General features: G+C 56.0%; 44 protein-coding genes, 1 pseudogene and 1 riboswitch (1 of these 46 only partly in view). Of the genes and pseudogenes, 27 read left to right on the top strand and 18 right to left on the bottom strand.

Going from position 1 to position 57,671, the window contains the following annotated elements:
* The first annotated feature begins 195 nt into the window (after positions 1–195).
* The 6 genes and pseudogenes from dapB to AC2LB6_RS08010 all read left to right on the top strand — a co-directional run bounded on the left by dapB (position 196) and on the right by AC2LB6_RS08010 (position 9,956).
* Entirely contained in the window at positions 196–1,011 is an 816-nt protein-coding gene (gene dapB / locus AC2LB6_RS08035; RefSeq protein WP_490093099.1) for a 4-hydroxy-tetrahydrodipicolinate reductase, read from the top strand.
* A 469-nt stretch (positions 1,012–1,480) separates the two neighbouring features.
* Complete coding sequence (gene carA, locus AC2LB6_RS08030; RefSeq protein ID WP_490093098.1) at positions 1,481–2,629, top strand: glutamine-hydrolyzing carbamoyl-phosphate synthase small subunit; 1,149 nt, start codon at positions 1,481–1,483, stop codon at positions 2,627–2,629.
* Between the two features lie 14 nt (positions 2,630–2,643).
* A complete protein-coding gene (carB, locus tag AC2LB6_RS08025; RefSeq protein ID WP_490093097.1) occupies positions 2,644–5,871 on the top strand; it encodes a carbamoyl-phosphate synthase large subunit in 3,228 nt (1,075 codons plus the stop codon).
* Between the two features lie 254 nt (positions 5,872–6,125).
* Positions 6,126–7,265, top strand: coding sequence for a porin (locus AC2LB6_RS08020; protein WP_490093096.1), 1,140 nt, complete (start codon positions 6,126–6,128; stop codon positions 7,263–7,265).
* A 235-nt stretch (positions 7,266–7,500) separates the two neighbouring features.
* Positions 7,501–7,983 carry a type 3 dihydrofolate reductase gene (gene folA, locus AC2LB6_RS08015; protein WP_490093095.1) on the top strand — a complete coding sequence of 161 codons (483 nt, stop codon included), beginning with the start codon at positions 7,501–7,503 and terminating at the stop codon, positions 7,981–7,983.
* A 90-nt stretch (positions 7,984–8,073) separates the two neighbouring features.
* Positions 8,074–9,956, top strand: a pseudogene (locus AC2LB6_RS08010) (PhoX family protein).
* 34 nt (positions 9,957–9,990) lie between these two features.
* On the opposite strand, the gene apaH reads toward AC2LB6_RS08010, so the two are convergent.
* From apaH to lptD, 6 genes are read right to left on the bottom strand one after another with little or no spacing between them, the layout of a single operon-like run.
* Complete coding sequence (gene apaH / locus AC2LB6_RS08005) at positions 9,991–10,848, bottom strand: bis(5'-nucleosyl)-tetraphosphatase (symmetrical) ApaH (RefSeq protein WP_003854809.1); 858 nt, start codon at positions 10,846–10,848, stop codon at positions 9,991–9,993.
* 53 nt (positions 10,849–10,901) lie between these two features.
* Complete coding sequence (gene apaG, locus AC2LB6_RS08000; protein ID WP_003854807.1) at positions 10,902–11,279, bottom strand: Co2+/Mg2+ efflux protein ApaG; 378 nt, start codon at positions 11,277–11,279, stop codon at positions 10,902–10,904.
* 3 nt (positions 11,280–11,282) lie between these two features.
* On the bottom strand, positions 11,283–12,104 hold the full coding sequence (gene rsmA, locus AC2LB6_RS07995; protein WP_003854805.1) for a 16S rRNA (adenine(1518)-N(6)/adenine(1519)-N(6))-dimethyltransferase RsmA: 822 nt from the start codon (positions 12,102–12,104) through the stop codon (positions 11,283–11,285).
* Entirely contained in the window at positions 12,097–13,089 is a 993-nt protein-coding gene (gene pdxA, locus AC2LB6_RS07990) for a 4-hydroxythreonine-4-phosphate dehydrogenase PdxA (RefSeq protein ID WP_490093094.1), read from the bottom strand. The genes rsmA and pdxA overlap by 8 nt, the downstream gene beginning before the upstream one ends.
* A complete protein-coding gene (gene surA / locus AC2LB6_RS07985; RefSeq protein WP_490093093.1) occupies positions 13,079–14,374 on the bottom strand; it encodes a peptidylprolyl isomerase SurA in 1,296 nt (431 codons plus the stop codon). The genes pdxA and surA overlap by 11 nt, the downstream gene beginning before the upstream one ends.
* A gap of 54 nt (positions 14,375–14,428) precedes the next feature.
* The gene (lptD, locus tag AC2LB6_RS07980) at positions 14,429–16,795 is read right to left on the bottom strand and encodes an LPS assembly protein LptD (protein ID WP_490093092.1); all 2,367 of its coding nucleotides are present in this window, start codon (positions 16,793–16,795) and stop codon (positions 14,429–14,431) included.
* Between the two features lie 182 nt (positions 16,796–16,977).
* On the opposite strand from lptD, the gene djlA reads away from it, so the two are divergent.
* Positions 16,978–17,787 (top strand): co-chaperone DjlA, encoded by an 810-nt coding sequence (gene djlA / locus AC2LB6_RS07975; RefSeq protein WP_090964219.1) that lies wholly within the window; start codon positions 16,978–16,980, stop codon positions 17,785–17,787.
* Between the two features lie 63 nt (positions 17,788–17,850).
* Here the strand turns inward: djlA and rluA are convergent, their stop codons facing one another.
* The 3 genes from rluA to polB form a co-directional block, all read right to left on the bottom strand.
* A complete protein-coding gene (rluA, locus tag AC2LB6_RS07970; protein WP_490093091.1) occupies positions 17,851–18,504 on the bottom strand; it encodes a bifunctional tRNA pseudouridine(32) synthase/23S rRNA pseudouridine(746) synthase RluA in 654 nt (217 codons plus the stop codon).
* Positions 18,505–18,543: 39 nt separating this feature from the next.
* Entirely contained in the window at positions 18,544–21,450 is a 2,907-nt protein-coding gene (gene rapA / locus AC2LB6_RS07965; protein ID WP_490093090.1) for an RNA polymerase-associated protein RapA, read from the bottom strand.
* 152 nt (positions 21,451–21,602) lie between these two features.
* Positions 21,603–23,963: a DNA polymerase II gene (gene polB / locus AC2LB6_RS07960; protein WP_490093133.1), complete on the bottom strand. Its 2,361-nt coding sequence runs from the start codon at positions 23,961–23,963 to the stop codon at positions 21,603–21,605.
* Positions 23,964–24,132: 169 nt separating this feature from the next.
* Between polB and AC2LB6_RS07955 the strand changes: the two genes are divergently transcribed.
* Positions 24,133–24,897 carry a DedA family protein gene (locus AC2LB6_RS07955; RefSeq protein WP_490093089.1) on the top strand — a complete coding sequence of 255 codons (765 nt, stop codon included), beginning with the start codon at positions 24,133–24,135 and terminating at the stop codon, positions 24,895–24,897.
* A gap of 3 nt (positions 24,898–24,900) precedes the next feature.
* Here AC2LB6_RS07955 and thiQ read toward each other — a convergent pair whose 3' ends face one another.
* The 4 genes from thiQ to sgrR form a co-directional block, all read right to left on the bottom strand.
* The gene (gene thiQ, locus AC2LB6_RS07950; protein WP_490093088.1) at positions 24,901–25,602 is read right to left on the bottom strand and encodes a thiamine ABC transporter ATP-binding protein ThiQ; all 702 of its coding nucleotides are present in this window, start codon (positions 25,600–25,602) and stop codon (positions 24,901–24,903) included.
* Positions 25,589–27,196 (bottom strand): thiamine/thiamine pyrophosphate ABC transporter permease ThiP, encoded by a 1,608-nt coding sequence (gene thiP, locus AC2LB6_RS07945; RefSeq protein WP_490093087.1) that lies wholly within the window; start codon positions 27,194–27,196, stop codon positions 25,589–25,591. The genes thiQ and thiP overlap by 14 nt, the downstream gene beginning before the upstream one ends.
* On the bottom strand, positions 27,172–28,158 hold the full coding sequence (gene thiB, locus AC2LB6_RS07940; protein ID WP_490093086.1) for a thiamine ABC transporter substrate binding subunit: 987 nt from the start codon (positions 28,156–28,158) through the stop codon (positions 27,172–27,174). Before thiB ends, thiP begins: the two co-directional genes overlap by 25 nt.
* Before the next feature lie 46 nt (positions 28,159–28,204).
* A riboswitch (TPP riboswitch) is annotated at positions 28,205–28,307 on the bottom strand.
* A 35-nt stretch (positions 28,308–28,342) separates the two neighbouring features.
* Entirely contained in the window at positions 28,343–30,004 is a 1,662-nt protein-coding gene (gene sgrR / locus AC2LB6_RS07935) for an HTH-type transcriptional regulator SgrR (RefSeq protein ID WP_490093085.1), read from the bottom strand.
* Between the two features lie 253 nt (positions 30,005–30,257).
* Here sgrR and AC2LB6_RS07930 point away from each other — a divergent pair, with 253 nt between their 5' ends.
* Positions 30,258–31,436 carry an MFS transporter gene (locus tag AC2LB6_RS07930; protein ID WP_490093084.1) on the top strand — a complete coding sequence of 393 codons (1,179 nt, stop codon included), beginning with the start codon at positions 30,258–30,260 and terminating at the stop codon, positions 31,434–31,436.
* 39 nt (positions 31,437–31,475) lie between these two features.
* Here the strand turns inward: AC2LB6_RS07930 and leuD are convergent, their stop codons facing one another.
* The 5 genes from leuD to leuL form a co-directional block, all read right to left on the bottom strand.
* The gene (leuD, locus tag AC2LB6_RS07925; protein WP_490093083.1) at positions 31,476–32,081 is read right to left on the bottom strand and encodes a 3-isopropylmalate dehydratase small subunit; all 606 of its coding nucleotides are present in this window, start codon (positions 32,079–32,081) and stop codon (positions 31,476–31,478) included.
* A 3-nt stretch (positions 32,082–32,084) separates the two neighbouring features.
* Positions 32,085–33,491 (bottom strand): 3-isopropylmalate dehydratase large subunit, encoded by a 1,407-nt coding sequence (gene leuC / locus AC2LB6_RS07920; RefSeq protein ID WP_490093082.1) that lies wholly within the window; start codon positions 33,489–33,491, stop codon positions 32,085–32,087.
* 4 nt (positions 33,492–33,495) lie between these two features.
* Positions 33,496–34,587, bottom strand: coding sequence for a 3-isopropylmalate dehydrogenase (leuB, locus tag AC2LB6_RS07915; RefSeq protein WP_003854775.1), 1,092 nt, complete (start codon positions 34,585–34,587; stop codon positions 33,496–33,498).
* A gap of 2 nt (positions 34,588–34,589) precedes the next feature.
* On the bottom strand, positions 34,590–36,152 hold the full coding sequence (leuA, locus tag AC2LB6_RS07910) for a 2-isopropylmalate synthase (protein WP_136196401.1): 1,563 nt from the start codon (positions 36,150–36,152) through the stop codon (positions 34,590–34,592).
* A gap of 89 nt (positions 36,153–36,241) precedes the next feature.
* Complete coding sequence (gene leuL / locus AC2LB6_RS07905; RefSeq protein ID WP_099257765.1) at positions 36,242–36,325, bottom strand: leu operon leader peptide; 84 nt, start codon at positions 36,323–36,325, stop codon at positions 36,242–36,244.
* A gap of 730 nt (positions 36,326–37,055) precedes the next feature.
* Between leuL and ilvI the strand changes: the two genes are divergently transcribed.
* The 18 genes from ilvI to ftsZ form a co-directional block, all read left to right on the top strand.
* Positions 37,056–38,777, top strand: coding sequence for an acetolactate synthase 3 large subunit (ilvI, locus tag AC2LB6_RS07900; protein ID WP_490093081.1), 1,722 nt, complete (start codon positions 37,056–37,058; stop codon positions 38,775–38,777).
* A 2-nt stretch (positions 38,778–38,779) separates the two neighbouring features.
* Positions 38,780–39,271 (top strand): acetolactate synthase small subunit, encoded by a 492-nt coding sequence (gene ilvN / locus AC2LB6_RS07895; protein WP_003854770.1) that lies wholly within the window; start codon positions 38,780–38,782, stop codon positions 39,269–39,271.
* A gap of 196 nt (positions 39,272–39,467) precedes the next feature.
* Complete coding sequence (cra, locus tag AC2LB6_RS07890) at positions 39,468–40,478, top strand: catabolite repressor/activator (RefSeq protein WP_179897648.1); 1,011 nt, start codon at positions 39,468–39,470, stop codon at positions 40,476–40,478.
* 494 nt (positions 40,479–40,972) lie between these two features.
* Entirely contained in the window at positions 40,973–41,431 is a 459-nt protein-coding gene (gene mraZ / locus AC2LB6_RS07885) for a division/cell wall cluster transcriptional repressor MraZ (RefSeq protein ID WP_009092149.1), read from the top strand.
* A gap of 2 nt (positions 41,432–41,433) precedes the next feature.
* The gene (rsmH, locus tag AC2LB6_RS07880) at positions 41,434–42,375 is read left to right on the top strand and encodes a 16S rRNA (cytosine(1402)-N(4))-methyltransferase RsmH (protein WP_090964246.1); all 942 of its coding nucleotides are present in this window, start codon (positions 41,434–41,436) and stop codon (positions 42,373–42,375) included.
* On the top strand, positions 42,372–42,692 hold the full coding sequence (ftsL, locus tag AC2LB6_RS07875) for a cell division protein FtsL (protein ID WP_003854764.1): 321 nt from the start codon (positions 42,372–42,374) through the stop codon (positions 42,690–42,692). The genes rsmH and ftsL overlap by 4 nt, the downstream gene beginning before the upstream one ends.
* Before the next feature lie 16 nt (positions 42,693–42,708).
* Entirely contained in the window at positions 42,709–44,478 is a 1,770-nt protein-coding gene (locus AC2LB6_RS07870) for a peptidoglycan glycosyltransferase FtsI (RefSeq protein WP_490093080.1), read from the top strand.
* Positions 44,465–45,952, top strand: a complete 1,488-nt coding sequence (murE, locus tag AC2LB6_RS07865; RefSeq protein WP_490093079.1) for a UDP-N-acetylmuramoyl-L-alanyl-D-glutamate--2,6-diaminopimelate ligase — start codon at positions 44,465–44,467, stop codon at positions 45,950–45,952. The genes AC2LB6_RS07870 and murE overlap by 14 nt, the downstream gene beginning before the upstream one ends.
* Positions 45,949–47,307, top strand: coding sequence for a UDP-N-acetylmuramoyl-tripeptide--D-alanyl-D-alanine ligase (murF, locus tag AC2LB6_RS07860; RefSeq protein ID WP_490093078.1), 1,359 nt, complete (start codon positions 45,949–45,951; stop codon positions 47,305–47,307). Before murE ends, murF begins: the two co-directional genes overlap by 4 nt.
* Positions 47,301–48,383 (top strand): phospho-N-acetylmuramoyl-pentapeptide-transferase, encoded by a 1,083-nt coding sequence (gene mraY / locus AC2LB6_RS07855; protein ID WP_003854755.1) that lies wholly within the window; start codon positions 47,301–47,303, stop codon positions 48,381–48,383. The genes murF and mraY overlap by 7 nt, the downstream gene beginning before the upstream one ends.
* A 2-nt stretch (positions 48,384–48,385) precedes the next feature.
* On the top strand, positions 48,386–49,702 hold the full coding sequence (gene murD / locus AC2LB6_RS07850; protein WP_490093077.1) for a UDP-N-acetylmuramoyl-L-alanine--D-glutamate ligase: 1,317 nt from the start codon (positions 48,386–48,388) through the stop codon (positions 49,700–49,702).
* The gene (gene ftsW, locus AC2LB6_RS07845) at positions 49,702–50,916 is read left to right on the top strand and encodes a cell division protein FtsW (RefSeq protein ID WP_090964257.1); all 1,215 of its coding nucleotides are present in this window, start codon (positions 49,702–49,704) and stop codon (positions 50,914–50,916) included. The genes murD and ftsW overlap by 1 nt, the downstream gene beginning before the upstream one ends.
* Positions 50,913–51,971, top strand: a complete 1,059-nt coding sequence (murG, locus tag AC2LB6_RS07840) for an undecaprenyldiphospho-muramoylpentapeptide beta-N-acetylglucosaminyltransferase (protein WP_490093076.1) — start codon at positions 50,913–50,915, stop codon at positions 51,969–51,971. Before ftsW ends, murG begins: the two co-directional genes overlap by 4 nt.
* Before the next feature lie 70 nt (positions 51,972–52,041).
* Positions 52,042–53,520 (top strand): UDP-N-acetylmuramate--L-alanine ligase, encoded by a 1,479-nt coding sequence (gene murC / locus AC2LB6_RS07835; RefSeq protein WP_490093075.1) that lies wholly within the window; start codon positions 52,042–52,044, stop codon positions 53,518–53,520.
* Positions 53,510–54,430, top strand: coding sequence for a D-alanine--D-alanine ligase (locus tag AC2LB6_RS07830; protein WP_490093074.1), 921 nt, complete (start codon positions 53,510–53,512; stop codon positions 54,428–54,430). Before murC ends, AC2LB6_RS07830 begins: the two co-directional genes overlap by 11 nt.
* A gap of 1 nt (position 54,431) precedes the next feature.
* Positions 54,432–55,271, top strand: a complete 840-nt coding sequence (gene ftsQ, locus AC2LB6_RS07825; protein ID WP_003854740.1) for a cell division protein FtsQ — start codon at positions 54,432–54,434, stop codon at positions 55,269–55,271.
* Complete coding sequence (gene ftsA, locus AC2LB6_RS07820; protein ID WP_003854739.1) at positions 55,268–56,524, top strand: cell division protein FtsA; 1,257 nt, start codon at positions 55,268–55,270, stop codon at positions 56,522–56,524. The genes ftsQ and ftsA overlap by 4 nt, the downstream gene beginning before the upstream one ends.
* A 71-nt stretch (positions 56,525–56,595) precedes the next feature.
* Positions 56,596–57,671, top strand: the 5' portion of a protein-coding gene (gene ftsZ / locus AC2LB6_RS07815) for a cell division protein FtsZ (protein ID WP_090964266.1). The gene runs 79 nt beyond the window's last position; only the first 1,076 of its 1,155 coding nucleotides appear in the window; the start codon lies at positions 56,596–56,598; its stop codon lies off the right edge, out of view.

Here is a 57,671-nt window from a genome sequence, read left to right as displayed (position 1 = left end):
GACTCTGTTCGGTCTTTTTTGTTTTTGTATTCTGCCAGAAACGCCATGGTTTACTGCGATGATTGCTTTTACTGATAATCATAGGCGGCTGGCATAAAATTCTTATTATCACGGATTAATAGTGGCGTGACTGTTAACTCATCGTTAACCTGATGACGCTTTAGATGCATAGTTTTGTTTTAGGAATGAATAAATATGAACACTATCCGCATTGCTATTGTGGGCGCGCCGGGCCGTATGGGCCGTAATCTGATTCAGGCGACGCAGCAGGCAGAAGGCGTTGAACTGGGGGCGGCACTGGCCCGTCCAGGCTCGTCGCTGACCGGCAGCGACGCTGGTGAATTAGCGGGCATCGGAAAGAATGGCATCATCATCGCAGACGATTTAAGCGCGGTGATTAACGACTTTGATGTGCTGATCGACTTCACCCGGCCAGAAGGCACGCTGGAGTATATGGCGATCTGCCGTGAGTACAGCAAAGCGATGGTGATTGGCACCACCGGTTTTGATGAGGCAGGCAAAGCGGCTATTCGCGCGGCGGCGGAAGACATAGCAATTGTGTTCGCTGCTAACTTCAGCGTGGGGGTTAACCTGGTGCTGAAGCTGCTGGAGAAGGCTGCCAAAGTGATGGGTGAGTACGCGGATATTGAGATCGTCGAAGCCCACCACCGCCATAAAGTGGATGCGCCGTCTGGCACCGCGCTGGCGATGGGTGAGGCGATAGCCGATGCCATGCAGTGGAAACTGGATGAGCATGCGGTCTATACGCGTGAAGGCCACACCGGCGAACGCCAGCCGCAGACCATCGGTTTTGCGACGGTACGCGCGGGTGACATCGTGGGTGAGCATACGGCGATGTTTGCCGATATCGGCGAGCGGGTAGAGATTACCCACAAGGCTTCCAGCCGTATGACCTTTGCAAATGGCGCGGTTAAGTCGGCTTTATGGCTGAAAGATAAGAAATCTGGCCTTTTTGATATGCGTGATGTGCTGGATTTGTCGATGTTGTGAGTGTTGTGAACCATCGTGATGTGGTTATTTCAATCGGTAATACCTTGATTGAAAAGGGGCAATGCTATCATTGCCCTTAATTTTGTCTGAAAAAGGTCACTCTGATTAAAAATTCACTCCTGACTGTCATTTAGATCACTTTTCTGCATTTATTTACCCTGCAAAACTCTGTTTTTGACCATTTGGTCAAAAATAAGGGGGCGGTTACGGTAATTTAGTTTTTACGCTGCCTGGCAAACGATTATTACGCCGAGTTTTCCCCTCTTTTTGCCGCTCATACCCGTTTTTTTCCTCATAAGGCAGATAAGTATGAAAAAATCCCGCTGCAGGGTAGACAATGACCAGGGCGATCATTAGAATGCGCGCAATTTGCCAAAAATCGACAATTCAGGCGGTTTTTGCATTGATTCAGGCGGCTATTTTGAATTAATATGCAGATATATTGACTGTTTATTCCCTGGAGGATGTTTTGATCAAGTCAGCAATCCTGGTTCTGGAAGACGGAACCCAATTCCACGGTCGGGCCATAGGGGCAACAGGATCGGCAGTGGGAGAAGTCGTTTTCAACACTTCAATGACCGGTTATCAAGAAATCCTCACTGATCCTTCCTATTCCCGCCAAATCGTCACTCTCACTTATCCCCATATCGGTAATGTCGGTGCCAATGCCGCCGACGAAGAATCCAGCCAGATTCATGCGCAGGGCCTGGTTATTCGTGACCTGCCGCTGATTGCCAGTAACTTCCGTAGCGAAGAGGGCTTATCCGCCTACCTGCAGCGCAACAACATCGTGGCGATTGCCGATATCGATACCCGCAAGCTGACGCGCCTGCTGCGTGAGAAAGGGGCGCAGAACGGCTGCATTATTGCCGGCGACAATCCGGATGCCGCACTGGCGCTGCAAAAAGCCCAGGTGTTCCCGGGACTGAAAGGAATGGATCTGGCGAAAGAGGTCTGCACTACTGAGACTTACAGCTGGCAGCAGGGCAGCTGGACGCTGGACGCGGGTCTGCCAGAGCAGGCTACTGCGGAGTCGCTGCCTTACCATGTGGTGGCTTACGACTACGGCGCCAAGCGCAACATCCTGCGAATGCTGGTTGATCGCGGCTGTCGTCTGACCGTGGTTCCGGCACAGACGCCGGCAGAAGAGGTTCTGAAATTGAATCCGGACGGCATTTTTCTCTCCAACGGTCCAGGTGACCCGGAGCCGTGCGACTATGCTATTAGCGCGATTCAGTCCTTCCTGAAGACAGAGATTCCGGTGTTCGGTATCTGCCTGGGTCATCAGCTGCTGGCGCTGGCCAGCGGTGCTAAGACCGTGAAGATGAAGCTCGGCCACCACGGCGGCAACCATCCGGTGAAAGATCTCGAAAACAACCGCGTGATGATCACCGCACAGAACCACGGTTTTGCGGTCGATGAGAACAACCTGCCTGCGAACCTGCGTGTCACGCACATTTCGCTGTTCGATAAAACCGTGCAGGGCATTCATCGCACTGACAAGCCTGCATTCAGCTTCCAGGGACACCCGGAAGCCAGCCCGGGCCCGGGTGATGCTGCGCCGCTGTTTGACCACTTTATTGAATTGATTGACGCATTCCGTCTGCAAGCGAAGTAATCAGGAGCTAATTCATGCCAAAACGTACAGACCTAAAATCCATCCTGATTCTTGGTGCCGGTCCGATTGTGATCGGCCAGGCCTGCGAATTTGACTATTCCGGTGCGCAGGCGTGTAAAGCGCTGCGTGAAGAGGGCTACCGCGTCATTCTGGTGAACTCCAACCCGGCAACGATCATGACCGACCCGGAAATGGCTGATGCGACCTACATTGAGCCGATACACTGGGAAGTGGTGCGCAAAATCATCGAAAAAGAGCGCCCGGATGCGGTACTGCCAACGATGGGCGGACAGACAGCGCTGAACTGTGCGCTGGAGCTGGAACGTTATGGCGTGCTGGAAGAGTTTGGCGTCACCATGATTGGCGCGACCGCTGATGCGATCGACAAAGCAGAAGATCGTCGTCGCTTCGACGTGGCGATGAAAAGCATCGGTCTGGATACTGCGCGCTCCGGCATTGCACACACCATGGAAGAAGCGCTGGCCGTGGCAGAAGATGTTGGCTTCCCGTGCATTATCCGTCCCTCCTTTACCATGGGCGGCACCGGTGGCGGCATTGCCTATAACCGCGAAGAGTTTGAAGAGATTTGTGAACGTGGTCTCGACCTCTCACCAACCAATGAACTGCTGATTGATGAGTCGCTGATTGGCTGGAAAGAGTATGAGATGGAAGTGGTGCGCGATAAAAACGACAACTGCATTATCGTCTGCTCAATCGAAAACTTCGACGCGATGGGAATTCATACCGGTGACTCCATCACGGTTGCACCCGCCCAGACGCTGACCGACAAAGAGTATCAGATCATGCGTAACGCCTCGCTGGCGGTACTGCGTGAGATCGGTGTTGAAACCGGCGGCTCCAACGTGCAGTTCTCGGTTAACCCGAAAGATGGCCGTCTGATTGTCATCGAGATGAACCCACGCGTGTCACGCTCCTCAGCGCTGGCCTCAAAAGCGACTGGCTTCCCGATTGCTAAAGTGGCGGCCAAACTGGCGGTCGGCTATACCCTCGATGAGCTGATGAACGATATCACCGGCGGTTTAACGCCCGCCTCGTTCGAGCCTTCAATCGACTACGTCGTCACCAAGATTCCGCGTTTCAACTTCGAAAAATTTGCCGGTGCCAACGATCGCCTGACCACGCAGATGAAATCGGTCGGTGAAGTGATGGCGATTGGTCGTACTTTCCAGGAATCCATGCAGAAAGCGCTGCGCGGCCTGGAAGTAGGCGCTAACGGCTTCGATCCGAAGGTGCACCTCGACGATCCGGAAGCATTAACCCGCATCCGCCGTGAGCTGAAAGATGCCGGTTCAGACCGCATCTGGTACATCGCAGACGCTTTCCGTGCGGGTATGTCTGTGGATGGCATATTCAATCTGACCAATGTGGACCGCTGGTTCCTGGTGCAGATTGAAGAGCTGGTGAAACTGGAAGATCAGGTGGCTCGCGAAGGCGTGAACAGCCTGGATGTGACCTTCCTGCGCACGCTGAAGCGTAAAGGCTTTGCTGATGCACGGCTGGCGACGCTGGCGGGTGTGGCAGAGAGCGAAATCCGCAAGCTGCGTCAGCAGTTTAATCTGCACCCGGTCTATAAGCGCGTAGATACCTGTGCCGCAGAATTCGCGACGGATACAGCCTACATGTACTCCACTTATGAAGAGGAGTGCGAAGCCAACCCAAGTCAGGATCGCGAAAAAATCATGATTCTGGGTGGTGGACCCAACCGTATCGGTCAGGGTATCGAATTCGACTACTGTTGTGTTCACGCTGCTCTGGCGCTGCGTGAAGATGGTTACCAGACCATAATGGTCAACTGTAACCCGGAAACCGTCTCAACCGATTATGATACCTCCGATCGCCTCTACTTCGAGCCGGTAACGCTGGAAGATGTGCTGGAGATTGTGCGCCTCGAGCAGCCAAAAGGCGTAATCGTGCAGTATGGCGGTCAGACCCCGCTGAAACTGGCGCGTGCGCTGGAAGCTGCAGGCGTACCGGTTATCGGCACCAGCCCGGACTCGATTGACCGTGCTGAAGACCGTGAACGTTTCCAGCAGGCGGTTGATCGCCTGAACCTGAAGCAACCGGCTAACGCCACAGTCGCTACGCTGGAGCAGGCTGTGGAGAAAGCCGCTGGCCTGGGTTATCCGCTGGTGGTGCGTCCTTCTTATGTACTGGGCGGCCGGGCCATGGAGATCGTCTACGACGAGATCGACCTGAAGCGTTACTTCCAGACGGCGGTTTCGGTTTCCAACGATGCGCCGGTATTGCTGGATCGCTTCCTGGATGATGCGGTTGAAGTGGATGTGGATGCGATTTGCGACGGCGAGCGGGTGCTGATTGGTGGCATAATGGAGCACATCGAGCAGGCAGGCGTGCACTCTGGTGACTCCGCCTGTTCACTGCCGGCCTACACCCTGAGTCAGGAGATTCAGAATGTGATGCGCCAGCAGGTTGAGAAGCTGGCGTTCGAGCTGAACGTTCGCGGCCTGATGAACGTCCAGTTCGCGGTGAAAGACAACGAAGTCTACCTGATCGAAGTGAACCCACGTGCGGCGCGAACCGTTCCGTTCGTCTCTAAAGCGACCGGTGTACCGCTGGCGAAAGTGGCGGCGCGCGTGATGGCAGGTAAAACACTGGCAGAGCAGGGCGTCACTGAAGAGGTGATCCCGCCTTACTACTCCGTTAAAGAAGTGGTGCTGCCGTTCAACAAGTTCCAGGGCGTTGACCCGATTCTGGGGCCAGAAATGCGCTCTACCGGTGAAGTGATGGGGGTGGGCCGCACGTTCGCTGAGGCGTTCTCTAAAGCGATGCTGGGCGCACAGAGCAACATGAAGAAGTCGGGCCGTGCGCTGCTGTCGGTGCGTGAAGGCGACAAGAAACGTATCGTCGACCTGGCCGCTAAGCTGCAGAAGTTTGGTTTTGAACTGGATGCGACTCACGGCACGGCGGTTGTGCTGGGCGAAGCGGGCATCAATCCGCGCCTGGTCAACAAGGTGCATGAAGGTCGTCCGCACATTCAGGACCGTCTGAAAAATGGCGAGTATAGCTACATCGTCAATACCACGGCGGGTCGTCAGGCGATTGAAGATTCGAAGCTGATTCGCCGCAGCGCACTGCAGTATAAAGTGCACTACGACACCACGTTGAACGGCGGCTTCGCGACTGCGATGGCGCTGAATGCAGACCCGACGGAACAGGTTATCTCCGTTCAGGAAATGCATGCCCAGATAAAGGCCATGTAAGGCGATGTAATGTGAAAAACGGCTCCTTCGGGAGCCGTTTTTATTTGGTCATCTCATTGGCGATAATCCGAAAATAAGGTCCAGGGAGAGACTAGAGTTTGCGTTAAAGTTACTGATTTGGCTTAATTTTTTAGCTTTTGGTGCGAATAATTATGGTTCGCACAAATTTATAATATAAACACTTCCTGTGCGGATTTTTCGCCAGTACTATGCCTGCCGCTCATCACTGGAGCGTATCAGGACATAAATAAAAAATGAAAATGCGTACTTTTTCTCTGAGTGCAGTGGCTGCACTGATGGCTATTCTTCCTTTCGCCAGCCAGGCGGAAGTTACTCTGTTAAAACAGGATCCGCAGGCAGGCGATCCGCTTAGCCGTCTTAATTTCACTGTTGGCGGCAGCATTCGTGCTCAGTTCAATCATCAGACCGGCGTGGATGACAAATCCTACAAGCGTGACGGTTTCGATGGCGGCACCCGTTTCCGTTTCGGCGCTGACTACTACCTGTTTGATGACGTCAGCTGGATCAGCTACTACGAACTGGGCGTTAACGTCCCGGCGGTTTTCGGCTGGGATCGTCACTATGCGGACGGTGCCAATAACACAACGCGTCGCCAGCTCTACACCGGTCTGAAAAGCAAAACCTGGGGTCAGCTTACCTTTGGTCAGCAGAACAGCGTCTATTACGACACCGTTGGCGCCAAGACCGATATCTGGGATTACGATATGGTCGGCCAGGCGCCGAGCAACGGAATCAACGGCGACTACGACGGATCTTACCGTTCACGTAAGCAGCTAAAGTATAAGAACACGTTCGGCGATGCGGATATCTACGCTTCGTATCTGTTCGAGGATAACGATTATCTGCCAGGCAATGGCCTGCGCTATAAGCGCAAAGGCGGCGGCTCGCTGGGTGTGGATTACCACATCACTGACGATCTGAGCTGGGGCACGGCGTGGAACTACACCCGCGCGGCGATGCGTAACCCGAACAACGGCGAAAGCCGCGATTACGATCAGAACATTTACGGCACCGCACTGAGCTGGACACCAGGCAACTGGACGTTGTCAGCCGGTGGTGGCTGGTATCAGAACTTCATGACCACCAAACGCAAAGATGTGCATGACTACTTTGCTGGCGATGCGTGGGGCATTGAATATTTCGCGGGTTATAAAATCCCGTTGGCGCAGTATGGTCTGAAAGCGGTGCAGCCTTATGTTATGGGCGATCGCATTGAGGTCATGACCGGTCGTGATTACCAGCGCATCGACAACGGTCTGGGTGTGACGCTGTTCCTCGACTACGGTTTCCGTGTTGATTACGAACATGTCTTCACCTCCAGCACCGATAACCTGGGTGATATGAATCTGGTGCGTCTGCGCTACGACTTCTGATCACTCTGACGGCTCCCACCGGGAGCCGTTTTTTTTTACGTACGCTTTTTGTGCCAGCCTGAGGCCAATTGCTGGCGAGCTGCGGCAAACTGACGCGATTACGCGGTGAAAAACGCTGCACAAGCCGTGAAAAGCGGCATCATGAAAAGCTTTACGCAAATAGACCTTTCCCCCTATCGACGAAAGTTTCACCTTTACGTATCATGGCGCCAATTTTTTTCAGTGAGTGGTTAACATGATTAGTCTTATCGCGGCATTAGCAGCAGATCGCATTATTGGAATGGAGAACGCCATGCCGTGGGACCTGCCTGCAGATCTGGCGTGGTTCAAGCGCAATACGCTGAAGAAACCGGTCATTATGGGTCGACTGACCTTTGAATCTATTGGTCGTCCATTACCTGGCCGACTGAACATCGTGGTCAGCAGCCAGCCGGGCACTACTGAAGGCGTCACCTGGGTCACTTCCCTGGATGAGGCGATACAGGCAGCCGGTGACGCTGAAGAGATCATGGTGATTGGCGGTGGACGCGTCTATGAGCAGATGCTAAAGAGCGCCGATCGTCTCTATCTGACGCACATTGATGCAGAAGTTGAAGGTGATACGCAGTTCCCGGATTACGAGCCTGATGAGTGGCAGTCCACGTTCAGCGAATTTCACGACGCTGACGAGCAGAACTCCCACAGCTACTGCTTTGAGATCCTCGACCGACGTCGCTGATCCTCCCTCTGCCAGGCTGTAACCTGGCTGTCATCTCTATTCATTAGCATTGCTTCTTTTCTGGGAACGTCATAAAGGAAGCAATTAATAATGAAAACCGAACTCTCCGCATTAAGCACTGACCGCCTGCCAGATCCACTGCGTCGTAAATTCCTTGCCGGTTCCGGCGCTCTCGGGCTGACCGGCTTTCTCAGCGGCGGCCTCACGCTTTCAGGAAGCGCACTGGCGCAGGAGAAGCCCACGGGGAGTCCGCTACTGGGCTTTCAGGCGATTGCCGCGTCAACCGCAGATGAGGTTGTGGTCGCCCCCGGCTATCGTGCCGACGTGCTGATCTCCTGGGGTGATCCTCTGGTGAATGGCGCAGTCGCATTTGATCCGCACGGCAACAACAGTGCAGAAGATCAGGAAAAGCAGTTTGGTGACAACAACGATGGAATGAGCTTCTTTGCGATCAATGACCAGCGTGGCGTGATGGCGATTAACAATGAATATGTGAATGAGCCAACGCTGTTCGCCCACGGCGGCGGCAAAGCGACCAGCCTGGAAGATGTGAAAAAGTCGCAGGCGGCGCATGGCATCTCCATCGTTGAAGTGAAGCGGGGTGAAGACAATCGCTGGCTGGTGGTGCGTCCTTCTGACTACAATCGCCGCATTACCGCCAATACCCCCATGCGCTTTTCAGGCCCGGCTGCGGGTGATAAGCGCTGCAGACTGCCGCCGATCCACAGGGAATGCATGTCCTGGGCACCTTTGGTAACTGCGCCAACGGTAAAACGCCGTGGGGCACTTATCTCACCTGTGAAGAGAACTACGACACCTACTTTGGCACCCATCAGGCGGACTTTACGCCGACACCACAGCAGAAGCGCTATACCCTTAATGCCGCCGAGCCTGAGCGCAACTGGGCCGACTTTGATCCGCGCTTCGATATCGCAAAAAATCCCAACGAATTTAACCGCCACGGCTGGATTGTCGAAATCGATCCCTTCGATCCTCACTCCGTGCCGGTAAAACGGACCGCGCTGGGCCGCTTCAAGCATGAAAATGCCGCCGTTACGGTCGCTAAAACCGGCCAGCTGGTGGTTTACATGGGCGATGATGAGCGCGGCGAGTATATCTATAAATATGTCTCAGACGACAAGGTCATGCCGGATGATGCCAAAGCCAATCACGGACTGCTGGATAAGGGCACGCTCTATGTGGCGCAGTTCAACGGCGATGAGCAGGGCACACCGCTTAAAGGCACCGGGCGCTGGCTGGCGCTGACGTGGGGCGAAAATGGCCTTACTGCTGAAAAGGGGTTCAACAGCCAGGCCGATATCCTGATTAATGCGCGTGCTGCGGCAGATGTAGTTAACGCAACGCGAATGGATCGGCCGGAGTGGATTGCCGTTAACCCGCATGATGGCCGCGCTTACTGCACCCTGACAAACAACAATAAGCGCGGCAATGAAGGCATGCCGGTTAATGCCGCGAATCCGCGACCAAAAAATATCTACGGTCAGATTATTCGCTGGGATGAGAAGGGCGATGCTACCGCGCAGACGTTTGAGTGGGATATCTATGCACTGTGCGGCAACCCGATAGCGCATCCCGAGGGGATCTATCGCGGTACACCTAACATCACCGCTGAGAATACCTTTAACAGTCCGGATGGGCTGGGGTTTGATGCGCAGGGGCGGTTATGGATCCTGACCGACGGCAAGTACAGTAACAAAGAGGATTATCAGGGGCAGGGGAACAATCAGATGCTGGTGGGAGATCCTGACAGCGGAGAGATCCGCCGGTTTATGGTCGGCCCCAAATCGTGCGAGCTGACCGGCATCACCTTCACGCCCGATTACAAAACGCTGTTCGTGAATGTGCAGCATCCCGGCGAAGAGGGTGATTCGCACTTTCCCAATAACAGTCCGCGTCCCCGGTCGTCTGTGATTATGATCACCCGCGAGGATGGCGGCATTATCGGCGCATAAGACAGGATGCTGGCCTTAATGGCCAGCATCGCCGTTATAGTGCAGGTGGTGCCAGACTTTCGCTGGAGGCCAGCGCTTTTTCGCGATTGGAAGGCTGCACCACATAGCGCTGCGTTTCCCAGTGCAGCAAAGTCAGCGTTCCACCCCAGCAGCAACCGGTATCCAGACCGATAATGCCCTCTGGCGTCCCTTTGCCTTCCAGCGAGGCCCAGTGACCAAACACGATGGTGTAGTCACGTGCGACCGGCCCCGCAATGTTAAACCAGGGTTTCAGCGGCGGAAGAGCGGATTCAGGGGCATCTTTGCAGATCATGTCCAGCTGCCCATTGGGGAAGCAGTAACGCATGCGGGTCAGGGCGTTGGTGCTGAAGCGCAGACGCGCCAGGCCGGTCAGATCTTCACTCCAGTTGTTCGGCATGTCGCCATACATGGCATCCAGGAACAGTGGATAGCTGTCGCTGGCGAGCACCGCTTCAACTTCACGGGCGCACTTTTTCGCGGTCTCGATATCCCACTGCGGCGTGATACCGGCGTGTCCCATCACCAGCTTTTTCTCTTCATCAACCTGTAACAGCGGCTGACGACGCAGCCAGTTGATCAGTTCATCCGCATCGTCCGCTTCCAGCAGCGGTGTCAGGCGATCTTTGGGCTTGTTACGGCTGATGCCGGCGTAGACCGCCAGCAGATGCAAATCGTGATTGCCCAGCACCAGACGCACCGCATCGCCCAGCGATTTCACGTAGCGCAGAACCTCCAGTGAGCCCGGACCACGCGCCACTAAGTCGCCTGTCAGCCAGAGCGTATCCTGCTCAGGATTGAAATCGACCTGTTGCAGCAAGGCACGTAATTCATCGTAGCAGCCGTGAACGTCGCCAATCAGGTATGTGCTCATAACGTTTTATCCATCAGGAAGGTGCCCGACTTAACGGGCAAAAAGCGTGTAAATCAATGAATGTGGGTCTGAATGGCGAGGCGGAACACCGGAATCTCGACGTGGAAGGTGTCACCCTGTTCGTCGACCATTACGTAATGTCCCTGCATGGTGCCCATCGGTGTTTCGATCACGGCACCACTGGTGTACTGAAATTCATTGCCAGGCGCGATAAGCGGCTGTTCACCGACCACGCCTTCACCCTGAACTTCCGTTTCACGGCCATTACCGTTGGTAATCAGCCAGTAACGTCCCAGCAGTTGCACTGAGGAACGGCCCAGATTGCGAATCGTAATGGTATAGGCGAAGACGTAGCGATCATCATCCGGGGAGGATTGTGAGGCAACGTACTGGCTTTGCACATGGACGGAGACGCGGGCCGTTTCACTCATGACTTACTCCTGCGATTTTCCCTGATGATTCGCCAGCCAGTTCGCCAGCTGACAATATTGCGCAACAGAAACGTTCTCGGCACGCAGGGTTGGATCTATGGATAGCTCTTCCAGCGCACCGGCAGCCACCATGTGGCTCAGGCTGTTGCGCAGCGTTTTACGACGCTGGCCGAACGCTTCAGTGGTAATACGGCTCAGGATACGCACATCGCTGACCGGATACGGCGGCTCGGCATACGGCACCAGACGCACCACGGCAGAGTCCACTTTCGGTGGCGGCGTAAAGGAGTGCGGAGGCACTTCCAGCACCGGAATGATCTGGCAGTAGTACTGCGCCATCACCGTCAGACGACCGTAGGTTTTGTTACCCGGACCGGCGACCAGACGATTGACCACTTCTTTCTGCAGCATGAAGTGCATATCTTTGATCGAACCAGTATAGCTGAAAAGGTGGAACATCAGCGGGGTCGAAATATTGTAGGGCAGGTTACCAAATACCCGCAGCGGCTGGCCTCTCTCCTGCGCCAGTGCGGCGAAGTCGAAGGTCATGGCATCCTGCTGAAAGATAGTCAGTTTCGGGCCAAGGAACGGATGTGTTTCCAGACGCGCAGCGAGATCGCGGTCAAGCTCTATCACCGTTAATTTATCGAGGCGTTCGCCAACCGGCTCAGTTAAGGCACCCAGGCCTGGACCGATCTCTACCAGCGCTTCATCGCGCTGTGGATGGATGGCGGAGACAATGCTGTCGATAATGTACTGATCGTTCAGGAAGTTCTGCCCGAAACGTTTACGGGCGTAGTGCCCCTGATGGACGCGATTATTCATTACTGCTCTTGATCATAGTGATGGCGAGGTTAAGCGCCGTGATGAAGCTCCCCGGTTCAGCCTGACCCAGACCGGCGAGTTCAAGCGCGGTGCCGTGGTCAACTGAAGTCCGGATAAAGGGCAGGCCCAGGGTGATATTTACCGCCCGGCCAAACCCCTGAAATTTGAGTACCGGCAGGCCCTGGTCATGATACATCGCCAGCACCGCATCGGCATGTTGCAGATATTTAGGCTGGAAAAGGGTATCCGCAGGCAGCGGGCCGGTCAGTTTAATGCCCTGCTGACGCAGTTCATTGAGTGCTGGCGTGATGGTCTCAATCTCTTCCCGACCCATGTGCCCGCTTTCGCCCGCATGAGGGTTAAGACCACAGACGTAAATATGCGGCTCGGCAATCGCAAACTTCTGCTGCAGATCACGATGCAGAATCGTAATCACTTCATGCAGACATTCGCGGGTCACCGCAGCCGGGACATCTTTCAGCGGCAAATGCGTGGTGGCTAGCGCGACACGTAGCTCTTCTGTCGCCAGCATCATGACTACCCGATGGCCGCCTGAACGATCGGCGAAGAATTCGGTATGGCCGGTAAAGGCGATGCCGGCATCGTTGATGACGCCTTTATGCACCGGGCCGGTAATCAGGGCAGCGAATTCACCGTCCAGACAACCGTCACAGGCGCGCGCCAGCGTGGCCAACACATAGTCGCTGTTGGCGACGCAAAGCTCGCCGGGCGTGACCGTCGCTGCCGTTTCGATCGGCAGGATAGTCAGCGTACCCGCCTGCTGTGGCTCAGCTGCCACACCGGGCTGGTAGGGCCGCAGGGTCAGCGGCAGACCGAGTTGTGCCGCACGCTGCTGCAACAGGGCAGGCGAGGCGCAGACCACCAGTTCAACTGGCCACGACTGCTGGGCCAGCTGAACGGTAAGATCGGGACCAATCCCGGCCGGTTCGCCAGGCGTGATCACCACACGAGCATTACTGCGCATTGCCATCCAGAATCTTCACGTAGGCACTGGCGCGTTGTTCCTGCATCCAGGTCTGTGCTTCTTCCGCGAACTTACGGTTAAACAGCATACGGTAAGCACGCTCTTTCTGAGCCGCATCGGTTTTATCCACCTGACGGGTATCCAGCAACTGAATCAGATGCCAGCCGAAAGAGGAGTGAACCGGCTGGCTGGTCTGGCCTTTTTTCAGGCGCAGCAGCGCGTCACGGAAGGCAGGGTCAAACACTTCCGGTGAGGTCCAGCCAAGATCGCCACCCTGGTTCGCGGAACCCGGATCATCAGAGTACTGCTTAGCCGCCGCCGCAAAGGTGGTTTTACCACTGCGGATATCATTAGCAATCTGCTCCAGCTGTGCGCGTGCCTGCTCATCTGTCAGGATTGGCGATGGCTTCAGCAGAATATGGCGCGAATGCACTTCGGTGACCGAGACATTTTTGCTCTCGCCACGCAGGTCGTTCACTTTCAGGATGTGGAAGCCTACACCAGAACGCACCGGACCGACGATATCGCCTTTTTTGGCGCTCGACAGTGCCTGCGCAAACAGGGTCGGTAACTCTTCGATTTTACCCCAGCCCATGTTGCCGCCTTTCAGCGCCTGGGAGTCGGCAGAGTAGGTCACGGCCATCTTGCCGAAGTCAGCGCCATTTTTCAGTTCGCCAACCAGCTGTTTTGCCAGCGTTTCCTGCTCATCAACCTGCTGTTGCGTCGGGTTTTCCGGCAGCGGCAGCAGAATATGACTGACGTTCAGCTCGGTGCCCTGACTGTTCTGAGAGCCGATCTGATTAGCAAGCGTATCGACTTCCTGCGGCAGAATCGTGACGCGACGACGCACTTCGTTGTTGCGCACTTCAGCGATGGTCATCTCTTTACGGATCTGAGAACGATAAACGCTGTAGTTCATGCCGTCATAAGCCAGACGGCTACGCAGCTGATCAAGGCTCATCTTGTTCTGCGCAGCGATGTTCTGAATAGCCTGGTCCAGCTGCTCGTCGCTGATCTGAATTCCCGCTTTATCACCCATCTGCAGAATGATGTTATCCATGATCTGACGTTCCAGAATCTGATGGCGCAACGTTTTATCATCCGGCAACTGCTGACCTGCCTGCTGTGCCTGAGATTTAACGGTGCTCATCATGCCATCCACGTCACTCTCAAGAACCACGCCGTTATTGACCACGGCTGCAACTTTATCAACGACTTGTGGTGCTGCGAACGCGGTGTTGGCACTGATTGCCACACCAAGAATCAGCATTCTCCAGTTCTTCATACTTTATCCATTGTTGGTTCCGCACTGCGGGATTGCCTGTCAAACATCACAACATCAGAAAGCGGGCTGGTAAGGGATAATGCCCTGACGCAGCATATCGTTGGTGCCTAAGCCGTAGTTCGGACTCAGACCACGCAGCTCAATGTTGAATGAGATTTGGTTGTCGTACTTACTGTCGTTGTTTTCCCAACCGTTAATTTTGCGCTCGTAACCGACCCGGACAGCGTAACAGCATGAGCTGTATTGCAGGCCAACCAGCTGCGAAGCCGGACGCTTGTTGCGAGTGTCGTAGTAGTAAGCGCCTACCACAGACCATGCATCGGCAATCGGCCAGCTGGCCGTGGTACCGACCTGTGAAATCCCATTTTTATAAATAGGATTGGTCACCAGCGCGCTGTTGTTCAGTGCAGTGGCCACATATTCAGGGCTGCTGTAACGGTAGCTCAGCTGCACCATACGGTCGGCATCACGACGGTATTCCAGTACGGTATTACCCTGGGAAACGTTGTCGAGTTTGGTGTCATATTGCAGCCCACCCCGGACGCCCCAGCGATCGCTGATTTTCCAGTATGTATCGCCAGCCCAGATCAGACTGCCGGTATCATCTTCTTTACTGGTTTCATTCACACCAGTACGAGAAGGGGTAAACGAGTAGATTTGACCTACAGAAACGTTAAAACGTTCAACCAGATCGTTATCATAAATACGCGAGGTGACACCGGTTGCCACTTCATTGGCAGAAGCGATGCGATCCAGGCCGCTATAAGTACGATCGCGGAACAGACCGGTGTAGTCGGTTTGCAGCTGAGTTGAGTCGTACGGATAGATATTGCTCTGGTTGCGGTATGGGATATAAAGGTACTGCACGCGCGGTTCCAGCGTCTGGGTATAACCCACCGCGGAGTCCATATCGCGGTCAAACACCAGGCGGCCATCCACTTTAAACTGTGGCAGGGTGCGGTTGACCGACTCTTTCAGCTGGTTGTTGCGATCGGTATCAACGGAGTTGTTGTAATACTCAACATCATCCTGCTGATAGTGGGTCGCCAGGAACTTCGCTTCGGTATCCAGGCTGGCCCAGCCATTCGACAGCGGCAAATTCAGCGTGGGTTCAACATGTAAACGGGTCGCTTCAGGATAGCGGCTGTTGACGTTGGTGAACTTCACCGCCTGGGCATAAATCCGGCCATCAAACGGGCCGATATCATTCTGATAGAGATTAACATCCAACTGCGGCATAGCGCGGTAGACGTTATTGCTGGTGTTATTACCAAACACCTGGAAATCTTTGGTGGAGAGCGTGGCGTCCCAGTTGGTGTCTGCATAGCCAATGCTGAATTTCTGCGTGGCATAGTTGTCGGTCGAGCTGTAGTACTTCGAGTCGAGATCGTTGAAGTAGTACTGATCGCTGACTTTGGTGTAGTCCGCGTTGAAACGCCAGTTCTGGTCATAGACACCGGCATGACGCCAGTAGAACAGCCAGCGATCGGAATTCGCACTCTCGGCGATGCCGCGCACTGATTTGTCGTTATCATACTGTTTATCGGAACCGAGGTAATCGAATTCGACCAGACCGGCACCCACCGTCGTCAGATAACGGAATTCGTTCTGGAACTGCATGCCGCGCTTACTCATGTAGTGCGGCGTGATGGTCGCATCGGCCTGCGGCGCGATGTTCCAGTAATAAGGCAGCATGAACTCAAAGCCGTTGTTACTGCCATATTTTGCATTCGGGATCAGGAAACCGGATCGACGACGATCGCCAATCGGTAACTGCAGATAGGGACTGTAGAACACCGGAACCGAACCGATCTTAAAGCGGGCGTTCCAGATCTCCGCCACTTCCTCTTCGCGATCCTGAATCACTTCTGAACCGACCACGCTCCAGCTATTGGAGCCGGGCAGACAGGAGGTAAAGGTCCCGTTTTCCAGAATGGTATAGCGGTTATCCCCGCGCAGCTTCATCTGATCGGCGTCACCGCGTCCCTGACGATCCACCATCTGGTACTGACCGTTCCAGACGTTGGTATCTTTGCTGTTCAGGTTTGACCAGGCTTTCGGACCTTTCAGGATGACCTGGTTGTCATCGTAGTGCACATTACCCAGGGCATCGACGGTACGTACTGGCGCGGTCTGACCCTCCTGCTGACGCTGATGAAGCTGAACTTCATCTGCCTGCATACGGCTGTTGCCCTGCTCAATATTCACATTGCCGGTAAAGACTGCATCATTGGGATAGTTCCCTTTGGCGGCGTCGGAGTGAATAGTGACAGGCATCTGGTTAGTATCGCCGTTCACCAGCGGGCGGTTATAACTCGGCACGCCTAACATACACTGCGACATCAAATCGTCGGCAAAGGCTTGCTGGCTAATGGCTGCGCCGATCAGTGTGGCCAGCAGGGTAGGTATATGTTTTTTCATACGCGGTATCGAGAATTCCATGAAAACTGGCATCATGCCGACAATCGGGTCAGAGACTAACTTACTGCCCGGCGTTGCGCCAGTGTTAATCCTGGTCTGTCAGCGTTGCCGTTAGGCGCTGAGATAAATGACAGGTATGATAATGCAATTTTCAGCCGCAAGCATGGCGAATTGAGGAGTTTATGCGCTACTGGGGAAAAGTTGTGGGTCTGACGGTGGGATTACTTTCCGGCGCAGGCTTTTGGGGTATTGTGATCGGTTTGATCATTGGCCATATGATTGACAAAGTACGCGGCGCACAAGGCAAGGCTTACTTCTCAAATAATCAGACCCGACAGACACTGTTTTTCAGCACGACCTTTCAGGTGATGGGCCATCTGACCAAGTCAAAAGGGCGCGTCACGGAAGCGGATATTCAGATTGCTTCGCTGTTAATGGAGCGGATGCAGCTGCACGGTGACTCACGCACGGCTGCCCAGCGCGCGTTCCGCGAGGGCAAGCAGGCGGATTACCCGTTGCGCAGCAAACTGCGTGAACTGCGCAGTGCCTGTTTTGGCCGCTTCGACCTGATTCGGATGTTCCTGGAGATACAGATTCAGGCCGCCTTTGCCGATGGTTCACTGCATCCCAATGAGCGTCAGGTGCTCTATGTGATTGCCGAAGAACTGGGTATATCGCGCGGTCAGTTCGATCAGTTCCTGCGCATGATGGAAGGCGGTCAGCAGTTTGGCGGGGGGCAGCGCAGTTCAGGCGGTTTCCAGCAGGCGCAACGCGGCCCAACGCTGGAAGATGCCTGTAGCGTACTGGGTGTGAAGAGCAGCGATGACGCCACCACTATTAAACGCGCCTACCGTAAACTCATGAGCGAGCATCATCCAGACAAGCTGGTGGCGAAAGGGTTACCGCCAGAGATGATGGAGATGGCGAAGCAGAAAGCGCAGGAAATTCAGGCTGCGTACGATCTGATTCGTAAAGAGAAAGGCTTTAAGTAATTACGCGGTTGCCGTGGTGCTTCTGCAACAGAAGAGGCCACGGCAGCCGTCAGGCAGTAAACCTTAAAAATCGGCGGGCTGACGAAACGTCATGGCATTACCAAATGCCGGATGGGTAATGGTCAGTGATTCCGCATGCAGTAGCAAACGGGGTGCCATCGCTTTTGCCTCGGGATGCGCATAGAAGTTATCCCCAAGAATCGGATGGCCCAGCGCCAGCATATGCACCCGCAGCTGGTGTGAGCGGCCTGTGATCGGTTTCAGCGAAACGCGCGCACTGTTATCCGCACGATACTCCAGCACCTGATACTCCGTCTGCGCGGCTTTGCCGGTCTCGAAGCAGACCATCTGCTTCGGACGGTTTGGCCAGTCGCAAATCAGCGGCAGATCAACCAGTCCCTCTTCCTTCTCCGGATGACCCCAGATGCAGGCCACGTAGGTTTTGGAAGGCTCGCGCTCACGGAACTGTCGTTTCAGCTCGCGTTCCGCCGCTTTGGTCATTGCCACCACCATCACGCCGCTGGTCGCCATATCGAGCCGGTGGACAGATTCTGCCTGCGGGAAATCACGCTGAATCCGCGTCATCACGCTATCTTTGTGCTCCTCCAGCCGACCGGGTACCGAGAGCAGACCGCTGGGTTTGTTCACCACCATGATATGCGCATCCTGATAAAGGATGTGCAGCCAGGGTTCACGCGGTGGATTGTAAGGTTCCATGGGGCTTTCCAAAAATAAGGGGCCATGCGGCCCCTGAGCTTACTGGTGTGTCACCACAATCAGGCGCAGCGCATCGAGACGCCAGTTGGCCTCATCAAGACTTTCCAGCACCTGTTCACGATTGCTTTCCAGCGCTTCGATTTCATCTTCACGGATGTTCGGGTTAACGGCTTTCAGCGCGTTGAGACGCGAGAGTTCAGCGCCCAGCTTCTCGTTAGCTTCGGCACGCGCCGCATCAATCACCGCACGCGCTTCGCTGACGACGCTCTGTTCGCCCTGGGTCAGAATCGCATGCACATCCTGCTGTACCGCATTCACCAGTTTGCTGGCGGTGTGACGGTTTACTGCGTTCAACTGGCGGTTAAAGCTTTCGAACTCCACTTTGCCCGCCAGATTGGTGCCTTTGGTATCCATCAGCAGACGAATTGGCGTCGGTGGCAGGAAGCGGGTCAGTTGCAGATGCTTCGGTGCCTGCGCCTCAACCACATAGATCAACTCAACCAGTAATGTCCCGACTGGCAGCGCCTTGTTCTTCAGCAGTGACAGGGCGCTGCTGCCGGTATCACCCGACAGAATCAGGTCCAGACCGTTACGAATCAGCGGATGTTCCCAGGTAATGAACTGGGTATCTTCGCGTGACAGCGCCTGATCGCGGTTAAAGGTAATGGTACAGCCATCCTCCGGCAGGCCAGGGAAATCAGGCACCAGCATATGATCGGAAGGGGTCAGCACGATAAGATTATCGCTGCGATCTTCCTGATTGATACCAACGATATCAAACAGATTGAGCGCGAAGTTCACCAGGCCGGTGTCGTTATCCTGCTCGCTGATGGCATTAGCCAGTAGCTGAGCCGATTCACCGCCGTTGGAGTTCAGCTCCAGCAGACGATCGCGACCCTGCTCCAGCTGCAGTTTCAGCGCGTCATGCTGTTTGCGGCAGTCGGTGATAAACGCATCAAAGCCTTCGCTGTTTTCTGGTGCGGCCAGATAGCCGATCAGCTGCGAATGGACGCTGTCATAGATTGTCCGGCCGGTCGGACAGGTGTGTTCAAACGCGTCCAGCCCTTCGTGATACCAGCGCAACAGCACTGCCTGTGCGGTCTGCTCCAGCCACGGCACCAGAATCTGAATATCGTGCGCCTGACCGATACGATCCAGACGACCGATACGCTGCTCCAGCAGGTCCGGGTTAAACGGCAGATCGAACATCACCAGACGGCTGGCAAACTGGAAGTTACGGCCTTCTGAACCAATCTCGGAGCACAACAGCACCTGCGCGCCATTCTCTTCTGAGGCGAACCAGGCGGCAGCACGGTCACGTTCAATGATCGACAAACCTTCGTGGAACACAGCTGCACGAATACCTTCACGCTCGCGCAGTACCTGCTCCAGCTGCAGTGCGGTGGCCGCTTTGGCGCAGATCACCAGCACTTTCTCTTTACGGTTAGTGGTGAGATAGCCCATCAGCCATTCCACGCGCGGATCGAAGTTCCACCAGGTGCCGCTGTCGCCTTCAAATTCCTGATAAATCTGCTCCGGATAGAGCAGGTCCCGCGCCCGCTCTTCTGCGCTTTTGCGCGCGCCCATAATGCCGGAGACTTTAATTGCCGTCTGATACTGCGCAGGCAGCGGCAGGCGGATTTGATGCAGTTCGCGTTTCGGGAAGCCTTTAACCCCATTACGGGTGTTACGGAACAGCACGCGGCTGGTGCCGTGGCGATCCATCAGCATGGAGATGAGTTCCTGACGCGCTTCCAGTTTGCCTTCACGGTCGCTGTTGGCGACCTGCAGCAGCGGCTCGATGTCCTGCTCGCCGACCAGATCGTTTATCCGGTTCATCTCCTCCTGGGAGATCGCTTTATCTGCCAGCAGCGCCGTAACGGCATCCGCGATCGGACGGAAATGCTGCTGCTCTTCAACAAACGCCGCGAAATCATGGAAGCGGTTTGGATCGAGCAGGCGCAGACGGGCGAAATGACTCTCCATGCCCAGCTGTTCCGGCGTCGCAGTCAGCAGCAGAACGCCGGCGGTTTTCTCTGCCAGCTGTTCGATAACCTGATATTCACGGCTTGGCTCACCTTCTGACCAGGCCAGATGGTGCGCTTCATCGACGACCAGAAGATCCCATTCGGCATCGGCCAGCATCTCAAGACGCTGCTTGTTACGGCGCACGAAGTCGAGCGAGCAGATAATCAGCTGCTCCGTTTCAAACGGGTTATCACTGTCGTGCTGCGCTTCGGTATAACGGTCGTCATCAAACAGCGCAAAGCGCAGGTTGAAGCGACGCAGCATCTCGACCAGCCACTGGTGCTGCAGGGTTTCTGGCACCACGATCAGGACGCGATCGGCACGGCCAGCCAGCAACTGCTGCTGGATGATCATCCCGGCTTCAATGGTTTTACCCAGGCCAACTTCATCGGCCAGCAGCACGCGCGGCGCATGGCGGCGACCCACATCGTGGGCGATATGCAGCTGGTGAGGGATCAGGTTGGTGCGCATACCGCGTAAGCCGCTGATCGGCAGGCGGTATTGCTCACTCTGATATTTACGGGCGCGGAAGCGCAGGGCAAAACGATCCATCCGGTCGAGCTGGCCGGCAAACAGGCGATCCTGCGGCTTACTGAACACCAGCTTACTGTCGAGCATGACTTCGCGCAGCATCACTTCGCTTTCTTCGGTATCCAGACGGGTACCGATATAGGTCATCAGGTCATTTTCGTTGCGTACTTCATCGACGCGCATCTGCCAGCCTTCGTGGCTGGTGATGGTATCACCCGGATTAAAGATGACGCGGGTAACCGGCGAATCGTTGCGGGCGTAGAGGCGGTTTTCCCCCGTGGCCGGAAACAGCAGGGTGATCATGCGGGTATCGATCGCCACTACGGTGCCCAGTCCCAGTTCACTTTCCGTATCACTAATCCAGCGCTGACCTAATGTAAAAACCATATATTTTTTGCTCGAATTTTAACGTTTTTAGAGGTGTTCCCAAAGCTCAGGCAATAGCGTTACTGCCAGACAACAAGGTCTGGAGCTTACTCAAGAGCGGTGAGTTTCAGGAAGGGCGCTATGGTACTGGATGGCAGGGCGTTCGTCACCTGTCAAAAAAGCCCCAGCTGTCCGGTAATAAGTGTAGCAAAGTCCCCTTCGACAAAGGGCAGAATCCCCTCTGCGACCGGCTGCAGTTGCTTTGTCACGTAGTGGTCATAGTCCAGCGGCGTGCTGCGCGCCTCCAGTGGCTCGGGGCCTGCCGTGGCAATGACGTAACGAATCCGGCCACCATTCTGATACTGCAATGGCCGGTTTAATTTACGATTCTGCTCATCGGCCAGCCGGGCGGCGCGCACGTGCGGCGGCACGTTTCGTTCATATTCTTTCAACGGACGTCGCAGACGCTTTTTGTAGATTAGCTGATCGTCGAGTTCACCGGCCAGCAGCTGCGCCACAGTGGTGCGGATGTAATCCTGCCACGGCTCACGATGGAAGATACGGTGATAGAGCTGCTGCTGAAACGCTTGGGCCAGCGGCGTCCAGTCGGTTCGCACCGACTCCAGCCCCTTGAAGACCATGCGTTCACCGGCGGCTTCACGAATCAGCCCGGCGTAGCGTTTCTTGCTGCCCTGTTCCGCGCCGCGAATGGTCGGCATCAGAAAACGGCAGAAGTGGCTTTCATACTCCAGTTCCAGTGCGCTGGTCAGCCCATGAGTCTGCTGCAGGTGGTCTCGCCACCAGGCATTCACTTTCTGCACTAGCTGCTGACCAATCGCGGCAGCCTGCTCTTCGCTGTGGGCAGACTTCAGCCAGACAAAGGTGGAGTCGGTATCGCCATAGATGACGTCATAGCCTTCCGCCTCGATCAGCGCGCGCGTCTGCTGCATGATGGCGTGACCGCGCAGTGTAATAGAGGAGGCGAGGCGCGGATCAAAGAAACGGCAGGCGCTGGTGCCCAGCACGCCGTAAAAAGCGTTCATGATGATCTTTAGCGCCTGAGACAGCGGCTGGTTTTTCTGCTTTTTCGCCGCTTCGCGTCCCAGCCAGATCTGCTCAACAATCGCGGGCAGACAGTGAGTATGCCGTGAGAAACGCGCTTCGCGGAAACCCTCGACCGAATCGGCATCATCAGGATGAGCCAGACCCTCTACCAGACCCACTGGGTCGATCAGGAAGGTGCGGATAATGGACGGATAGAGGCTTTTGTAATCCAGCACCAGCACCGAGTCATACAGGCCGGGGCGCGAATCCATCACATAACCACCCGGGCTTGCTTCAGGGGCGACATCACCCATGTTCGGGGCGACAAATCCGGCGCGATGCATCCGCGGAATATAAAGATGACCAAAGGCCGCCACCGAACCGCCGTGGCGATCGACGGCCAGGCCATTGACCGCCGCGCGTTCCAGCAGAAACGGCATAATCGCCGTTTTGTGAAAAATGCGCGTCACCAGCTCGCAGTCTTTCAGATTGTAGCGTGCCAGCGCCGGTTTATCGTTGGCAAAGCGCCAGTTGATCTCCTCCATGCGATGCCAGGGATTATCAATCGCTTTCCCTTCGCCCAGCAACTGTTGCGACACCGACTCCAGGCTGAATGACGGGAAATCCCAGAACGCCGACTTCAGTGCGTCGATGCCATCGATAATCAATCGGCCACTGGCCTGAGCGAAAAAAATGCCGGGCTTGAAACCATGTTCACGCCACTCCAGGGCGGCCTGCTGGCGGCCAAGACGCAGCGGTATCCCGTAGCGATCGGCATGCTTTTGCAGCACTCGCAGATCAAACTGCACCACGTTCCAGCCAATTAAGACATCCGGATCATGATCGGCAAACCACTGGTTCAGCGCTTCAAGCAGCTGCGGCCGGCTATCGAGATAGATCAGCTCGAAATCCAGCGAACTGGCATCACCGTTGGCGGGGCCGAGCATATAGACCTGGCGCTGACCGCAACCCTCCAGCCCGATACAGTAAAGCTCGCCATGCTGCGTAGTTTCAATATCCAGTGAAACCCATTTCAGCGGCGGGCGATAGTCGGGATGGGGTTTGAGCCGCGCATTGACCACGCTGTCGCCGCGCTGCTCGCCATCAAACCAGACTGGTGCGGTAATAAAACGCTCCATCAGGTAGCGCTCTGGCGGGCGGATATCCGCCTCATAGACTGGAATACCCTGTTCGCGCAGTCGTTTTTCGATGCGCTGTAGCTGACGATTCTGCGGGCAGTAGAGGCCAAAAACCGGGCGGCGGCGGAAATCTTTCAGCGCCAGCGACTGAATCCGAAACTGACGTTCATCTTTGAGTAATTCGCTGACCTGCGCCTGAAATTCCTCCGGAATAAACGCAACCGACTCCTGCACCGGTAGCACCACGCGCTGCGCGCCGGCATCAGTGGCGAGCCAGAGGATAATTTCGGTGCCATGCGGGCTGTCGCGCCAGTGGCGGGTGAGCAGAAAACCTGCGCGGGGCATATTCAGATGTTCTCCGGACTCAACAATTCAGGGGTGAGAAAACCGCTTAAGTATATCATGGATATTTATACAGTTCCCGCCGCTGCGTTTTATCAACATTGTCCTACAATTCTTGCCTTGACGCTGTGTGGCTGGCTCTGGACAATCCAGCCTTCTGCTTTTACTTAGGATGATTATGGAAGCCTGGATTCAACAACTGATTACTCAGTCCCTGGAATGGGCGCTGTTTGCCGTTGCGCTGGTGACGTTTCTGGAGTCGCTGGCGCTGGTCGGGCTGTTGCTGCCAGGTACAGTGATGATGGCCAGTCTCGGCGCGCTGATCGGGAGTGGCGAGCTTGGCCTTTACCCGGCCTGGGCGGCGGGCTTTGCGGGCTGCCTGATTGGTGACTGGGTCTCCTACGGCATTGGCTGGAAATTCCAGGGGCCGCTGCATCGCTCAAAGTATCTGCAAAAGTACAAAGGCCTGCTGGATAAAACTGAGCACGCTCTGCATCAGCACAGCATGTTTACTATTCTGGTCGGGCGCTTTGTGGGTCCTACGCGTCCGCTGATCCCGCTGGCGGCCGGGATGCTGGAGCTGCCGGTGCGTAAGTTCCTGCCGCCGAACATTATCGGCTGTATTCTCTGGCCGCCGCTCTATCTGCTGCCTGGAATTCTGGCGGGTGTGGCGATCGATGTGCCCAAAGCCGCACAGGGCGGCAGCTTTAAATGGCTGTTGCTCGGCGCAGCACTGTTGATCTGGCTGGGTGGCTGGTTATGCTGGCGCTGGTGGCGTAGCGGCAAGAGCCGTGACTGGGCCACCGCCTGGCTGCCGCCTGAGCGCCTGCGCTGGGCAGGGCCTCTGGGGCTGGTGATCGCCGTCGCGGCTTTCGTCGGCATTCAGTTCCATCCAATGATGCCGATTTTCCGTCATCTGCTGTGGCAGGTTTTCTTCGCCTGACGCTTAACGACGCGGGATGCCGAGCACGTCGGCCTCCCGCGTTTCACCCGACAGCAGCTGTCGGGTCTCGCCATCCCAGTAAACCCGTCCATCCACAATCACCACGCTGCGCGGCGCAATTTGCTGTGCATCTTCCAGACTGTGCGACACCATCAGCAATGTGATGCTGCGCGATTCGCATACCGAACGCACCAGTTGCAGCATCTCGCCGCGCAGCGCGGGATCCAGCGCAGAAAAAGGCTCATCCAGCAGCAGCACCGGCCGGTCACGCAGCAGACAGCGTGCCAGCGCCACGCGCTGTCGCTGTCCGCCCGACAGCTCGCCCGGCAGACGGGTCAGCAAATCGCCTAATCCCACCTGATCGGCCAGCGCGGCCAGTTGCTGACGCTGCTCAGCGCTGAGTTTTAATCCCGGATGCAGCCCCAGCGCCATGTTCTGCTGCACGCTGAGGTGCGGAAACAGGTTGTTCTCCTGAAACAGCATCGATACCGGTCGGCTGGCCGGGACGCTGTGGGTGTGTTCCTGGCCGTCAATCAACAGGGTGCCCTGTTTCACCGGCAGGAAACCGGCGATCAGGCTCAGTAGGGTGCTTTTTCCGGCCCCGCTGGGTCCGAGGATCGCGATGCGCTCGCCGCGCGTGGCAGTGAGACTGAAACGCATCGGCAGATGCTGATACAGGTAAGTGAGGTTATCAAGTGTCAGCATAGCGGCCTGGTAATTTTTCCATTAGCGTGAACAGTAATAAGCAGAGCAGCAGCAGCAGCAGGGCGGTAACCGCCCCATCTGCGCCGCGATAGGCGCCAATCTGCTGATAAAGGTAGAACGGCAGGGTGCGGAAGTCGGCATTGCCAAACAGCGCCACCACGCCGAAATCACCAATCGACAGCACGCAGGCAAAGGCGAGAGCCTGGGCAAGCGGACGTTTCAGCGCCCGCAGCTCGATCAGCCGCAGCCGGTTCCAGCCGTGGATATCCAGTGAATCGCAGAGTCTGCCATAGCGCTCTGCGACATCCCGCATCGGGTTTTCCAGCACTTTCAGCGCATAGGGAATGGCGATCAGCGCATTGGTAAAGATCACCAGCCCCTCAGCCGAATCGGGCAGACCGATGGTGGCATTGAACAGCAGGAAAAAGCCGGTGGCGAGCACAATGCCTGGCATCGCCAGAATCAGCATGCCGCTGGTGTCAATTAACTGTGCCGCCGCAGGACGCTGACGCAGACGCAGCTCGCGACTGCTCCACAGCAGCATCATGGTCAGCACCACACAGATCAGACCGGCACCAATGGCGATGCGCAGTGAAGTAAAGGTAGCCAGCCACAGTGCAGGCTGCGCCAGCGCGCCGCGCAGTCCGCCATGCAGACCATCGACGATGACTGCCGCCAGCGGGGGCAGCAGCAGAATCAGCGCCAGCAGAATCAGCAGCGCATCGACCAGCTGTGCCCCGCGTGAATCCTGCGGATCACGCCAGCCATTCAGCTGGCTGGTTCCGGCGGGAATCGCCTTGCTGAAGCGCTGGCTGAGCAGTACCAGCGTCAGACAGCAGCCGAGCTGGATCAGCGCCAGCAGCGCTGCGCGTCCGGGATCGTAGTCATAATTCAGCGCCTGGAATATCGCCAGCTCAATGGTGGTGGCCTGCGGCCCGCCGCCCAGCGACAGCACAGTGGCAAAGCTGGCGAAACAGAGCATAAAGATCAGCGCGCCTGTCGGCAGCAACTGACGCCGCAGCCATGGCCACTCCAGCAGACGAAAATGGTGCCAGCCGCGCAGGTCGAGCTGTGCCGCCAGCTGACGCTGTTCCGCCGGAATGCTCTCCAGCGCCTGCAGCATCAGGCGGGTCGCCAGCGGCAGGTTAAAGAAGACGTGCGCCAGCAAAATGCCCGGCAGACCGTAGGGAGAGAAGTGGTAATCAATTCCTGCCAGCTGGCACAGCTGCGCCAGCCAGCCGACACGACCATAGACGGTGAGCAGACCAAATACCGCCACCAGCACCGGCAGTACCAGGGTCATGGCGCACAGACGCAGCAGCAGCTGACGGCCAGGGAAACGGCGTCGATAGAGCGCGCGCGCCAGCGGCATCGCCGGCAGCAGCGACAACAGCGCGGAGAGCAGCGCCTGACCAAAAGAGAAGGCGATAACGTGATGCAGGTAATCATCCTGCAGCACGCTGCGCCAGTCATTCTCTGGCGCGGCGCTCCAGAGTGCACCGAAGGCCAGCAGCGCCACGCTGATTAACAGCAGCGTGGCGAGCGAACCGGGGATAAGCCAGCGCGGCATCAGCGGCTGACGGCGCGTTGCCACTGGCTGATCCAGCCTGAACGCTGGCTGGCAACCTCTTCCGGCGAGAACTGCAGGGCGGTGGCGGGCACAGTGAGCGCGCTAAAACCGGCAGGCAGCGGCGTGTCGATTACCGGGTACATCCAGTTACCGGTCGGGATAGTGCGCTGGAAGTCGGGTGACACCATAAACTTCATAAACTGCTGTGCCAGCGCTGGCTGTTTGCTGCTGGCTAACTGCGCGGCAACTTCAACCTGCAGATAGTGGCCCTCTGCAAACGGCGCGGCGGCATAGTTCTCTTTTTTCTCTTCGATGATGTGGTAAGCCGGAGAGGTGGTGTAGCTCAGCACCAGATCGCCTTCGCCCTTGAGGAACAGGCCATAGGCTTCACTCCAGCCTTTGGTGACCGTCACGGTTTTCTGCGCCAGCTTTTGCCACGCCTGCGGAGCCTGATCGCCATAGACCTTCTGCATCCAGAGCAGCAGACCTAAGCCGGGAGTGCTGGTACGAGGATCTTCGTAGATCACCCGCCACTTCTCCGGACTATCGACCAGCTCTTTCAGGCTTTTTGGCGGATTTTTCAGGCGGGTTTTGTCATAGACAAACGCGAAGTAGCCATAATCGAATGGCACGAAGGTGGTGTTGTGCCAGCCATCAGGCAGTTTTAATGTCGAGGTATCGACCTGACTTTCGGCAAACAGACCTGTTTTCTGCGCGGCCTGCACCAGATTGTTATCCAGCCCCAGCACCACATCGGCTTTACTGTTTTTGCCTTCCATCCGCACGCGGTTCAGCAGCGACACGCCATCTTCCAGCGTGACGAATTTCAGCTCGCAGTTGCACTGTGCTTCAAAGGCTTTTTTAACCGCCGGGCCAGGGCCCCAGTCGGCAGAGAAGGAGTTGTAGGTGTAGACCGTGAGAACCGGCCTGGCCGCCAGAACGGGGGCGGAGAGTAACAGCAGCACCGGCAGAACTTTGTTTAACACTTTGCGCTCCTTCAGGAGAATAGGGGATGAGTCGCAAAGGATCTGAGCACAGAGGCCTCTCAAATCCCTACGTCGGTATTAACCGAATCAGGTTCGACGGGTCTCTCTCAGCGACTTGCTTATGGCAGGCCGCACCCCGTTGAGAACGTCACATTCTAGTCATTTCAGCGCCGGGGCGAAAGCCTCACAGCGCGGGTGGCGCGAACCAGGCGGATTTAAAATCAAACCAGCCCAGCGTATTCATCCGGACGCCGCGCATGCTGCGCTGACCTTCAAGCAACAGCCAGTGATGAAACAGCGGATGCAGACCGGCTTCGTCGACCAGCTGTTTGCTCCATTCGGCCAGCGGCAGCGCTTTCTCGCGCCAGCGGGCCGCATCGCCGTGCCAGTCGATCGCCAGGCAGTGATGCAGCAGCGGGATCTCATAAAGCTGCGCGAACAGCGAATAATTCAGCGGCAGGGTAAAGTTCACGCTTCCCAGCCAGATATCACTCTCCGTTTCGCCCTGATACCAGCTTTCGTAGCTGATCTCACGGGTCTCCAGCGTGACGCCATGCTCTGCCAGCAGCGGACGCAGCGCATTAGCGATGCCTTCATGCTCCACGTGCTGGCTGTACCAGGTCAGCGTCAGATGCGTTAAGCCGGGCGGTTTTTCTACTGGCGTCAGGTCACGGCGATGATGCCAGCGTGGCAGCAGACCATACGCCGGGAACCAGTAGCGCTGATAGCCCACACCCGCGTGATTGAGCAGGGCGATGGGGTTAAACAGGTAGCTGACCCAGCGCCGGACCGCTTCGTTGCGGCCCTGCTCTGAACGCTGGTCAAACAGCAGAAAGTAGCAGCCCTCTTCAAGGCGGCTCTCCTCCTGAACTTCATCGGTGCTGTCGCCCTGCAGACGGACACCCGCATAGACCAGCTCATCGCTGATGTCGGGCAGTACCCAGATAGAGACATCATCAATCAGCGCGCGAAAACCGAAGTAGTCATCAAACGCTTCGATCTTCAGCTGGCTCTCCTGATTGCGGATCACCCGGTAAGGACCGGTGCCAACTGGCTGGCGGGCAAAGTCGTGCAGCGTCGGCCATTCGCGCGGCAGGATCATCGCACTGACGCTGCCCAGCAGCCAGGGCAAGCCCTCGTCGGGCTGGCTTAAACGGATATCCAGCGTCCAGGGGGCAGGCGAGTCGATCTGCGCAATATGAGAAAAGAGCGGATGGGGGCGCTGACGCTCCAGCGTGGCGAGCACATCTTCCATCTCCAGTTCTCTGCCGTGATGGAAGCGAATCGCCGGACGCAGGAAGAAGCGCCAGTGAAGTGGGGACGTCTGTTGCCAGTGGTGCGCAATATCGGGTTCGATTTCCCCGTTTTCCTCATTTATCCGCGTCAGACCGTTGAAAATCTGTCGGGCAATGTGGGTTTCCGAGCGCCGCAGCGGCGAGCCGGGCAAAAGGTTGAGCAGCGGACGATAGTAGAGCACCCGCAGAATATGCTTGCCCTGCCGGAAACTGCGCCCCAGGTGCGCGCTGATCATCTGCCGCACCTGGTTTTTATCGCCTACCAGCTGGACCAGCTGATCGATGCGATCCTGTTCCAGCAAATCCTCGGCACGTTGCTGCTGCAGGGCCAGGCCGGTGTAGCAGAAGGTAAGTTGTGATCGCTTGCCGCGTCCGGCTTCAGCCTGCCAGGTCAGCCAGCCTGCGGCCTGCATCCGGTTGAGCAGATTGCGCATATGGCGGCGCGAGCAGTGCAGCAGATCAGCCAGTTCGCTGAGTGTAATCTCCTGCGTCTGGCCCTGACAGCTCTGCCACAGGCGAATGAACTGCTGCTTCAGACGTGATGAGGACATAAAAGGGGAACTCCCTGTGAAAAGCGCTCTGTTTTTCCTGCCCCATTTTAAGAGCAAACTTTACGCTATGGGAAGAGCGGGAGGCATTCAGCAGTGAATGGCGTTCGACCCTCACTTCGCTGTTCAGCGGAGTGCTTTTCTGAGTAGGGTGCATTTACACCGCCAGCAGATGATCTCTGCTGGCTTTTTTCATGTTGCGCGGTATCGTCTACCCTTCTTTTTTCCCCTCTGTTTGTTCTGTAAGGGATTTCGAATGAAATCGCTGTTAACGCGGCAGCGCCGCATCAACCCGGTTTACCTCGCTTTTATGGTCGCTTCGTTCATGCTGGGCATCGCGGGTGCTCTGCAGGCACCGACTCTCAGCCTGTTTCTGACGCGCGAGGTGCAGGCGCGGCCCTTCTGGGTCGGACTGTTTTTCACCATCAATGCGGTGGCCGGTATCGTGGTGAGTATGCTGGTGGCAAAGCGCTCAGACAGCGTCGGCGATCGTCGTCATATCATTCTCTTTTGCTGCCTGATGGCGCTGGTGAATGCGCTACTTTTTGCCTTTACCCGCGACTATCTGACTCTGCTGACACTGGGTGTGCTGCTGTCAGCGCTGGCCAGTGTTTCTATGCCGCAGCTGTTTGCGCTGGCACGAGAGTATGCTGATCAGTCGGCGCGTGAAGCGGTGATGTTCAGTTCAGTGATGCGTGCGCAGCTGTCGCTGGCGTGGGTGATCGGGCCGCCGTTATCGTTCGCGCTGGCGCTGAACTACGGCTTTGTGACGCTGTTTATGGTGGCCGCGGTGCTGTTTCTGCTCTGCATTCTGCTGGTCTGGTTTACCCTGCCGTCGGTGCCACGTTCGCAGCCACTGATGCAAAGCGGCGGGCTGCCGTTGAGCGGCTGGCGCGATCGCGATGTGCGTTTGCTGTTCCTCGCCTCGGTGGCGATGTGGACCTGCAACACTATGTATATCATTGATATGCCGCTCTATATCAGCACCACGCTGGGCCTACCGGAGAAACTGGCCGGTCTGCTGATGGGAACGGCGGCCGGGCTGGAAATCCCGGTGATGCTGCTGGCGGGCCATTACGCGCGTCGCATTGGCAAGCGGCGGTTAATGCTGATCGCGGTGGCTGCGGGCGTCCTGTTTTATCTGGGGCTGGTGCTGTTCAATTCCCGTACCTCGCTGATGGTGTTACAGCTGTTTAACGCGGTATTTGTCGGGATTATTGCTGGTATAGGGATGCTGTGGTTCCAGGATCTGATGCCAGGACGACCCGGCGCGGCGACCACCATGTTCACCAATTCGATCTCAACGGGCATGATTCTGGCGGGGGTTATTCAGGGATCGCTGAGTGAGCGGCTTGGGCATGAGGCAGTTTACTGGCTGGCATTCGGGCTGGCGATAGTGGCGCTGGTGATGTCGGCGCGGGTGCGCGACGTATAAAGAAGAAGGGCGACGAAATGTCGCCCTTCTTTAACTCAATCAGCGCAGGAAGGCGGGCTGATTCTGCTCATACTGCGAAATAGAGGCTTCGTGCTGCAGTGTCAGGCCGATGCTGTCGAGGCCGTTAATCATGCAGTGGCGGCGGAAGCTGTCGAGCTCGAATGAATAGACTTTATCGCCTGCGGTGACCGTCTGCGCTTCCAGATCGACCGTGAAGCTGATGCCTGGCTGGGCTGCAACCAGTCTGAACAACTCATCCACTTCCTCTTCGCTTAATTTAACCGGCAGCAGCTGGTTATTGAAGCTGTTGCCATAAAAGATATCCGCGAAGCTTGGCGCAATCACCACGTGAAAACCGAAATCGGTCAATGCCCAGGGGGCATGCTCACGTGAGGAGCCGCAGCCAAAGTTCTCGCGTGCCAGCAGGATGCTGGTGCCTTTGAACTCCGGCTTGTTCAGCACAAAACCGGGTGTAGGCATCGTACCGGCGTCATCTTCAAAGCGCCAGTCATGGAACAGGTGCTGACCGAAACCGGTGCGGGTGACCTTCTGCAAAAACTGCTTGGGAATGATTGCGTCCGTATCGACGTTCGCGGCATCCAGCGGCGCAACAATGCCGGTGTGCTGAGTAAATTTATTCGCCATGACTTAAGCTCCTGTCGTCAGTTCACGGATGTCGGCAAAGTGGCCGGTCACGGCAGCTGCCGCGGCCATCGCCGGGCTGACCAGATGGGTACGTCCACCGCGGCCCTGGCGACCTTCAAAGTTACGGTTGCTGGTAGATGCGCAACGCTCGCCCGGATTCAGACGGTCATTGTTCATCGCCAGACACATTGAGCAGCCCGGCAGACGCCATTCAAAGCCCGCTTCCAGGAAGATTTTATCCAGACCTTCCGCTTCAGCCTGCGCTTTTACCGGGCCGGAACCTGGCACTACCATGGCAACCACGCCAGGCGCGACTTTGCGGCCTTTAGCGATGGCGGCGGCGGCACGCAGATCTTCAATGCGTGAGTTGGTGCAGGAGCCGATAAACACTTTATCAATCGCGACATCGGTCAGTCTGATGCCCGGCTGCAGGTTCATGTAGGCCAGCGCTTTTTCCGCTGAGGCGCGCTCAACCGGATCGGCAAACGAGGCCGGATTCGGGATCACCTGATCAACGGCAATAACCTGACCCGGGTTGGTGCCCCAGGTGACCTGCGGTGCAATCTCTTCAGCATGCAGCGTGACTACCGCATCATACTTCGCGCCTTCGTCAGATTTCAGGGTGCGCCAGTAATCTACTGCCTGCTCCCATTTCTCACCCACTGGCGAGAACTGACGACCTTTCAGATAGTTGAAGGTGGTCTCATCCGGTGCCACCAGGCCCGCTTTCGCCCCCATCTCAATCGCCATATTGCACAGCGTCATACGACCTTCCATGCTCAGCGCCTGAATGGCCGGGCCGCAGAACTCAACGACATAGCCAGTGCCGCCTGCGCTGCCGGTTTTACCGATGATCGCCAGCACGATATCTTTTGCTGTAATGCCGGTGGATGCCTGGCCCAGCACTTCAATCTTCATGGTTTTCGCCCGACCCTGTTTCAGGGTCTGAGTGGCAAACACATGTTCCACTTCGGAGGTGCCGATACCAAAGGCCAGCGAGCCAAAGGCGCCGTGCGTCGCGGTGTGCGAGTCGCCGCACACAATGGTCATGCCCGGCAGCGTCATGCCCTGCTCAGGGCCAATAACGTGGACGATGCCCTGGAACGGGTGATTCAGGTCATAGAGCTGTACGCCAAACTCCGCACAGTTCTTCATCAGCTCCTGCATCTGAATACGCGCCATCTCGCCCGACGCATTGATGTCTTTGGTCTGCGTAGAAACGTTGTGGTCCATGGTGGCAAAGGTTTTGCCTGGCTGACGGACTTTACGTCCGTGCGCACGCAGACCATCAAAGGCCTGTGGTGAAGTCACTTCATGGATCAGGTGGCGATCAATGTAGAGTAACGGGGTTTCTTCTGGCGTTTCGTGGACGACATGTGCATCAAATAACTTCTGGTATAAGGTTTTCATTTTTTTATTTTTCCTCGGCGATAAAGCGGGCAATGATGCTGCCCATCTCATCTGTGCTGACCGCTGGGCCATCACCGGCTAAATCTTTGGTGCGGTAGCCCTGTTCCAGCGCACGACTGATGGCGCGTTCGATACTGTCTGCTGCGGCATCGGCATTCAGGCTGTAACGCAGCAGCAATGACAGCGACAGAATCTGCGCGACCGGGTTAGCAATATTCTGACCGGCGATATCCGGCGCTGAACCACCCGCCGGTTCGAACAGGCCAAAGCCCGCTTCATTCAGGCTGGCGGAAGGCAGCATACCCATCGAGCCGGTGATCATGGCACACTCATCAGAGAGAATGTCACCAAACAGGTTGGAGCAGAGCAGCACGTCAAACTGTGACGGGTCTTTGATCAACTGCATGGTGGCGTTGTCGATATAAATGTGGCTCAGCTGAACGTCCGGGTACTCTTTTGCCACTTCGTTGACGATTTCACGCCACATCACCGAAGTCTGCAGCACGTTAGCTTTATCAACCGAGGTGACTTTGTTGCGACGTTTGCGTGCCGATTCAAACGCGATGCGGGCAATGCGCTCGATTTCGAAACGGTGATAGACCTCGGTATCAAAAGCACGCTCTTCCGGGCCGCTGCCTTCGCGTCCTTTCGGCTGGCCAAAATAGATGCCGCCGGTCAGTTCACGCACGCACAGAATGTCGAAGCCTTTGGCAGCGATGTCGGCGCGCAGCGGGCAGAATGCTTCCAGTCCGCTGTAGAGCGCTGCCGGACGCAGGTTACTGAACAGCTTGAAATGTTTGCGCAGCGGCAGAAGGGCACCGCGTTCCGGCTGTGATGCGGGTGGTAAGTGCTCCCACTTCGGGCCGCCAACGGAACCAAACAGGATCGCGTCGGCCTGCTCGCAGCCTGCAACCGTAGCCGGTGGCAGAGGTTCGCCATGCTGATCGATAGCGATGCCGCCGACCGCATATTCCTGGGTGGTGATCTGCATATCAAAGCGCTGACGAATGGCATCCAGCACTTTCATAGCCTGTGCCATGACTTCCGGGCCGATACCGTCACCGGGTAAAACTGCGATATGAGATGAGCTGGACATGGTTATACGGTTTCCTTCTGATCTTTAAATTTGCGCTGCAATTCTTGTTCAACCTGACGGGCACGCCAGATATTGTTCAGGGCGTTGACCATCGCTTTAGCGGAGGACTCCACAATATCCGTCGCCAGACCAATGCCGTGGAATTTGCGGCCGTTGTAGCTCACGACGATATCGACCTGACCCAGCGCGTTCTCGCCGTGGCCTTTAGCGGTCAGTTTGTAGTTAACCAGTTCAGCGTCAAACTGGGTGATGCGGTTAATCGCCTGGTAGACTGCGTCAACCGGACCGTTGCCGGTAGCAGCATCCGATTTAGCGACATCGCCGCAACCCAGATTAACAGAGGCGGTGGCAGTCATGCTGGAACCGGTCTGGACGTTAAATTCGTGCAGCTGGAAATGCTCCGGCTCTTCATTCTGTTTGTTGATGAAGGCCAGCGCTTCCAGGTCGTAATCGAAGACCTGACCTTTTTTGTCGGCCAGCTTCAGGAAGGCGTCATACAGCGTATCCAGATTGTAATCCTGCTCGGCATAGCCCATCTCTTCCATGCGATGTTTTACCGCCGCACGGCCTGAACGTGAGGTCAGGTTCAGCTGGATTTTGTGTAAACCGATCGATTCCGGCGTCAGGATTTCGTAGTTCTCGCGATTCTTCAGCACGCCATCCTGATGAATACCGGAGGAGTGGGCAAAGGCGTTGGAGCCAACCACCGCTTTGTTAGCCGGGATCGGCATATTGCAGATCTGGCTGACCATCTGGCTGGTGCGGTAGATTTCCTGATGATTGATATTGGTGTGCACATTCATGATCTGCTGGCGGGTTTTAATCGCCATGATCACCTCTTCCAGCGCACAGTTACCGGCACGTTCACCCAGGCCATTCATCGTGCCTTCAACCTGACGCGCGCCTGCCTGAACGGCAGCCAGGGCATTACCGGTTGCCATTCCCAGGTCATCGTGGGTATGCACAGAGATAATCGCTTTATCGATGTTAGGAACGCGGTTCATCAGTTCACTGATGATGTGAGCATATTCGCCTGGCAGGGTGTAGCCAACGGTATCCGGGATGTTGATGGTGGTCGCACCGGCGTTAATTGTGGCTTCGACCATACGGCACAGGTCATCAATCGGAGTACGGCCGCCATCTTCACAGGAGAACTCAACGTCACTGGTGTAGTTACGCGCACGTTTCACCATATGCACTGCACGCTCAATCACTTCCGGCAGCGTGCTGCGCAGTTTGGTCGCGATGTGCATCGGGGAGGTAGCGATGAAGGTATGAATACGGAAGGCTTCGGCAACGCGCAGTGATTCGTAGGCCGCGTCGATATCTTTTTCTACACAGCGTGCCAGTCCGCAGACCCGGCTGTTTTTGATGGTTCGCGCAATGGTCTGCACAGACTCAAAGTCGCCCGGTGAGGAGACCGGGAAACCGACTTCCATCACATCCACGCCCATGCGCTCCAGCGCTAACGCAATCTGCAATTTTTCTTTCACACTCAGGCTGGCCTGTAATGCCTGCTCACCGTCGCGCAGAGTGGTATCGAAAATAATGACTTGCTGGCTCATCGTATTCATCCTTATGCTTTTTCTGGCCTGGCAACGAGCATAAAAAAACCCGCGACAGGCGCGGGTTTTTAACTTTCAGCAGGTTTGAATCAGTGTTTGATTCCGCCCACAAGTCTACCGCGCAAGCTGAGTGCGTTTAGTAGTAGACCGAGAAGGCGAACAGAACGAAACATGGATTCAAACCTTATAAAATGTTGTGCTGTACATATTGGTACTGGAATCATTCAGGGATGTCAACCTTCAATGCAGGGGTATTCTCAAGGGTGCGAGAGGAAGATATTCTGTTATTTACAGGTCAGGCAGCGTAATGAACAGCGCCACCCTGACTGCGAACGCAATCAGCGCTGGAATGCAAGGTTTTAGGGCGTGGTTTAGAGTTTATTTAGTTGAATTTTAAAGTGTTTATTTGCATGGTGCTTTACGCGGCCACAGCATTTATCACCTGCTGGTTAGCATAATCCAATGTGCTTTAGTGATTTACTGGTTAATTACGCCAGAAAATAAAAGCGTCAGGCGATTGTGGGCTATTACAGCCGGTAATAAGTTTTCGTTATTTCTTAGATCACGCTGAAAATAATTTCATACCCAGCATTTTCCTCTGCGGTTCTGCCGCGTAATTAGTTTAATCCGCGCAGCCAATTCTTATCGGGCAGAGGCTTTACGTCCCTGCCTTTTAATTTACGCGGGTTTGCGGTTTGCCTGCCCGGTTAACTGCGGTTATGGTAATCGACCTACTCTCAGAAAAATAAACTCAACAGATTTCTCTGTAACCGGACAGCGGCTGATGTTTCCGCTGTCGTGCATAAACATAAGATTTTGATTGGCAAAGCAGGCACCAGGGCAACGTGATACGCACAAACGGGCGTATTTACAGAGCCGGGTCCTCAAGCCTGGAGGCAGAAGATGGAGATGTTGTCAGGAGCCGAAATGGTCGTCCGTTCGTTAATCGATCAGGGCGTTAAGCAGGTGTTCGGTTATCCGGGTGGCGCGGTCTTAGATATCTATGATGCGCTGCAAACCGTCGGGGGTATCGATCACATTCTGGTGCGCCATGAGCAGGGCGCAGTGCATATGGCTGACGGCCTGGCGCGCGCCACTGGCGAAGTCGGCGTGGTGCTGGTCACCTCAGGCCCCGGTGCAACCAATGCGATTACCGGTATCGCCACCGCCTATATGGATTCGATTCCGCTGGTGATTCTGTCGGGTCAGGTTCCCTCGTCGCTGATTGGCTATGACGCCTTTCAGGAGTGCGACATGGTCGGCATCTCTCGTCCGGTGGTGAAGCACAGCTTCCTGGTGAAAAGCACCGAAGAGATCCCAACCGTGTTGAAAAAGGCGTTCTGGCTTGCCTCAACCGGTCGTCCGGGACCGGTGGTGATCGACCTGCCAAAAGATATTCTGAATCCGGCTAACAAACTGCCCTATCACTGGCCGGAATCGGTGAGCATGCGCTCTTACAACCCGACCATTCAGGGTCACAAAGGGCAGATTAAGCGCGCACTGTCTACCTTGCTGGCTGCTAAGAAGCCGGTGATCTATGCCGGTGGCGGTGCCATTACTGCAGGCTGCGAAGCGGAACTGTTACAGCTGGCGGAAAGCCTGAATATTCCGGTGACGACCTCGCTGATGGGCCTGGGTGCGTTCCCTGGGACGCATCGTCAGTGCGTGGGTATGCTGGGTATGCACGGCACCTATGAAGCCAACATGACGATGCACAATACCGACCTGATTTTTGGTATTGGCGTTCGCTTTGATGACCGCACCACCAACAATCTGGCGAAATATTGTCCCAATGCCACGGTGATGCACATCGATATCGATCCTACTTCTATTTCCAAGACGGTGGCGGCAGATATCCCGATCGTGGGCGATGCGAAACAGGTGCTGCAGCAGATGCTGGAGTTGCTGGCGCAAAGCGAAAGCCAGCGCACTGAGAGCCTTCACGACTGGTGGCAGGAGATTGAGGGCTGGCGCAGTCGTCACTGCCTGGAATTTGATCGCACCAGCGACAAAATTAAACCGCAGGCCGTGATTGAAACCATCAGCCGTCTGACCAAAGGCGATGCCTATGTCACGTCAGATGTGGGTCAGCACCAGATGTTTGCTGCGCTTTATTATCCTTTCGACAAACCGCGCCGCTGGATCAACTCTGGCGGCCTGGGCACCATGGGCTTTGGCCTGCCTGCTGCGCTGGGCGTGAAGATGGCGCTGCCGGAAGAGACCGTGATCTGCGTAACGGGCGATGGCAGTATCCAGATGAACATTCAGGAGCTTTCAACCGCGCTGCAGTACGATCTGCCGGTGCTGGTGCTGAACCTGAATAACCGGGTGCTGGGCATGGTGAAGCAGTGGCAGGATATGATTTACTCCGGCCGTCACTCCCAGTCTTATATGGAGTCGCTGCCTGACTTCGTGCGTCTGGCGGAAGCCTACGGTCACGTCGGGATCGCGATTGAGCATCCGGCTGAGCTGGAAGAGAAGCTGACGCTGGCGCTGGAAACCCTGGCTAAGGGGCGTCTGGTATTTGTGGATGTCACCGTTGACGGTAGCGAGCATGTTTACCCGATGCAGATTCGCGGTGGCAGCATGGATGAGATGTGGTTGAGCAAAACGGAGAGGACATAATCATGCGTCGTATTTTATCAGTTCTGCTGGAGAACGAATCCGGCGCATTATCCCGTGTCGTCGGCCTGTTTTCACAGCGTGGCTACAACATTGAAAGCCTGACCGTGGCACCGACCGACGATCCTACGCTGTCGCGGATGACCATTCAGACGGTGGGCGATCAGAAAGTGCTGGAGCAGATTGAAAAGCAGCTGCACAAGCTGGTGGACGTACTGCGCGTCACCGAGCTGGGGCAGGGAGCCTATGTTGAACGCGAAATCATGCTGGTGAAGATTCAGGCCAGCGGTTATGGCCGCGAAGAGGTGAAGCGTAACGCCGAGATCTTCCGTGGTCAGATCATCGACGTGACTCCGACGCTGTACACGGTTCAGCTGGCCGGCACCAGCGACAAACTGGACGCCTTCCTGAGTACCGTCCGCGATGTCGCGGAAATTGTTGAAGTGGCGCGTTCCGGTATCGTGGGTGTTTCACGGGGCGATCGTATCATGCGTTAATTACGCTGCGGCATCATCAATCCTCACCTAACCCGGCGAAATGCCGGGTTTTTTTATTTTTTATGCGCCAGGCGGGTTACATTCAGAAAAGCGGTTGCTCCGCGCACTTTTCTGCTGTTAGATGATAGACATGAGTTATCCATAGCTTAACTGCGGCTATTTGTGCCGTAAAAGCGGATTTGATGGTGGGGTTATCGTGAAACTGGATGAAATTGCGCGTTTGGCAGGCGTGTCGCGCACCACGGCCAGTTATGTGATCAACGGCAAAGCGCGGCAGTATCGTGTCAGCGACAAGACCGTTGAGAAAGTCATGGCGGTGGTACGTGAGCATAATTATCACCCCAATGCGGTGGCTGCCGGGCTGCGTGCCGGGCGTACGCGCTCTATTGGGTTAGTGATTCCGGATCTGGAAAATACCAGTTATACCCGTATTGCGAACTATCTTGAGCGACAGGCGCGTCAGCGCGGCTATCAGCTGCTGATTGCCTGTTCTGAAGATCAACCCGACAACGAGATGCGCTGCATTGAACATCTGTTACAGCGTCAGGTCGATGCGATCATCGTCTCCACCTCGCTACCGCCTGAGCATCCCTTTTATCAGCGCTGGATCAACGATCCTCTTCCAATTATCGCGCTAGACCGCGCGCTGGATCGCGAACATTTCACCAGCGTAGTGGGTGCCGATCAGGACGATGCGCAGACGCTGGCCGCTGAACTGCGTCAGCTGGAAGTTAAAAATGTGCTGTTCCTCGGCGCGTTACCTGAGCTGTCAGTGAGTTTCCTGCGCGAGATGGGATTCCGCGATGCCTGGAAAGACGATCCCCGTCCCATTGACTATATCTACTGCAACAGCTTCGAACGCACCGCTGCTGCGGCACTGTTTGAGAAATACCTTGAAGAACACCCGATGCCGGAGGCGCTGTTTACCACCTCATTTGGTCTGCTGCAGGGGGTAATGGATGTGACGCTGAAACGAGACGGCCGCCTGCCGACTGAGCTGGCGATTGCCACCTTTGGCGACCACGAATTACTGGACTTTCTTGAGTGTCCGGTACTGGCGGTCGGTCAGCGTCATCGCGACGTGGCAGAGCGCGTGCTGGAATTAGTTCTAGCCTCGCTGGACGAACCCAGAAAACCAAAACCGGGTTTAACCCGCATCCGCCGTAATTTATACCGTCGCGGACAATTAAGCCGAAGAGTTAAATGATTAACGGGCAGTATTACACTGCCCGCCCATTTTATTTCGCAATTTAACTGATTAAATAAACAGGTCGACGTAAAAAAGCGTAAATTCTGCTCATCAAATCTAACAAAGCAAAAAGACTTATCTTTATTATCTGCTTACAACTTCAACAAACTTCCTTTCCCGCCTGGCCTGAAGCTGCTGGGCTTCCTTTCGGAAATCCCCTAAAATGCCGCCGCTGTCTCAGAAACCGAGATAAATATTTAGCCCTTTACATTGTTTCATTTTTAGTCGTTTTTTTCCGGGCTCTTTTTTTTATTCAGGTATTCATTGGCTTAATTTTTACTTCCCTCTTTTATTCGATTATATCGTCGCCAGACTTTAATTCTGCGCCTTGTAAAGAGTGATATTCAACTGCCGCTCCGGCTTGACAAGGATTTCATGGGATCCTTAAACTCGTTTCGTGGTAAAAAGTGGGATAAAGTGGCGTAAATGGGTGATGAGGAGAAGAGACTGGCATGTTCCGCGGAGCAACGTTAGTCAATCTCGACAGCAAAGGGCGGCTCGCCGTACCCACGCGATATCGCGATTTGCTGATTGGGGAGTCTCAGGGGCAGATGGTCTGTACCATCGACCTCCACCAGCCATGCCTGTTGCTTTATACCCTGCCCGAATGGGAAATCATTGAAAAAAAGCTGGCACGCCTTTCCAGTATGAATCCACTTGAGCGCCGCGTGCAGCGTTTGCTGCTGGGGCATGCCAGTGAATGTCAGATGGACAATGCGGGCCGCCTGCTGCTGGCGAATACGCTTCGGCAGCACGCAAAATTAACTAAAGAAGTGATGCTGGTTGGACAGTTCAATAAGTTTGAGCTGTGGGATGAACAGACCTGGTATCAACAAGTCAGGGACGATATTGACGCAGAACAGTCGGCTCAGGAGCCTTTATCTGAGCGGTTGCAGGACTTGTCGCTATAGCTATGCAGGAAAATTTCAAACATACCACCGTGCTGTTGGATGAGGCGGTTAACGGCCTCAATATCAGGGAAGACGGTATTTACATCGACGGCACATTTGGTCGTGGTGGCCATTCACGCCTGATTCTTTCGCAACTGGGAGAGAAGGGAAAGCTGATCGCCATCGATCGTGATCCGCAAGCTATCGCCGCTGCCGCAGAGATCACCGACCCGCGTTTTTCAATTATTCATGGTCCTTTTTCCGCGCTGGCAGAGTATGTCTCTGAACGGGAGTTAGTCGGAAAAATTGACGGCATTTTGCTGGATCTGGGGGTTTCATCGCCGCAGCTGGATGACGCCGAACGTGGCTTCTCCTTTATGCGTGACGGGCCGCTGGATATGCGTATGGACCCTTCGCGCGGTCACTCTGCCGCAGAATGGCTGCTGCACGCGGAAGAAGCGGATATCGCTTTCGTCCTGAAGACCTACGGTGAAGAGCGGTTCGCTAAACGTATTGCCCGGGCCATTGTCGAGCGCAACCGCGAGCAGCCGATGACCCGCACCCGTGAGCTGGCTGAAGTTATCTCCGTCGCCATGCCGGTGAAAGATAAGTTTAAGCATCCGGCCACGCGCAGCTTCCAGGCGATTCGTATCTGGATTAACAGCGAACTGGAAGAGATCGACATTGCACTGAAAGGCGCTGTTGAAGTGCTGGCACCGCAGGGTCGTCTTTCTGTTATCAGCTTCCATTCACTGGAAGATCGGCTGGTGAAGCGCTTTATGCGCGATCAGAGTCGTGGGCCGCAGGTGCCGCCAGGGATTCCCATGACTGAACATCAGCTGCGAGCCCTGGGGGGACGTGAACTAAAGTTGCTGGGCAAAATGTCGCCGGGTGACGCTGAAGTCTCTGAGAACCCACGTGCGCGCAGCTCAGTATTACGTATCGCGGAGAAAACTGACGAATGATCGGTAATGAGCGTCACAGCCTGCCTGCCGTCATCGGTGGGGATCTGCTGCGAAAGGGCAAGATTCCGGTGCTGTTGCTGATCGCTGTGGTGGTGTCTGCCGTGCTGGTGGTGACCACTACCCATAAAACACGACTGTTAACCGCGCAACGCGAACAGCTGGTGCTGGAGCGTGACGCACTGGATATCGAGTGGCGTAACCTGATTCTGGAAGAGAATGCGCTGGGCGATCACAGCCGTGTTGAACGCATCGCCACCGAGAAGCTGCAGTTGCAGCACGTTGATCCTTCACAAGAAAATATCGTGGTGCAGAAATAAGGACCTCAGATAGCGAATGAGCGGCACAGGCAGAACGCTGAAGTTGAAGAAACCGGAAGATAAAGCCAGCTTTGTAAGCTGGCGTTTTGCGTTGCTGTGCGGCTGTATTTTACTGGCGCTGGGTGGATTGCTGTCACGTGTTGCCTGGCTGCAGGTGATCAATCCTGGCAAGCTGGTCAAAGAGGGCGATCTGCGCTCGCTGCGTGTTCAGGCGGTTCCCACCTCGCGCGGGATGATCAGCGATCGCGCCGGACGTCCGCTAGCCGTCAGTGTACCGGTTAATGCCATCTGGGCTGATCCAAAAGAGCTGCACGCGGGTGGCGGCGTCACGCTGGACAGCCGCTGGAAGGCGCTGTCCGACGCACTCTCTATTCCCCTTGATCAACTGGCAGCGCGCGTCAATGCCAATCCCAAAGGCCGCTTTGTCTATCTGGCGCGCCAGGTCAATCCAGCGATCGGCGAATACGTCAAAAAACTCAAACTTCCCGGTATTCATCTGCGCGAAGAGTCGCGCCGTTACTATCCTGCCGGGCAGGTTACCTCCCATCTGATTGGCTTTACCAACATCGACGGCCAGGGCATCGAAGGCATTGAGAAGAGCTTTGATAAGTGGCTGACCGGTGCCCCGGGCGAGCGGACGGTGCGCAAAGACCGCTACGGTCGCGTCATTGAAGACATCTCTTCAGTAGACAGTCGCGCAGCCCATAACCTGACTCTGAGCATTGATGAGCGCTTACAGGCGCTGGTCTACCGTGAACTGAATAACGCAGTAGCCTTCAACAAAGCGGAATCGGGTACGGCGGTGCTGGTGGATGTGAATACCGGTGAAGTGCTGGCGATGGCCAACAGCCCGGCTTACAACCCGAACAATCTCGGCAACACGCCAAAAGATCTGATGCGTAACCGCGCCATCACCGACATTTTCGAACCTGGCTCGACCGTGAAGCCGATGGTGGTCATGGCGGCGCTGCAACGCGGCGTAGTCAGAGAGAATAGCGTCCTGAATACCGTACCGTACCGCGTCAATGGTCATGAAATCAAAGACGTGGCGCGCTACAACGAATTGACCCTGACAGGGGTTTTACAGAAGTCGAGTAACGTCGGTGTTTCACGTCTGGCGTTAGCGATGCCTTCCTCAGCGCTGGTAGAAACTTACGCGCGCTTTGGACTGGGCAAACCGACCAATTTGGGGCTGGTCGGGGAAAGCAGTGGCTTATACCCTAAAAAACAACGGTGGTCTGACATAGAGAGGGCCACCTTCTCTTTCGGCTACGGGCTAATGGTAACGCCGTTACAGTTAGCGCGAGTCTACGCAACGATTGGCAGCTATGGCATTAATCGCCCGCTGTCGATCACCAAAGTGGATCCGCCCGTCGCGGGACAACGCGTTTTCGATGAGTCACTGGTGAAAACCGTGATGCACATGATGGAAAGTGTGGCGCTGCCGGGTGGCGGTGGTGTCAAAGCGGCAATCAAGGGCTATCGCATTGCGATAAAAACCGGTACGGCGAAAAAAGTCGGGCCGGACGGACGCTACGTCAATAAATACATTGCCTATACCGCAGGCGTTGCGCCTGCCAGTCATCCCCGATTCGCGCTGGTGGTGGTGATCAACGATCCCCAGGCCGGCAAGTATTACGGCGGTGCGGTTTCTGCACCGGTGTTTGGTGCCATCATGGGCGGCGTACTGCGCACCATGAATATCGAGCCGGACGCATTACCGACGACCAATGACAAGAATGAGTTGGTGACTAACAGAAGTGAGGAAACAAGTGACAGATCGTAACCTGCGCGACTTACTCGGCCCCTGGGTGCCAGGCGCGCCGGCGCGCCCACTGCGCGACATGACACTGGATAGCCGCATTGCGGCTTCTGGCGATCTGTTTGTCGCTGTTGCAGGCCATCAGGTCGATGGGCGCCGTTTCATTCCGCAGGCGATTGCTCAGGGCGTCGCTGCCGTGGTGGCTGAAGCTGAAGGCGAAGCGGCCGACGGCGAAATCCGTGAAATGCACGGCGTACCAGTTATCTATCTGACGCAGTTGAATCAGCGTCTGTCGGCCTTAGCTGGCCGTTTTTATCAGCAGCCTGGCGAGAAGCAGACGCTGATTGGCGTCACCGGCACCAACGGTAAAACCACCACTACCCAGTTGCTGGCGCAGTGGGCGACGCTGCTGGGTGAAACCAGCGCGGTAATGGGCACCGTCGGCAATGGGCTGGTGGGGCACTTATCTGCTGCTGAAAATACCACCGGTTCAGCGGTTGATGTTCAGCATCTGCTGCACGATCTGGCTGAAAAAGGGGCGACCCTGACCGCAATGGAAGTCTCGTCACACGGACTGGTTCAGCATCGCGTCGCTGCGTTGCCGTTTGCTGCGGCGGTCTTCACCAACCTCAGTCGCGATCACCTTGATTACCACGGTGATATGCAGAGCTATGAGTCCGCTAAATGGCTGCTTTTTTCTGAGCATCAGGTCGGACAGGCGATTCTTAACGCTGATGACGAAATCGGTCGTCGCTGGCTGGCGCGCTTACCGGATGCCGTTGCAGTCACCATGGAAGATAACCTCCAGCCGGGCTGCCACGGCCGCTGGCTGAAAGCCGATGCGGTGGAGTACCACGATAACGGTGCGCACATCCGTTTCAGCTCCAGCTGGGGTAATGGCGAAATCAACAGTCCGCTGATGGGCGCGTTCAACGTCAGCAATCTGATGCTGGCACTGGCAACGCTGCTGTCGCTGGATTATCCGCTGGCGACGCTCATCAGCGTTGCGCCACAGTTGCAGCCGGTTAACGGGCGTATGGAAGTGTTCAGCACCGCAGGAAAACCGACGGTCGTGGTGGATTATGCCCATACGCCAGATGCGCTGGAAAAAGCGCTGGAAGCGGCACGGCTGCATTGCAAAGGCAAACTGTGGTGCCTGTTTGGCTGCGGCGGCGATCGTGATAAGGGCAAACGCCCGTTAATGGGTGCGATTGCTGAGCAATATGCCGATGTGGTGGTTATTACCGACGACAATCCGCGCAGCGAAGATCCGCAGGCGATTGTAAAAGATATTCTGACCGGTTTGCTGGATCCAGGCCGCGCCCGTGTGGTGTCTGGTCGTGCGCAAGCGGTCACTAACACCATTATGCAGGCACAGCACGACGATATCGTGCTGGTGGCCGGTAAAGGCCACGAAGATTATCAGATCATTGGCAACCGCCGTCTCGACTATTCCGATCGTGCCACAGTTGCGGCACTGCTGGGAGGCGCAGCATGATTCCGGTTTCATTAAAGACTCTGGCGGAGATCACCGGCGGTACGCTGCACGGAAGCGATTTAACCCTGAGCGACGTGACCACCGATACCCGCAAAGTGATGGCGGGCAGCCTGTTTGTTGCGCTGGTGGGCGAACGTTTTGATGCCCACGACTTCGCTGAAGATGCGATTGCCAGTGGCGCGCAGGCGCTACTGGTCAGTAAGCACTTACCTGTCGCGGTACCTCAGGTGATGGTTGAAGATACCCGTATAGCCTTTGGCCGACTGGGTGCCTGGGTTCGTCAGCAGTCGACCGCCCGCGTAGTGGCGCTGACCGGTTCGTCCGGCAAAACGTCGGTTAAAGAGATGACGGCGGCGATTCTGCGTCAGTGCGGCGAAACGCTCTACACCGCAGGCAATCTCAACAACGATTATGGCGTGCCGATGACGCTGCTGCGTCTGACCGAAGAACATCAGTATGCGGTTATCGAGCTTGGCGCTAATCATCAGGGCGAAATCGCCTATACCACCGACCTGGTTAAACCGGAAAGTGCGCTGGTGAATAACCTGGCTGCGGCCCATCTGGAAGGCTTTGGTTCGCTGGCGGGCGTCGCTAAAGCTAAAGGTGAGATCTTCCAGGGCTTACCGGCTAATGGCATTGCGATTCTCAACGAGGAGAGCAACGACTGGCCAAACTGGCAGACCACGCTGCAGGATAAAACCGTGTGGCGCTTCTCGCCGCAGGCGGCAGAGTGTGATTTCTCTGCCCGTGATATCCGCATTGCGCAGGAGGGCACCCATTTTGTGATGAAGACACCGCGTGGCGAGGCTGAGATCGTGCTGCCGTTGCCGGGTCGGCATAACATCGCCAACGCACTGGCTGCGGCGGCACTGGCCCTGTCAGTGGATGCCCCGCTTAGCGCCGTTCAGCAGGGGCTGAAAAACCTGCAGTCGGTGCCAGGTCGCCTGTTCCCGGTGCGCCTCTCTGCGCATCAGCTGCTTCTGGATGACAGCTACAACGCTAACGTCGGATCGATGACCGCCGCCGTCCAGGTCCTGTCAGAAATGCCTGGCTACCAGGTGCTGGTCGCAGGTGATATGGCGGAACTGGGTGACGAGACCGAAAAATGTCACCGCGAAATCGGTGAAGCGGCACGCGACGCAGGCATCGATCGCGTGCTGAGTTGCGGAAAATTCAGCCATTTCATCAGTGAAAGCAGCGAAGTTGGTGAACATTTCAGCGATAAGACAGCGCTGACTGAACGTTTGCGTCAGTTGTTGTCCGAACACTCAGAAATTACCGTCCTGATTAAAGGCTCACGTAGTGCCGCCATGGAGCAGGTAGTACAGAGCTTAAAGGAGAAAGGAACATGTTAGTTTGGCTGGCCGAGCATCTGGTCGCTTTTTATTCAGGCTTCAACGTCTTTTCCTATCTGACGTTTCGCGCCATTGTCAGCCTGCTGACTGCACTATTTATCTCTCTCTGGATGGGGCCGCGTCTGATTGCGTGGCTGCAGAAATTACAGATTGGCCAGGTTGTCCGTAACGATGGCCCGGAATCGCATTTCAGTAAGCGCGGGACGCCTACGATGGGCGGCATCATGATTCTGACCTCCATCACCATTTCGGTGCTGATGTGGGCGTATCCGTCAAATCCGTATGTCTGGTGCGTGCTGTTTGTGTTAATCGGCTTTGGCATCATCGGCTTTGTCGATGACTACCGCAAAGTGGTGCGCAAAGATACCAAGGGCCTGATTGCTCGCTGGAAATATTTCTGGATGTCGGTGATCTCGCTGGGCGTTGCGTTCGGGCTTTATGCGGCAGGCAAAGATACCCCCGCAACCCAACTGGTGGTGCCATTTTTCAAAGATATCATGCCCCAGTTAGGACTGTTTTATGTGCTGCTGGCCTATTTTGTGATTGTCGGAACGGGTAACGCGGTCAATCTGACCGATGGCCTGGATGGTCTGGCGATTATGCCAACCGTCTTCGTTGCCGCGGGCTTTGCGCTGGTTGCCTGGGCAACCGGTAACGTGAAGTTTGCTGAATATCTTCATATTCCCTATCTGCGTCATGCCGGTGAGCTGGTAATTGTCTGTACCGCCATCGTCGGGGCAGGGCTGGGCTTCCTGTGGTTCAACACCTATCCGGCTCAGGTTTTTATGGGCGACGTCGGTTCGCTGGCTTTAGGCGGCGCGCTGGGAACCATCGCGGTATTACTACGTCAGGAATTTTTACTGGTGATCATGGGCGGCGTGTTTGTGGTTGAAACGCTGTCGGTGATCCTGCAGGTGGGATCGTTTAAGTTGCGCGGCCAGCGTATTTTCCGCATGGCGCCGATCCATCACCACTATGAACTCAAGGGCTGGCCGGAACCGCGCGTCATTGTGCGCTTCTGGATTATTTCGCTAATGCTGGTGCTGATTGGCCTGGCCACGCTGAAGGTGCGTTAATCATGGCTGACTATCGGGGTAGAAAAGTCGTCATCATCGGACTGGGCCTTACGGGGCTTTCCTGTGTTGATTTCTTTTTAGCGCAGGGCGTAACGCCTCGCGTGATGGACACCCGTGTCTCGCCGCCGGGGCTGGATAAATTGCCCGGGCAGGTTGAACGTCACCTGGGCGGCATCAACGGCGACTGGCTGCTGGCGGCCGATCTGATTGTTGCCAGCCCAGGCGTCGCGCTCTCGCATCCGATCCTTAGCGAAGCCGTCGAAGCCGGAATCGAAATCGTCGGTGACATTGAGCTGTTCTGCCGCGAGGCGCAGGCCCCTATCGTGGCGATCACTGGCTCCAACGGTAAAAGCACCGTTACAACGCTGGTGGGAGAGATGGCGAAAGCCGCAGGCTGGCAGGTAGGCGTCGGCGGCAATATCGGTCTGCCTGCGCTGAGTCTTCTGCAATCACCAGCGCAACTTTATGTACTGGAACTCTCCAGCTTCCAGCTTGAGACCACTTACAGTCTGAAAGCGGCTGCGGCAACCGTGCTCAACGTCAGCGAAGATCATATGGATCGCTATCCGTTGGGTATGCAGCAGTATCGCGCCGCCAAGCTGCGGATCTATGAGAATGCACAGATCTGCATCGTTAACGCCGATGACGCGCTGACAATGCCGGTACGCGGTGCAGATACTCGCTGTGTCAGCTTTGGTGTCGATTTCGGTGACTACCACCTGAACAAGCAGCAGGGCAGTATCTGGCTGCGGGTCAAGGGTGAGAAAGTCCTGAACACCGCTGAAATGAAGATGACAGGACAGCACAACTATACCAACGCTCTGGCTGCGCTTGCGCTGGCTGATGCGGTGGGCCTGCCACGCGCTTCAAGCCTGGCGGCCTTAACGCACTTCAACGGTCTGGCGCATCGCTTCCAGCTGGTCCATGAGCATCAGGGCGTGCGCTGGATTAATGACTCAAAAGCAACCAACGTCGGCAGCACCGAAGCAGCGCTGAATGGTCTGCAGGTGAAGGGAACGCTGTGGCTGCTGATGGGTGGTGATGGTAAGTCAGCCGATTTTACGCCGCTGATCCCCTGGCTACAGAGCGACAATGTGCGCCTGTATTGCTTTGGCCGCGACGGCGATGAGCTGGCCGCGCTGCGTCCTGACATCGCCGTGCGCACTGAAACCCTGCGCGAGGCGATGGAGCAGATCGCGCCGCAGGTTAAAGCAGGCGATATGGTTCTGCTGTCGCCGGCCTGCGCCAGCCTTGACCAGTTCCGTAACTTTGAGCAGCGCGGTGAGCAGTTCGCGCAACTGGCGAAGGAGCTGAGCTGATGCGTATTCCTGGTGCCGGACTGGCAGGATATTTCTCAGGACGCCTGAAAGACTGGGTCATGGGCGCACGCGAAAGTGATGACTCTTCGCTGGTGCTTTATGACCGCACACTGTTATGGCTGACGCTGGGCCTGGCGGTGATTGGTTTTGTGATGGTGACGTCGGCCTCAATGCCGGTGGGTCAGCGTCTGAATAACGATCTCTTCTACTTCGCCAAGCGTGACGCCTTCTACATCGTGCTGGCTTTGGGTATGGCGCTGGTCACGCTGCGGGTGCCGATGGACTTCTGGCAGCGCTACAGCAACGTGATGCTGATGGTCACCGTGGCGATGCTGCTGATCGTTCTGGTAGTCGGTAGCTCGGTTAACGGTGCATCGCGCTGGATTGCACTGGGTCCACTGCGTATTCAGCCTGCGGAGCTGTCAAAGCTTTCCCTGTTCTGCTATCTCGCCAGTTACCTGGTGCGCAAAGTGGAAGAGGTGCGTAACAACTTCTGGGGCTTCTGTAAGCCGATGGGCGTGATGGTCGTGCTGGCGGTGTTACTGCTGGCACAGCCGGACCTTGGTACGGTGGTTGTGCTGTTTGTAACTACGCTGGCAATGCTGTTTCTGGCGGGTGCCAAGCTGTGGCAGTTCATGGCCATCATCGGCTCCGGCATCTTTGCCGTGATTCTGCTGATCATTGCAGAACCCTACCGTATGCGCCGAGTGACGTCGTTCTGGAACCCGTGGGAAGATCCCTTTGGTAGCGGCTACCAGCTGACGCAGTCACTAATGGCATTTGGCCGGGGTGAATTCTGGGGGCAGGGACTCGGTAACTCCGTGCAAAAGCTGGAATATCTGCCGGAAGCGCATACCGACTTTATTTTCGCCATCATCGGGGAAGAACTCGGCTACGTCGGTGTGGTAATGGCACTTTTAATGGTATTCTTCGTCGCTTTTCGTGCGATGTCGATTGGCCGTCGTGCTCTGGAACTGGATCAGCGTTTTTCCGGCTTTTTAGCCTGTTCAATTGGTGTCTGGTTCAGCTTCCAGGCGCTGGTTAACGTCGGGGCTGCCGCCGGTATGTTACCGACCAAAGGTCTGACCTTACCGCTGATCAGTTACGGTGGGTCGAGTCTGATTATTATGTCGACCGCCATCGTCTTTTTATTACGCATAGATTATGAAACGCGCCTGGCGAAAGCGCAGGCGTTTACCCGAGGTGGTCGATGAGCGGTAAGCGATTGATGGTGATGGCAGGCGGAACCGGCGGACATGTCTTCCCCGGTCTGGCTGTCGCCCATCATCTGATGAAACAGGGTTGGCAGGTTCGCTGGCTAGGCACCGCCGACCGTATGGAAGCCGATCTGGTGCCAAAGCATGGCATCGACATCGACTTCATCCGTATCAGCGGGTTACGCGGGAAAGGCATGAAAGCGCTGCTGCTTGCACCGCTGCGCATCTTCAATGCATGGCGTCAGGCGCGTCGCATCATGAAAGCCTGGAAGCCAGATGTGGTGCTGGGCATGGGCGGCTACGTTTCTGGTCCTGGCGGCTTAGCAGCCTGGAGCTGCGGTATTCCGGTTGTGCTGCATGAGCAGAACGGCATTGCCGGCCTGACCAACAAATGGCTGGCGAAAATCGCCACCAAAGTTTTGCAGGCGTTTCCGGGCGCGTTTCCCACCGCCGACGTGGTAGGAAATCCGGTTCGCACTGATGTTCTGGCCCTGTCTTTACCCGCGCAACGTCTGGCGGATCGTCATGGCCCGATTCGGGTGCTGGTGATTGGTGGAAGTCAGGGCGCACGGATACTGAACCAGACGCTGCCGCAAGTTGCGGCACTGATGGGTGATGAGATCACGCTGTGGCATCAGACCGGTAAAGGGGCATTGCCCGAAGCAGAGAAAGCGTATCAGCAGGTCGGTCAGACGCAGCATAAGGTCACCGAGTTTATTGATGATATGGCTGCTGCCTACGCATGGGCTGATGTGGTGGTATGTCGCTCCGGCGCGTTAACCGTGAGCGAAGTCGCTGCCGCTGGTTTACCGGCGATTTTTGTGCCGTTTCAGCACAAAGATCGCCAGCAGTACTGGAACGCGCTGCCGCTGGAGAAAGCGGGCGCCGCCAGAATTTTTGAGCAGCCGCAATTTACTGCGGAGGCTGTAGCGGATCAGCTACGCCACTGGGATCGTGCAACACTGCTGACGATGGCTGAACAGGCCCGTCAGGTGGCGATTCCCGATGCGACTGAACGGGTCGCTCTGGAAGTGGCTCGCGCCGCAAAGTAATCATTCCGGTCAGCGCGTCTGACCTGTACCCGGGCTGGGTACAAACTGAAATAGCAGGTAACAGAGAGCGATGAATACACAACAATTGGCAAAACTGCGTTCTATCGTGCCCGAGATGCGTCGCGTCCGGCACATCCATTTTGTCGGCATCGGCGGTGCTGGCATGGGCGGTATTGCCGAAGTGTTAGCAAATGAAGGCTACCATATCAGTGGTTCAGATCTGGCCCCTAACCCGGTGACGCAGAACCTGATTGCGCTGGGTGCCACCATTTATTTTAACCATCGCCCCGAAAACGTGACCGATGCCAGCGTGGTGGTCGTTTCCAGCGCTGTTTCACAGGATAACCCTGAACTGGTGGCGGCACGCGAACAGCGTATCCCGGTGATCCGTCGTGCGGAGATGCTGGCCGAACTGATGCGTTTCCGTCACGGCATCGCCGTCGCGGGTACGCATGGCAAAACGACGACCACGGCGATGGTGTCGAGTATTTATGCGGAAGCGGGTCTCGATCCGACCTTCGTTAATGGCGGACTGGTTAAAGCAGCAGGCACCCATGCCCGTCTGGGTAACAGCCGGTATCTGATTGCTGAAGCGGATGAGAGCGATGCATCGTTCCTGCATCTGCAGCCGATGGTGGCGATTGTGACCAACATCGAAGCTGACCATATGGACACCTATCAGGGCGATTTTGAGAACCTGAAACAGACGTTTATTAACTTCCTGCACAACCTGCCGTTTTACGGTCGTGCGGTGATGTGTGTGGATGATGCGGTTATTCGTGACCTGATCCCACGCGTGGGCCGTCATATCACCACGTACGGTTTCAGTGACGATGCGGATCTGCGCATTGAAAATTACGAGCAGAGTGGCGCGCAGGGGCATTTCCTTCTGATTCGTCAGGACAAAGCGCCACTGCAGATTACGCTGAACGCGCCGGGTCGCCACAACGCCCTGAATGCGGCAGCCGCTGTCGCCGTCGCCACTGAAGAGGGCATTGAAGACAATGCTATCCTGGCTGCGCTGGAGAGTTTCCAGGGCACGGGACGTCGCTTTGATTTGTTGGGTGAATTCCCGACCGAGCCGGTAAACGGACAGCCGGGCACTGCGATGCTGGTGGATGATTACGGTCATCACCCAACCGAAGTGGACGCGACGATTAAAGCCGCGCGCGCAGGCTGGCCGGATAAAAAACTGGTGATGGTGTTTCAGCCGCACCGTTACAGCCGTACCCGCGATCTGTTTGATGATTTCGCTAACGTGCTGTCGCATGTCGATGTGTTGCTGATGCTGGATGTTTACTCCGCCGGTGAGACCGCGATTCCCGGCGCTGACAGCCGTTCGCTGTGCCGTGCCATTCGTAACCGGGGCAAGGTCGATCCGATTCTGGTGCCGGAACATGACGAACTGCCGGAGATGCTGGCACCGCTGCTGTCAGGCAATGACCTGATTCTGGTGCAGGGTGCAGGTAACGTCGGCAAGGTTGCCCGCAAGCTGGCGGACACTAAGCTCCAGCCGGAACGCAAAGCGGAGGATCGTCATGGCGGATAAAGTTGCAGTATTAATGGGCGGCACCTCGGCAGAGCGCGAGGTTTCACTCAACTCGGGTCAGGCTGTGATAGCCGGATTGCGGGAAATGGGCATTGATGCGCATGGCATCGATACCCGCGATGTCTCCGTGCTGACGCTGAAAGAGCAGGGATTCAACAAAGCCTTTATCGCACTGCATGGCCGGGGCGGTGAAGATGGCACGATGCAGGCGGTGCTGGAGTTCCTGCAACTGCCTTACACCGGCAGCGGCGTGATGGCATCGGCGGTGACTATGGATAAGCTGCGCACCAAACTGCTTTGGCAGGGTCGCGGTTTACCGTCAGGAAAGTTTGTCTGGCTAACGCGTCAGCAGTTTGATGCCGGGCTGGATGAAGAGAATATTGCGGTGATTGCAGCGCTTGGCCTGCCATTATTTGTGAAGCCAGCCTGTGAAGGCTCCAGCGTGGGCATCAGTCGGGTTAACGATCTGAGCGCGCTGCCGGCAGCACTGGAGATGGCGTTTAAGTACGACAATGACGTACTGGTCGAGGCGTTTCTCAGCGGCGCGGAGTACACCGTCGCGATTGTGGGCGATCGCATTCTGCCCTCAATTGAAATAAAGAGCGCCAGCGAGTTCTATGACTATGAAGCTAAATACATTTCTGACGATACTCAGTACGTCTGTCCGGCCGACTTAAGCGCTGAACGTGAAGCTGAATTGCAGCAGCTGGTGCTGGCGGCCTGGCGTGCTCTGGGGTGTCGTGGCTGGGGACGGGTTGATGTGATGACCGACGGGGAAGGGCGCTTTCAGTTACTGGAAGCCAATACCTCGCCGGGCATGACCAGCCATAGCCTGGTTCCTATGGCAGCGAAACAGGCGGGCATGAGCTTCCCGCAGCTGGTTGCTCATATTCTGGAGCTGGCCGACTGATATGTCACAGGCGGCGATGAGAGTTCGAAACCGTGAACCGCAGGAGCGTATTCGCACCGGGCGCAGTAACGGAGCCCGACTGTTCGGCATTTTTTTCCTGCTGATCGTTATCGGGATTATGGTTGCTGGCGGGCTGGTGGTGCTTAAGTGGATGAACGATGCATCCCGGCTGCCGTTGTCAAAACTGGTGGTGACAGGACAGACGCACTACACCACTCACGACGATATTCGTCAGGCGATTTTGTCGCTGGGTCCGCCTGGGACTTTTATGTCTCAGAACGTGGACATCCTGCAGCAGCAGATTGAGCGACTGCCGTGGATTAAGCAGGTCAGCGTGCGTAAGCAGTGGCCGGACGAACTAAAGATTCATCTGGTGGAGTACACGCCGGTGGCGCGCTGGAACGATTTGCATATGGTGGACGCTGAGGGTAACGCCTTTAGCGTACCTGCCAGTCATGTCGGCAAAGAGACACTGCCGATGTTGTATGGGCCAGAAGGGAGTGAGAAAGAGGTCCTGGCGGGCTATCACAGCATGGATGATGTGCTGAAAGCCCGGAAGTTTACCCTGAAGGTGGCGTCGATGACGGCGCGTCGTTCATGGCAGTTGGTCACCAGCGATGATGTACGTATCGAACTGGGACGCAGCGACACCATGAAACGACTGAATCGCTTTATTGAGCTCTACCCGGTGCTGCAACAGCAAGGTCAGAACGAGAGCAAACGTATCAGCTACGTGGATTTGCGATACGACTCTGGCGCTTCTGTTGGCTGGACACCGGTCGTGATGGAGCCACAGGACAGTAATCAGCAACAGAACCAGGCACAGGCTAAACAACAATGATCAAGGCAACGGACAGAAAACTGGTAGTTGGACTCGAAATCGGCACTGCGAAGGTTGCCGCCCTGGTTGGGGAAATTCTGCCCGATGGTATGGTCAACATTATTGGGGTGGGCAGCTGTCCTTCCCGTGGTATGGATAAAGGTGGCGTAAACGACCTTGAGTCGGTGGTGAAATGCGTTCAGCGCGCCATCGATCAGGCTGAGCTGATGGCAGATTGCCAGATCTCCTCCGTCTACCTTGCTTTATCGGGCAAACATATCAGTTGTCAGAACGAAATCGGGATGGTTCCGATTTCGGAAGAGGAAGTGACTCAGGATGATGTAGAGAACGTCGTACATACCGCCAAATCGGTGAGAGTACGTGACGAGCATCGCATTCTGCACGTGATTCCTCAGGAATATGCCATCGACTATCAGGAAGGGATTAAGAATCCGGTCGGGCTTTCCGGCGTGCGTATGCAGGCGAAAGTGCACCTGATCACTTGCCACAACGACATGGCGAAGAACATCGTTAAAGCCGTTGAGCGTTGCGGGCTGAAAGTGGATCAGCTGATTTTTGCCGGTCTCGCCTCCAGTTTTGCTGTTCTGACTGAAGACGAACGTGAGCTGGGCGTGTGTGTTGTCGATATTGGTGGCGGTACAATGGACATAGCCGTATATACCGGCGGCGCTTTACGGCACACTAAGGTGATTCCTTATGCAGGCAACGTGGTCACCAGCGATATCGCCTATGCGTTTGGTACACCGCCAACGGACGCTGAGGCAATCAAAGTGCGCCATGGTTGCGCGCTGGGCTCGATTGTCGGCAAAGATGAGAACGTTGAAGTGCCAAGTGTGGGTGGACGTCCACCGCGCAGCCTGCAACGTCAGACGCTGGCGGAAGTAATTGAGCCGCGTTACACCGAACTTTTGAATCTGGTCAATGACGAGATTCTGCAGTTACAGGAACAACTGCGTCAGCAGGGCGTAAAGCATCACTTAGCCGCAGGCATTGTCCTGACCGGTGGTGCAGCGCAAATCGAAGGACTGGCGGCCTGTGCGCAACGCGTATTCCATACGCAGGTGCGTATCGGACAGCCGCTGAATATTACCGGCCTGACTGACTATGCGCAGGAATCGTACTACTCCACTGCCGTGGGACTGTTGCATTACGGCAAAGAGTCGCACATGAACGGTGATGCAGAGACCGAAAAACGGGTCTCAGTAGGTAACTGGTTCAAGCGTATTAACAGTTGGTTAAAAAAAGAGTTTTAATTTTTGTGAAAGGGGATCATGCTGTTTTCTTTAGTGATCTCCAGGCGACAGGCACATAACGGAGAGAAATCATGTTTGAACCTATGGAATTAACCAACGACGCGGTGATTAAAGTCATCGGCGTCGGTGGCGGCGGCGGTAACGCCGTAGAGCACATGGTACGCGAACGTATCGAAGGTGTGGAATTCTTTGCTGTGAATACCGACGCGCAAGCGCTGCGTAAAACAGCTGTTGGCCAGACTATTCAGATCGGTAATAACATTACCAAAGGTCTGGGTGCGGGTGCGAACCCGGAAGTAGGCCGTAACTCTGCAGAAGAAGATCGCGAAGCACTGCGGGCTGCGCTGGAAGGGGCAGACATGGTCTTCATCGCAGCAGGCATGGGCGGCGGTACCGGTACTGGTGCAGCACCTGTGGTCGCTGAAGTGGCCAAGGATCTCGGTATCCTGACGGTGGCGGTTGTCACTAAGCCGTTCAACTTCGAAGGCAAAAAGCGCATGGCGTTTGCCGAGCAGGGGATCGCTGAACTCTCTAAGCATGTCGATTCACTGATCACCATTCCAAACGACAAGCTGCTGAAAGTGCTGGGCCGTGGTATCTCCCTGCTGGATGCATTTGGTGCTGCCAACGACGTGCTGAAAGGCGCAGTCCAGGGTATCGCTGAGCTGATCACCCGTCCGGGCCTGATGAACGTCGACTTTGCTGACGTGCGTACAGTCATGTCCGAAATGGGCTATGCGATGATGGGTTCAGGCGTTGCGTGCGGTGAAGATCGTGCGGAAGAAGCGGCTGAAATGGCAATCTCCAGCCCACTGCTGGAAGATATCGACCTGTCAGGCGCGCGTGGCGTGCTGGTCAACATTACTGCGGGCTTCGACCTGCGTCTGGATGAGTTCGAGACCGTGGGTAACACTATCCGCGCCTTCGCCTCTGACAATGCGACCGTGGTAATCGGTACTTCGCTTGATCCGGAAATGAATGACGAACTGCGCGTCACTGTGGTGGCAACCGGTATCGGCATGGACAAGCGTCCGGAAATCACGCTGGTCACCAACAAGCCAGCCAGTCAGCCAGTGATGGATCATCGCTACCAGCAGCACGGTATGTCACCACTGCCGCAGGAGCAGAAGCCTGCTGCCAAAGTCGT

Source organism: Pantoea sp. RCC30.1 (assembly GCF_058148845.1).
Note: the sequence above shows the minus strand (reverse complement) of the source record. Positions and strands in the feature narration are given on the sequence as shown.

Bases quoted from the DNA above. Each gene is read 5' to 3' on its own strand.
- dapB (WP_490093099.1), top strand. From the start codon at position 196: ATGAACACTATCCGCATTGCTATTGTGGGCGCGCCGGGCCGTATGGGC.
- carB (WP_490093097.1), top strand. From the start codon at position 2,644: ATGCCAAAACGTACAGACCTAAAATCCATCCTGATTCTTGGTGCCGGT.
- AC2LB6_RS08020 (WP_490093096.1), top strand. From the start codon at position 6,126: ATGAAAATGCGTACTTTTTCTCTGAGTGCAGTGGCTGCACTGATGGCT.
- folA (WP_490093095.1), top strand. From the start codon at position 7,501: ATGATTAGTCTTATCGCGGCATTAGCAGCAGATCGCATTATTGGAATG.
- apaH (WP_003854809.1), bottom strand. From the start codon at position 10,848: ATGAGCACATACCTGATTGGCGACGTTCACGGCTGCTACGATGAATTA.
- apaG (WP_003854807.1), bottom strand. From the start codon at position 11,279: ATGAGTGAAACGGCCCGCGTCTCCGTCCATGTGCAAAGCCAGTACGTT.
- rsmA (WP_003854805.1), bottom strand. From the start codon at position 12,104: ATGAATAATCGCGTCCATCAGGGGCACTACGCCCGTAAACGTTTCGGG.
- pdxA (WP_490093094.1), bottom strand. From the start codon at position 13,089: ATGCGCAGTAATGCTCGTGTGGTGATCACGCCTGGCGAACCGGCCGGG.
- surA (WP_490093093.1), bottom strand. From the start codon at position 14,374: ATGAAGAACTGGAGAATGCTGATTCTTGGTGTGGCAATCAGTGCCAAC.
- lptD (WP_490093092.1), bottom strand. From the start codon at position 16,795: ATGAAAAAACATATACCTACCCTGCTGGCCACACTGATCGGCGCAGCC.
- djlA (WP_090964219.1), top strand. From the start codon at position 16,978: ATGCGCTACTGGGGAAAAGTTGTGGGTCTGACGGTGGGATTACTTTCC.
- rluA (WP_490093091.1), bottom strand. From the start codon at position 18,504: ATGGAACCTTACAATCCACCGCGTGAACCCTGGCTGCACATCCTTTAT.
- rapA (WP_490093090.1), bottom strand. From the start codon at position 21,450: ATGGTTTTTACATTAGGTCAGCGCTGGATTAGTGATACGGAAAGTGAA.
- AC2LB6_RS07955 (WP_490093089.1), top strand. From the start codon at position 24,133: ATGGAAGCCTGGATTCAACAACTGATTACTCAGTCCCTGGAATGGGCG.
- thiQ (WP_490093088.1), bottom strand. From the start codon at position 25,602: ATGCTGACACTTGATAACCTCACTTACCTGTATCAGCATCTGCCGATG.
- sgrR (WP_490093085.1), bottom strand. From the start codon at position 30,004: ATGTCCTCATCACGTCTGAAGCAGCAGTTCATTCGCCTGTGGCAGAGC.
- AC2LB6_RS07930 (WP_490093084.1), top strand. From the start codon at position 30,258: ATGAAATCGCTGTTAACGCGGCAGCGCCGCATCAACCCGGTTTACCTC.
- leuD (WP_490093083.1), bottom strand. From the start codon at position 32,081: ATGGCGAATAAATTTACTCAGCACACCGGCATTGTTGCGCCGCTGGAT.
- leuC (WP_490093082.1), bottom strand. From the start codon at position 33,491: ATGAAAACCTTATACCAGAAGTTATTTGATGCACATGTCGTCCACGAA.
- leuB (WP_003854775.1), bottom strand. From the start codon at position 34,587: ATGTCCAGCTCATCTCATATCGCAGTTTTACCCGGTGACGGTATCGGC.
- leuA (WP_136196401.1), bottom strand. From the start codon at position 36,152: ATGAGCCAGCAAGTCATTATTTTCGATACCACTCTGCGCGACGGTGAG.
- leuL (WP_099257765.1), bottom strand. From the start codon at position 36,325: ATGTTTCGTTCTGTTCGCCTTCTCGGTCTACTACTAAACGCACTCAGC.
- ilvI (WP_490093081.1), top strand. From the start codon at position 37,056: ATGGAGATGTTGTCAGGAGCCGAAATGGTCGTCCGTTCGTTAATCGAT.
- ilvN (WP_003854770.1), top strand. From the start codon at position 38,780: ATGCGTCGTATTTTATCAGTTCTGCTGGAGAACGAATCCGGCGCATTA.
- mraZ (WP_009092149.1), top strand. From the start codon at position 40,973: ATGTTCCGCGGAGCAACGTTAGTCAATCTCGACAGCAAAGGGCGGCTC.
- rsmH (WP_090964246.1), top strand. From the start codon at position 41,434: ATGCAGGAAAATTTCAAACATACCACCGTGCTGTTGGATGAGGCGGTT.
- ftsL (WP_003854764.1), top strand. From the start codon at position 42,372: ATGATCGGTAATGAGCGTCACAGCCTGCCTGCCGTCATCGGTGGGGAT.
- AC2LB6_RS07870 (WP_490093080.1), top strand. From the start codon at position 42,709: ATGAGCGGCACAGGCAGAACGCTGAAGTTGAAGAAACCGGAAGATAAA.
- murF (WP_490093078.1), top strand. From the start codon at position 45,949: ATGATTCCGGTTTCATTAAAGACTCTGGCGGAGATCACCGGCGGTACG.
- mraY (WP_003854755.1), top strand. From the start codon at position 47,301: ATGTTAGTTTGGCTGGCCGAGCATCTGGTCGCTTTTTATTCAGGCTTC.
- murD (WP_490093077.1), top strand. From the start codon at position 48,386: ATGGCTGACTATCGGGGTAGAAAAGTCGTCATCATCGGACTGGGCCTT.
- ftsW (WP_090964257.1), top strand. From the start codon at position 49,702: ATGCGTATTCCTGGTGCCGGACTGGCAGGATATTTCTCAGGACGCCTG.
- murG (WP_490093076.1), top strand. From the start codon at position 50,913: ATGAGCGGTAAGCGATTGATGGTGATGGCAGGCGGAACCGGCGGACAT.
- murC (WP_490093075.1), top strand. From the start codon at position 52,042: ATGAATACACAACAATTGGCAAAACTGCGTTCTATCGTGCCCGAGATG.
- AC2LB6_RS07830 (WP_490093074.1), top strand. From the start codon at position 53,510: ATGGCGGATAAAGTTGCAGTATTAATGGGCGGCACCTCGGCAGAGCGC.
- ftsQ (WP_003854740.1), top strand. From the start codon at position 54,432: ATGTCACAGGCGGCGATGAGAGTTCGAAACCGTGAACCGCAGGAGCGT.
- ftsA (WP_003854739.1), top strand. From the start codon at position 55,268: ATGATCAAGGCAACGGACAGAAAACTGGTAGTTGGACTCGAAATCGGC.